A 56,039-nucleotide genomic window follows, 5' to 3' on the forward strand; every position below is an offset into this window, starting at 1 on the left:
GGGCGGCGCGACCGGCTCGGGCATGGGCTCGGGTTCCGGCTCCGGCTCGGGCGTCGGCGCCGGCGGCTCGGGATTGGGCGCGGGCTCAGGTTCGGCGGGCTCCGGGCGCGCCGCGGGCCGTGCATCAGGCTCGGGCGCGGGCGGCGCGTCGATCTCCTGCGCCGTCTCGGGGGACTGCGCGGCACGGGTCAGCGCGGCGAACTCGGCCTCCGAGATCACCGTGACCGCCGAGGTCTCGACCTGCGGCGGATCGGGGCGGAACACGTTGCCAAAGATCGCCCAGAGGATCACGGCAAGGTGCAAACCGCCCGAGGTATAGAGGTTCCTGCGCAAGGGCGCTCCCTCAGTTGCCGGCCGCGGGGGCCGTGCCGTCTAGCGCCGGGCCACCGGCATCGGTCACAAGACCGATCGACGAAAAGCCGCCGCGGTTCAGCGCGCCCATGACCTTGGCGACGGTGTCATAGGGCACCGCGCCATCGGCGCGCAGGAAGATGCGGTCGTCGCTGCGCTCGGTGGCGATCGCCTGCAGGCGCGGCGTCAGCTCGTCCATCGGCACTTCTGTGGTCTGGATCATCACCATGCCATCGGCGGCGATGGTCACCGTCAGCGGCTCCTCGGCCTCGTTCGGCAACGAGGAGGCTGCCGTCTTCGGCAGCTCCACCGGCACACCCACGGTCAGCAGCGGCGCCGCGACCATGAAGATGATCAGCAGCACCAGCATCACGTCCACCATCGGCGTGACGTTGATCTCGGCCATGGGTTGACCCCCGCCGCCACCGCTGCGGCGACGCCGACGGCGGCCTCCGCCGCCTCCCTTTTTCATCACGCCCCCGGCCATGGATCAGGAGTCCAACTGGCGCGAGAGGATGGTCGAGAACTCGTCGGCAAAGGCCTCGTAGCCCGCGATAACGCGATCCGAGTCGGCCGAGAGCTTGTTGTAGAAGATCACCGCCGGAATCGCCGCGACCAGACCCAGCGCGGTGGCGAAGAGCGCCTCGGCGATGCCGGGGGCCACGACGACCAGCGAGGTGTCCTGCTGCTGCGCGATCTCGATGAAGGCGTGCATGATCCCCCAAACGGTGCCGAAAAGCCCGACGAAGGGCGCCGCCGAGGCGACCGTGGCCAGCACCGGCAGACCGCGCTGCAGATCCTCGGCCTCTTTCTGGATGGCGACATCCATCGAGCGGTCGATGCGCGCCGAGGCATTGGCGATCATACCGCCGTCGCCGCGATGCGAGCGCCGCCATTCGGTCATGCCGGCGGCAAAGACCCGCTGCGCCCGGCCGCGCGGCTCGGGGCCGATCTGGTCGAACAGCTCGTCCAGCGGCTCGCCCGACCAGAAGGCACGGTCAAAGACCGCGGCCTCGCGGCGCGCCTTGCGATAGGCGACGATCTTTTCAAAGATGATGGCCCAAGCCCAGACCGACGACAGGATCAGCATCAGCATCACCAGTTTGACGGTCAGCGTGGCGCGGGCGAAGAGCCCCCACATGGAGAAATCGATCTCCTGCGCGAGCGCGAGGGTATTTGCGTCCATAAGCCTGCTCTTCCTCATGGGCTATGAAATGGCCTCTGGTGCCGAGGCTCTGATTACCGGTCTGTGTAGCTGATTTGCAGGCGCATCTCCAACACATTGCCGTCATCCGCGCCGCGAGACCGGGGAAATCTCGCGGGAAGTCGCCCATTTCCGCTGGGGAAGGTGCAGGTTTCGCGGCGTCAACCCGCCGCGGCCGGCGCAAAGCACCTGTGCGGGAGCGGCCCCGCCCCCGTCCGCGCCTGCGCGCGCACTCCCCCAGAAAAATCACGCCTCGAAGAAAGTGCCGCCGCAGCGCTCAGTGCACCTGCCGGCGGATCGCGGCGGGCAGGCGCGCCGGGTGGCCCTCAGAGGTGATCGCCACCAGCGTCACCTCGGCGCGGAACAGCGGCTTGCCGTCGCGCACCACTTCCTGCGACAGACCCAGACGCACGCCGGAAACCGATTTCACCTCGGTGCGCACCAGCAGCTCCTCTTCGAAGCGCGCGGGACCGAGATAGTCCGCCTCGATCCGGCGCACCACGAAGACCAGCCCCTCTGCGACGCGCAGGGCGTTCTGGTCGATCCCGAGGCCGCGCACCCAGTCCGAGCGGGCGCGCTCAATGTACTTGAGATAGTTGGCGTGGTAGACGATCCCCGCCATGTCGGTGTCCTCGTAATAGACATGCACCGGAAACTCGTGGGCCATGCGCCGCTCCTTGCTGGTTGCGGCGCGAGCCTAGTGCGCTGAGGTCGCGCCCGCAACCTGCCGCCGGCGCCTGGAACGCCCCCTACCGTGACGCATTTCCTTTGGCGTTGTACGGGATTAACGTGCGGGCATGTTGACCTCCCTGATCCTCGGCGCTGCGCTCTGCACCGCACTCCTGCTGCTCTGGCCCCGGCTGTCCCGTGCCCGGCTTTGGCGTGCCACCGTCACCCCGCTCGCCTCGATCATCGGCAGCGGCTTTCTCGTGCTCGGCCCCATCCTCGAGAGCGCTTACGGCATCTGGGCGCCCGCCGTCATGGCGGCGCTCTGCCTCGGCGCCTGGCTCTTCGGCGCGGCGGTGCGCGTCAACATCGCGCGCCGCGCGCGCGGTCCACGCAGCCCCGCCGAGGAACGGCTGGAAAGCGGCGCCTCATGGGCGCTGGCCTTCGCCTACGTGATTTCGGTGGCCTACTACCTCAACCTGTTCGGTGCCTTCGGCACGCGTCTCACCCCCTGGAACGACCCGCTCCACGCCAAGCTTCTGACCTCCGCCATGTTCCTGCTGGTGCTGGGCGTCGGCTGGACCCGCGGCTTCTCGGCGCTGGAGCGGATGGAGCAGATCGCCGTAGGGCTCAAGCTCGCGATCATTGCCGGGCTCCTGGCCGGGCTCGCCGCCTATTTCTGGGACAAGGCCGAGACCGGGGCGCTGCTCGCCAACCCGCCGACGCTGACCGGCTGGGCGGCGCTGACGCTGGGCTTCGGGCTGATCGTCACGGTGCAGGGCTTCGAGACCACGCGCTATCTCGGGGCCGAGTACACTGCCCCCACCCGCATCCGCGCGATGAAACTGGCGCAGGGGCTCTCGGCGCTGATCTACATGGCCTATATCGGGCTTATCGCCTATGTCTTCCCGCCCGGCACCGGCGACGCCAGCGAAACCGCGATCATCGGGTTGATGGGACTGGTGGCGCCGATCCTGCCGCTGATGCTGACCGGTGCGGCGCTGGCGGCGCAGTTCAGCGCGGCGGTGGCCGACACCGGCGGCGCCGGCGGGCTCGTCGAGGAGCTGACCCGCCGCCGCATTCGGGTGCGCTCGGCCTATGCGCTGCTGGTCGGGCTGGGGCTGGCGCTGACATGGACGCTGGACGTCTTCGAGATCATCGCCTTCGCCAGCCGGGCCTTCGCGCTCTATTACGCGCTGCAGGCAGGCATCGCGGCCCTGGGTGCCCGGGCCGAAGGACAAACCCTCCGGGCGCGGAGCTTCGAGGCGCTGGCGCTGCTGGGACTGGTGATCGCCGTCTTCGGCGCGCCAGTGGAATAGGGCCGGTGGAATAGGACCGGTGGAATAGGACCGGGGCAGACACTCAGCGCTTTTTACGCCGCCCGCCCGAGCTGCGCGCATGGAAGGTCGGCGGGCGCTTGGCGACCCAGTCGAGAAACCCCGCCATGCGCGGATGCGCGCGCAGCGCCTCGGGGGTGTTGAACGCGCGCGCCAATTCGCCCTCGGTAAAGGTCGCGTGGATCTCGTTGTGGCAGATCTGGTGCAGCCGCACCACCGGCCCGCCCTTGCCGCCCTTCAGCCGCGGGATCAGGTGATGCAGGCTCTGCTTGGCCTCCGGCGGGATCGGACGCAGGCAGAGCGGACAGATGGGATCGCTCTCCTCCATCCGTGCAACTTGCGCCCAGCGCCGCCGCGAGGCAAGACGGAGGAATGCGACATAGGACATCCCCGCCCCCACACCGCCCGCACGCGGGCAGCCGTCCCGAGGCCGGGGCATGAGCGGCGCGCTGGTGATCGGCGGCGGCCCGGCGGGGCTGATGGCCGCCGACGCGCTGCTCTCGGCGGGGCACGCCGTGGTGCTGGCCGAGGCCAAGCCCTCGCTCGGGCGCAAGTTCCTGATGGCCGGCAAGTCGGGGCTGAACCTCACCAAGGCCGAACCGCTCGGGGAGTTCCTTGCACAATACGGCGCGGCCGCCCCTGCCCTGCGCCCGATGCTCTCGGCCTTCCCGCCCGAGGAGGTGATGCATTGGGCCGAAGGGCTCGGCCAGTCGCTCTTCACCGGCTCCACCGGGCGGGTCTTCCCGCACGGGATGAAGGCCTCGCCGCTGCTGCGCGCCTGGCTGGCGCGGCTTGATGGCATGGGGCTCGAGCGGCACATGCGCTGGCGCTGGACCGGCTGGGACGACGCCGCCGCCGGCGCAGTGCTGATGGACACACCCGAGGGCGCCTTGCGGCTGACGCCCGACGTCACCGTGCTGGCGCTTGGCGGGGCAAGCTGGGCGCGGCTCGGCTCGGACGGGCAATGGGCCGATATCTTCGCAGGCGCGGGCCTGCCGGTCACACCGTTCGCCCCGGCCAACGCCGGGCTCTGCGTGGATTGGTCGGCGCATATGAAGGCGCAGTTCGGCGCGCCGCTCAAGGGCGTGGCCTTCCATGCGGGCGCTCTGGTCTCGCGCGGCGAGGCGGTGATCTCGGCGCGCGGGCTCGAGGGCGGCGGGCTCTACCCGCTGTCCCCGGCGCTGCGTTCGGGGGCCGCGCTGACCGTGGACCTCTGCCCCGATGTCGAGCTGGCCACGCTCACCAAGCGCCTGTCCCGCCCGCGCGGCAAGCAGAGCCTGTCCAATCACCTGCGCAAGGCGGTGAGCCTCTCTCCTGCGGGCCGCGCCCTGCTGATGGAATGCGCCCGCCCCCTGCCCGAGGAGCCCGCCGCGCGGGCGGCCCTGCTGAAGGCGCTGCCGGTGCCGCACGAGGGCCTGCGCCCGATCGACGAGGCAATCTCGGTGGCCGGCGGCGTACCCTTCGCGGCGCTCGACGCGGGGCTGATGCTGAAGGATCGCCCGGGGGTCTTCGTGGCAGGCGAGATGCTTGACTGGGAGGCGCCGACCGGGGGCTACCTGCTGACCGGCTGCCTTGCGACCGGGCTCTGGGCCGGGCGGGCAGCGGCCGAGAGGCTGAACAGGGGCTGACCAAGCCCTGAGGCCCGCAACGGGCACCCCGAAGATGCAAAAGGCGCCGCCCCATTCGGAGCGGCGCCCTTCTTCAGATCACGCGGCAAGGCCTCAGACGGCCACCTTCATGCTTTCTTCGAGGTAGATCTCGCGCAGCCGCGCGGCGACCGGGCCCGGGGTGCCTGCGCCGATCTTTGCACCGTCGAGCTCGACCACCGGCATCACGAAGCTCGAGGCCGAGGTGACGAAGGCCTCGTCCGCCTGCTGGGCTTCCTCGACGGTGAAGCTGCGCTCCTCGACGACCATCTGCGCTTCCTTGGCAAAGCGCAGCACCGCGGCGCGGGTGATGCCGTGCAGGATGTCATGCGACAGCTCGCGGGTGATGATCTTGCCGCCCTTGACGATATAGGCGTTGTTCGACGAGCCCTCGGTCACCTTGCCGTCCTCGACGAACCACGCATCGTCGCAGCCGGCCTTCTTGGCGGCCATCTTGGCCATCGACGGGTAAAGCAGCTGCACGGTCTTGATGTCGCGGCGACCCCAGCGGATGTCCTCGAGCGAGATCACCTTGATGCCGGTCTTGGCAGCCGGGCTGTCGGCGAGGCCGGGCTTGTTCTGCGTGAAGAGCACCAGCGTCGGCTCGGTGGTCTCGGGGTCGGGGAAGGCGAAGTCGCGGTCACCGGCGGAGCCGCGGGTCACCTGCAGGTACACCAGACCGTCGGTGATCTCGTTACGCGCCACCAGCTCGCGGTGGATCGCCAGGAGTTCTTCCTCGGTGCAGGGCGCCTTCATGTCCAGCTCGTTCAGCGAGCGGGCGAGACGCTTGGCGTGGCCATCGAAATCGACCAGCTTGCCACCAAGAACCGAGGTCACCTCGTAAACCCCGTCGGCCATCAGGAAGGCCCGGTCGAAGATCGACACCTTGGCCTCGCTCTCGGGCAGGTACTCGCCATTGACGTAAACGGTGCGCATTGCAGCTCTCTCCATAATTCGCTGTGGGTCAGTTCCGCCAAAGCGGACCCGGGGTCAAGCCCGCACGGGCGGGCCGCCCCTCAAGTCGGTCATACCGGGTCGGGGTCGGTCAGCCCCAGAGCGCCGCCTCGGGGGCATGCACGCCCGCCTCGTCGTAGAGCATCGCGTGCGCGCGGTCCTCTCCGAGCAGCAGCGGCGCATCAAGGTCGACATATTGCGCGCCCTGCGCGACGATCACCGCCGGGGCCATGGCCAGGGACGAGCCCACCATGCAGCCGACGAAGATGCCGTAGCCCTCGGCCTTGGCGGCCTCGAGCAGCTCCAGCGCCTCGGTCAGCCCGCCGGTCTTGTCGAGCTTGATGTTGACGATGTCGTACTTGCCCTTGAGCTTCGGCAGCGAGGCGCGGTCGTGGCAGCTCTCGTCGGCGCAGATCGGCACCGGGCGGTCCATGCCCAGCAGCGCGTCATCTTCGCCCGCCGGCAGCGGCTGCTCGACCATGGCAACGCCAAGGCGCTGCAGGTGCGGCGCCAGCTCGGCGTAGACCTCGGGGGTCCAGCCCTCGTTGGCGTCTACGATGATGGTGCTCTCGGGCGCCCCGGCACGCACCGCTTCAAGGCGCGGCAGGTCCTCGGGGGTGCCCAGCTTGACCTTCAGCAGCGGTCGGAAGGCGTTCTTGGCCGCCTGCGCCTGCATCTCCTCGGGCGCGGCGAGCGAGAGCGTGTAGGCGGTCACCTCGGGCTGCGGCGCGGGCAGGTCCAAGAGCTCCCAGACGCGCTTGCCCGCGGTCTTGGCCTCGAGATCCCAGAGCGCGCAGTCCACGGCATTGCGCGCGGCACCCGAGGGCAGCAGATCCTGCAGTGCAGCGCGGGTGACGTCCTGCGGCAGCGATTTGATCTGCGCCTCGACGCTGTCGAGCGTCTCGTCGTAGCGCGCGTAAGGCACGCATTCGCCATAGCCGGTGAAACCGCCGCGGGTGATCTTGACGGTGATCACATGTGCCTCGGTGCGGCTGCCGCGCGAGATGGTGAAAACCCGCGCCAGCTTGAAGGTGTCGCGGGTGACCTCGATGCTCAAACCCTGCCCCTTTCATTGTTCCATAAATACGAACTCCCCGGCGCCGGACGCGCCGCCGCCGGGGATGATGTGGTCACTGTGCCAGAGGTCTCAGACCGCGGCCAGCGCCTCGACCAGGCGATCCGCACCGTGGCGGTAGGGGTCGACGCAGGGCAGCCCCAGGCTTTCCTCGACCTCGGCGCAATAGGCCTTGGCTTCCGCGTCGCCCATGTGCTGGGTGTTGATCGACACGCCGATCACCTTGCAATCGGGGTTGCCGACCTTGGCAAGCTGCAGCGCGGTGTCGCGCACCGCTTCCAGCGTCGGCAGCTTGTAGCCCGGCAGGCCGCGCATGTGGCTGCGGGTCGGCTCGTGGCAGAGCACCAGCGCGTCCGGCTGGCCGCCATGCACCAGCGCGAGGGTCACGCCCGAATAGGAGACGTGGAACAGCGAGCCCTGGCCCTCGATGATGTCCCAGTGGTCGGGATCATTGTCGGGGGTGAGGTATTCGATCGAGCCGGCCATGAAGTCGGCGATGACCGCGTCGAGCGGCACGCCGTCGCCGGTGATCAGGATGCCGGTCTGGCCGGTGGCGCGGAAGGTCGACTTCATGCCCTTCTCGCGCATGCAGGCGTCCATCGCGAGCGCGGTGTACATCTTGCCGACCGAACAGTCGGTGCCGACGGCCAGCAGGCGCTTGCCGGTGCGCTTCTCGCCATTGGCGATCGGGTATTCGACGGAAGGGATGCGCACGTCGTGCAGCGTCCGGCCGGTGGCCTTGGCGACAGCCTTGAGGTCTTCCTCATTGCGCAGCAGGTTGTGCAGGCCCGACGCGAGGTCGAAGCCCTCTTCCAGCGCCTCGACCAGGACCTTCTTCCAGGTCTGCGAGATCTTGCCGCCACGGTTGGCGACGCCGATCACCAGCGTCTTGGCACCGGCGGCCTTGGCTTCGGCAAGCGTCATGTCCTGCAGCCCGAGGTCGGCCTTGCAGCCGTCGAGGCGGAACTGGCCGACGCAGTTCTCGGGGCGCCAGTCCTTGATGCCCTGGGCCACCTTGGCGGCCAGGCCGTCGGGAGCGTCACCGAGGAAGAGGAGGTACGGCGTCTCGATCATTCTTGTATTCCCTGTGTTCGTGTACGTTATCCGGCAGGGCGTTTCCTGGGAGGCCGCCCGCTCGGTGGTGTCGGCGCTCAGTCTGCCCTGCATGGCACGCAAATCCGTCTCGAATTGCACGTACCCTCGCGCAACAACGCCAAAATTCCACGCATTTCGACGCCAGCGCCGAAGAATCGTGCATGCGTTGCGGACATCACGGAGGAGGCCTGCGCCGCAGCGCGGCAAATTTCGCTTGCGCAGCGACGCGCAACTTAATAACTCTCTGGATATCGAATATGTAACTTCATTACCCCAACGAGGTGCCTCCATGAGCTTTCGCATCCAGCCCGCCGCGCCTGCCCGTCCGAACCGCTGCCAGCTTTTCGGGCCCGGCTCGCGCCCGGCGATCTTCGAGAAGATGGCCGCCTCGGCGGCGGATGTGATCAACCTCGATCTCGAGGATTCGGTGGCGCCCTCCGACAAGGATAGTGCGCGCGCCAACATCATCGAGGCGACCCATGACATCGACTGGGGCAAGAAGACCCTCTCTGTGCGCATCAACGGGCTCGACACCCCCTGGTGGTACCGCGACGTGGTCGACCTGCTGGAGCAGGCCAGCGAGCGGCTCGACCAGATCATGATCCCAAAAGTGGGCTGCGCCGCCGACCTCTACGCCGTCGACGCGCTGGTGACCGCGGTGGAGCGCGCCAAGGGCCGCAGCAAACCGATTAAGTTCGAGGTGATCATCGAGAGCGCCGCGGGCATCGCCCATGTAGAAGAGATCGCCGCCGGCTCGCCCCGGCTCGAGGCGATGAGCCTCGGCGCGGCGGATTTCGCTGCCTCGATGGGCATGGCGACCACCGGCATCGGCGGCACGCAGGAGACCTATTACATGCTGCACGAGGGCGCGAAGCACTGGTCAGATCCGTGGCATTGGGCGCAGGCCGCCATCGTCGCCGCCTGCCGCACCCATGGCGTGCTGCCGGTCGACGGCCCCTTCGGCGACTTCTCCGACGACGAAGGCTTCCGCGCGCAGGCGCTGCGCTCGGCGACGCTGGGCATGGTCGGCAAATGGGCGATCCACCCCAAGCAGGTGGCGCTGGCCAACGAGGTCTTCACCCCCTCCGAGGGCGCGGTGACCGAGGCCCGCGAGATCCTCGCCGCCATGGAAACCGCCAAGGCCAAGGGCGAAGGCGCCACGGTCTACAAAGGCCGGCTGGTCGACATCGCCTCGATCAAGCAGGCCGAGGTGATCGTGCGCCAGTCCGAGATGATCGCAAGCGCCTAAGGGGCAAGCGCGCTGTCCCCGCGGGGACAGCCTCTCGCGGGGTCACTGCACCCCCCGGGTCCATCGCCCGAGTTGCCCTGCGCCAAAGCACCCCTACGTCACGCCCTGTCGATATGAGCGTTCCCCTCTGGGAGCGCCGCGTGCCGTATTGCGCCTGTCACATTGCGCGGATAGAGGCCGTCAATCCGACCCCGGCCCGCGAAGGAGGTAGACATGACGCAGTTCACGCTTGGATGGGAAGAATGGCTTGCCCTGCCCGGCCTTGGCCTGCCCGCGATCCGCGCCAAGGTGGACACCGGCGCGCGGACCTCGGCGCTGCACGCCTTTGCCATCGAGCAATTCGGCTCCTCCGACAAGCCGATGGTCCGTTTCGCGATCCACCCCGATCCCGCCGAGCCGGGGCTCGAAGTGATCTGCTCGGCCCCGCTCAGGGATCGGCGCGAGGTGACCTCCTCGAACGGCGAGACCGAGCTGCGCTTCGTGATCGAGACCGAGGTCGTCATGGGCGATCGCCGCTGGCCGATCGAGATCACACTCACCGACCGCGGCAGCATGGCCTACCGCATGCTGCTGGGCCGCAGTGCGCTGCAAGATGACATGGTAGTCTCTCCCAGCCAGCGCCTGCAGCAGCCCGAGCTCGATTTCGACGCCTACCGCGGCATCGCACGCGGCAAGCAGCACCGCCGCGCGCTGCGCCTCGCGGTGCTGACCCGCGAGTCGCACAACTACTCGACCCGCAAGCTGATCGAGGCCGCCGAGCACCGCGGCCACACCATGGAGGTGATCGACACCTCGCGCTGCTACATGAACATCCGCGCCGTCGGCGGCGAGGTGCATTACGATGGGCGCCGCCTGCCCCATTACGACGCGGTGATCCCGCGCATCGGCGCCTCGATCACCAGCTACGGCACCGCCGTGGTGCGCCAGTTCGAGAGCATGGGCACCTATTGCCTTGCCGGCTCCGAGGGCATCACCGTCTCGCGCGACAAGCTGCACGCGCATCAGGTGCTGGCACGCCACCGCATCGGCATGCCGACCACCGCCTTCGCCCGCAGCCCCAAGGATTCGGGCAACCTGATCGACTTGGTGGGCGGCGCGCCGCTGGTGCTGAAGCTGCTGGAAAGCAGCCAGGGCAAGGGCGTGGTGCTGGCGGAAACCCCCAAGGCCGCCGAGAGCGTGATCTCGGCCTTCCAGGGGCTCAAGGCCGACTTCCTCGTGCAGAGCTTCGTCAAGGAAGCCGCGGGCGAGGACATCCGCTGCCTCGTGGTCGGCGGCAAGGTGGTCGCCACGATGCGCCGCCGCGGCAAACCAGACGACTTCCGCTCGAACCTGCATCAGGGCGGCACCGCCGAGCCGGTGCGGATCTCGAAAACCGAGCGCGAGGTGGCGATCAAGGCCGCACGGGCGATGAAGCTCGACGTGGCGGGGGTCGACCTGCTGCGCGGCGCCGACGGGCCGAAGGTGCTCGAGGTGAACAGCTCGCCGGGCCTCGAGGGCATCGAGAAGGTCTCGGGCAAGGACATCTCGGGGCTGATCATCGAGCACATCGAGACCAAGGTCGCGCCGAAGCCGCCGCGCCCGAAGAGCCGGGGCAAGCGCATCGCCGGGTAAGCCCCGGCAAGGCGCGCCGGGCGAGCACACTCAGACGCCAAACGCGACGCGAGAAATTACATTCCTCACCCGACCAGGGGGAACTTTAGCGAAGCGCGAACGTCAGATTACGCAACCTTCTTGCGTGATGCCGCGCCGCGGCATCCCCGGACCCTTGCCGCTGGCCCGCATGGGCGCTAAACACCCCCGGTAATCCAAACTCCGAGGGGATGCCCAATGCCTGCCTATCGCTCCCGCACCACCACACACGGCCGCAACATGGCCGGCGCCCGCGGCCTGTGGCGCGCCACGGGCATGACGGATGGCGACTGGAACAAGCCGATCATTGCCATCGTGAACAGCTTCACCCAGTTCGTGCCCGGCCACGTGCACCTGAAGGATCTGGGCCAGATGGTCGCCCGCGAGGTCGAAAAGGCCGGCGGCGTCGCCAAGGAGTTCAACACCATCGCGGTGGACGACGGCATCGCCATGGGCCACGACGGCATGCTCTACTCGCTGCCCTCGCGCGAGATCATCGCCGACTCGGTGGAATACATGGTCAACGCCCATTGCGCCGATGCCATGGTCTGCATCTCCAACTGCGACAAGATCACCCCCGGCATGCTGATGGCCGCCATGCGGCTCAACATCCCCGTTGTCTTCGTCTCGGGCGGCCCGATGGAAGCGGGCAAGGTCGAGTGGGAAGGCACCGAGAAGGCGCTCGATCTGGTCGACGCCATGGTCGCCGCCGCCGATGACAAGTACACCGACGCGCAGGTTCAGGCGATCGAGGAAGCCGCCTGCCCGACCTGCGGCTCGTGCTCGGGCATGTTCACCGCCAACTCGATGAACTGCCTGACCGAGGCGCTTGGTCTGTCGCTGCCGGGCAACGGCTCGACGCTGGCCACCCACTCGGACCGCCAGCGCCTGTTCGTTGAGGCCGGCCACCTGATCGTCGATCTCGCCAAGCGCTACTATGAACAGGACGATGCCACCGTGCTGCCGCGCTCGATCGCCACGGTGAAGGCCTTCGAGAACGCCATGACGCTCGACATCGCCATGGGCGGCTCGACCAACACCGTGCTGCACCTGCTCGCCGCCGCGAACGAGGGCGAGGTGCCCTTCGACATGTCCGACATCGACCGGCTGTCGCGCAACGTGCCGGTGCTGTGCAAGGTCGCGCCCGCCAAGGACGACGTGCACATGGAAGACGTGCACCGCGCGGGGGGCATCATGTCGATCCTCGGCCAGCTCGACCGCGCCGGGCTGCTCGACAGCTCGGTGCACACCGTCCACGCCGAGACCATGGCCCATGCGCTTGACCGCTGGGACGTGACCCGGACCAACTCGGAGTCGGTGCACGACTTCTTCCGCGCCGCCCCGGGCGGGGTGCGCTCGACCACCGCATTCTCGCAGTCGATGCGCTACGACACGCTCGATCTCGACCGTCAGGCGGGCGTGATCCGCGAGGCCGAGCACGCCTTCTCCAAGGATGGCGGGCTGGCGGTGCTCTACGGCAACCTCGCCGAGGACGGCTGCATCGTGAAGACCGCGGGCGTCGACGAGTCGATCCTGACCTTCACCGGCCCGGCGCGCATCTTTGAATCGCAGGACACCGCGGTCAGCGCGATCCTCACCGGCAAGGTGCACAAGGGCGACGTGGTGCTGATCCGCTACGAAGGCCCGCGCGGCGGTCCGGGCATGCAGGAAATGCTCTACCCGACCTCCTACCTCAAATCGAAGGGCCTCGGGAAGGACTGCGCGCTGGTCACCGACGGACGTTTCTCGGGCGGCTCCTCGGGCCTGTCGATCGGCCACGTCTCGCCGGAAGCCGCAGAGGGCGGCACCATCGGCCTCGTGGAAGAGGGCGATCTCATCGAGATCGACATCCCCAACCGCAAGATCAACCTCGCCGTCGACGACGCGGTGATCGCCGAGCGCCGCGCCGCGCGCGAGGAGAAGGGCTGGCAGCCCGAGGAGAAGCGCAAGCGCAAGATCTCCAAGGCGCTGAAGGCCTATGCCGCGCTGACCACCTCGGCCGCCAAGGGCGCCGTGCGGCAGATCTGACCCCGGCTGCGCCCGCGCAGTGTCGAACGGCCGTCCCTGCCGGGGCGGCCGTTTCTCTTTGTGGCAGGGGTCCTGGGCGCTCTGGCCGCGTCCGCGCCGCGCGCGGCCTCGCAGGGGTATCTCTGCCCGAAAGAAAGCGCCGCGGATCAGGCGGCGGGCAGCGACGGCCGCGGCTCGGGCTCGGCGGGGGGAGCGGTCCCGTCGTCCGGGGCCTGCACAGGGGCGGCGGGCGTCTCGGCGATGGGCGGCGCCTCCGCCTGCGCAGCCACATCCTCCGCGGCGACCTCGGCGATCTCATCGCCGGTCTCCGCGGCGGCCTCGAGCTCTGCCTCCGCCGCGATGTCGCCGTCGCGCTCGGCGGCGTCGGAGAGGATGAACTCCGCCGCGCGCAGCGCCGCCGCCATCACCGGGGCGAGCGTGCCGCCCGCCGGCACCTCGGGGAAGATCGAGGCGTCGCAGACCCGAAGCCGGTCGATGCCGCGCAGCCGCAGCCGTGTGTCGAGCGGGTCGAGGTCGTCTGGCCCCATGGCGCAGCTGCCCACCGCGTGGCCCGCCGAACGGCCGTAGCGGCGATAGAGATCGAGGATGTCATCGTCGCTTTTGGCCCATGCCGAGATCACCGTCTCCCCCTCGACGAACTCCGACAGCGCCGGGCGCCGGGCCAGTTCGCGCAGCCGGCGCAGAACGGCGATGGCGCGGGTGCGGTCGCGCTCGGTGGCGAGGTGGTTGGCCTCGATGCGCGGTGCCATGTCGGGATCGGGTCCGGCGGCAAAGACGTAGCCCGAGCTCTCGGGCCGCAGCGCGTGGCCGGTGAGCCGCATGCCCGGCTCGGTCTCGAGCCCGCCAATGCCCGGGACCACCTCGTGCGAATGGCTTGCAGCGGTGATCATGATGTCAGGCGGCTCGGCGGTCTTCTGCGAGCTCAGGAAGCCCACCAGTTCGGCCCCGCCCTGGCTCATCACCCCGCTGCCGGACAGCAGGTAGCGCAGCGCGTTGATCCAGAGCCGCCCGCCGCTGTAGGCGCGGTTGTCGCTGTCGCGCCAGTGGCGCAGCCGCCAGTTGGTCGCCAGCATCACCTGATCGCGCAGGCCGCGGCCGATGTTGGGGCTGTGGTGCCTCGTCTCGATCCCCGCGCGGCGCAGCGCCATGCCGTCGCCAATGCCCGAGAGCATGAGGATCTTCGGCGTGATCACCGCGCCGGCGCAGAGGATCACCTCGCCGCGGCTGCGGAACAGCAGCTGGGCGCTGCCGCGGCGCCCCTCGATGCCATAGGCGCGGCCCTCGTCGATGAGCACCCGGTCAACCCGCACCCCGGTCTCGATCCTGAGGTTTGGCCGGTCCTTGGCACCGCGCAGGAAGGCGGTCCAGGCTGTGACCCGGCGGCCCTTGTCGTCGAGGGTCCAGGCGGCGGGGCCAAGCCCATCGGGGTCGGCCTCGTTCGGGTCCTTGCGCTGGCGCCAACCCGACTCCGCCCCGGCCTGCATCACCGCCTGCATCAGGGGCCGCAGCGGCTCGGCCAGCCGCAGGGACACCGGACCGCCGCGGCCGCGCAGCTCGCTGCCGCCAAAGGCATGGTGCTCGAGCCGGCGCAGGGTGTCCGACATTTCGGGCCAGTCCCAATCCTCGCTGCCGGTGATCTGCGCCATCCGCGCCCAATCCGCCGCGCCGCCGCGCAGCCAGAGCATCGCCCCGACCGCGCTGGTGCCACCCGGCATCCGCCCGCGCAGCCAGCGTTCGGCAGGCCCCCGCGCCCCGGGCTCGACATGGTAGCGGTAGACCCGCGAGGGATCGCGCAGCAGCCAGCCCGAGGCCCCCGGCACGCTGCTCGCCCAATGCCCGCCGGCACCCTTGCCCTCCTCGAGCAGGAGCACACGTGTGTCGGGGTCCGCCGACAGCCGTTCGGCCAGAACGCTGCCCGCCGCCCCTGCCCCGACGATGATGTAGTCGAATTCGCCCGCCTGCGCCTCGGTCATGATCCGGTCAAACTTTTCCGTTTTCGTCCGGCGCCCCGAAGGGAACCGGTGCCGTCCGATTCGGGCGCGCTCAGGCTCTGTCGTCCTTTGGCGATCCCATCACCACATAGGAGGTTATGGCGCTTACCTGCGGCAAGGTGCCGAGCACCTCCGTGTGGAACTCCTTGTAGGCGGCCAGATCGGTCACCTCGATGCGCAGAAGATATTCCACGTTCCCGGTAATATTGTGGCATTCCTTCACTTCGGGGGCGCGGGTGATCACCCGCTCGAAGGCAAGCTGCGATTCCTTGGTGTGCACCCCGAGCCCGACGGTGACATAGGCGACAAAGCCGATGCCGGTCTTCTCGGGGCTGAGCACGGCGCGGTAGCCGCGGATCACCCCCGACTTCTCCAGGGCCGCCACCCGCCGCAGACAGGCCGAGGCCGAAAGCCCCACCCGCTCGGCCAGCGCGAGGTTGCTGATCCGCCCGTCGCGCGCAAGGACACGCAATATCCGGTCGTCTATGTAATCAAGGTCGCTCATAAATTGCGATAAAAGCCGCAATACGCCGTTGATTGCAATCTTTCTCCATCTCAAACGGGTAAGTCTTGCGCCATGACACAGGACCTTCTCTTCGCGCTGGCGGGCTTCGCCTTCGTCACGGTGATCTCGCCGGGGCCGAACAATCTCATGCTGCTCGCCTCGGGCGCCAACTTCGGCCTCGCGCGGACAGTGCCGCACATGCTCGGCGTGGCGCTCGGGTTCCCGGCGATGGTGCTGCTGGTGGGGCTCGGCGCTATGCAGGTCTTCGAGGCCTTTCCGCTCGTGCGCAGCGCCCTTACCGTGCTGTCGGTGCTCTACATGCTCTGGCTGGCGTGGAAGATCGCCCATGCCGCCGCTCCGGGCGAGGCGCAGGCGGGGGCGCGGCCGATGGGCTTTTTGCAGGCCGCGGCCTTTCAATGGGTGAACCCCAAGGCCTGGTCGATGGCGCTGGGGGCGATCACCCTCTACGCGGTCAGCCGCGACCTGCCCGCCGTGCTCTTGGTGGCGGGCACCTATGTCGCCATGGGCGCGATCTCGACCACCACCTGGACGGTGCTCGGCGGCAGCCTGCGCCGGGTGCTGAAGAGCCCCGCGCGCTTGCGGCTCTTCAACTGGAGCATGGCCGCGTTGCTGATTGCCTCGATGCTGCCGGTGCTTCTGGGCTGAGCCGCACCCGCCGCCAAGGGCCCGCAGATGTGGCAATCGAGCTTGCTTTGTTGCATCCGCGCGCCTTCGAGGCCATATAGGCCGCGACCAACAAGAGTGCCCGAGCATGACGCATTATCTCGACTTTGAAAAACCCCTCGCCGAGATCGAAGGCAAGGCGGAAGAACTGCGCGCCATGGCGCGGAAGAACGAAGAGATGCATGTGGAGGACGAGGCGGCCGCGCTCGATCGCAAGGCCGACGATCTGCTCAAGGATCTTTACAAGAAGCTGACCCCCTGGCGGAAGTGCCAGGTGGCGCGGCATCCTGACCGTCCCCATTGCAAAGACTACATCGACGCCCTGTTCACCGAGTACACGCCGCTCGCCGGCGACCGCGGCTTTGCCGACGACCACGCGGTGATGGGCGGGCTTGCCCGGTTCAACGACAAACCCGTGGTCGTGATCGGCCATGAAAAGGGCAATGACACCCAATCGCGCATCGAGCGCAACTTCGGCATGGCCCGCCCCGAGGGCTACCGCAAGGCGATCCGCCTGATGGAGATGGCCGACAAGTTCGGCCTGCCGGTGATCACCCTCGTTGACACCCCCGGCGCCTACCCGGGCAAGGGCGCGGAAGAGCGCGGCCAGTCCGAGGCGATCGCCCGCTCGACCGAGAAATGCCTGCAGATCGGCGTGCCGCTGGTGACCGTGATCATCGGCGAGGGCGGCTCCGGCGGCGCCGTGGCCTTTGCCACCGCCAACCGCGTGGCGATGCTCGAGCATTCGGTCTATTCGGTGATCTCGCCCGAGGGCTGCGCCTCGATCCTTTGGAAGGACGCCGAAAAGATGCGCGAAGCCGCCGAGGCGCTGCGCCTCACGGCGCAGGACCTGCTGAAGCTGGGCGTCGCCGACAAGGTGATCCCCGAGCCGCTCGGTGGCGCCCACCGGGCGCCTGCGGATGCCATCGCGGCGGTCGGCAACAATATTGCCGCCCTGCTCGAGGAGATGGACGGCATGAAACCGGCGGAGCTGATCAAGGCGCGCCGGCAGAAGTTCCTGTCGATGGGCTCCAAGGGCCTCGCGGCCTGATCCCAGGCCGCGCCCGGCAACGGGCGGGCCAAGCGACAACCGATTTGAAATGCCCCGGCCTGCTTCTCTTCCGCAGGGCGGGGCATTTTGCTTTGACGGCGATGGATGAAGCCCGCCGCGCATCGAATTGGCATCGCGGTGGAATTTCGCGTGCAGCGACGGCGCAAATCCGGCTTGCGAGAGGCTGTGCGAACCGCTGCCGCCTTGGGCGGACGGCACAAGCCGCCGATTCCGAACCGCGCTGTTTTCCTACGCAGGCACAGGACGTTTTCCTACGCAGGCACAGGAATCGCGGAAATCCCTGTAATTCTGCATAGATAGAGCCCCGAACTGAGTTTCAGAATGCGCCGCACCGCGACTCGAACCGAGGACAATACGGCAATAAAGAGGCTTCCAGCTTTGCATGATTGTCAGCTGACAATTATTTGCTACCGCAGCCTCTTTCGGAATAAACGCCGCTGAACCACGGTCAAACCTGCTGAATTTCCGCCTTAATTATTTCTCAACAATTTCGAAGTCCCTATTCCTGACACATACTTCAGGGATTCAACAAGACCCTTTTCCGAAAAACCACGGATGGTCATGAGGGGCCGCCCTCATGAGATGCGCTCTCCTGCCCTGTCAAATGCCCATCCGGGAATGTTTTTCCCGACTTCTTCACGCGATGGATGACGCCCCGTGGGGCCGCCTCGCAGCGGCCCCGACGTCGCAGGCGTGCCCGCCCTTATCCCGTCGCATTCTCCGCAGCCGCGCGCAGCCGCGCGCCCAGCGACTCGATCCCGCGGTCCGCCGCCTTGGGAATGATCCGGTAGCCCGCATTGACGAAGCAGAACAGCGAGAAGCCCAGCAGGCCGAGGCAGAGCAGCCCCACGAGCACCCGGCCATAAACCTGCCCCTGCAGCCAGTCGAAGGCCGATCCCAGCCCGCCGGCCTCGGAGGCGTTGGCCTGCAGCGCCGCGTAGCAAATCAGCATGCCGATGATGCCGATCACCACGCCCTGCGCGGCCAGCCCTGCCTTCAGGGCGCCGTTCATATGGGTGGTGACGCTGTTGGCGCGCAGGTGGTTGCGATATTCCTCGGTCATCGCCTTGTGCAGGTAGTACACCCCTGCCCCGATGGTCAGCAGCCCGGCCACGCCCACGGCGAGCTGACCGCCCGGGTTCTGCAGCACCGTATCCAGCATCTGCCGTCCGCTGCTGCCGCCGCTCCGGCCGATGAGCAGCGTCAGCGCCAGCCCCCCGATGCCGAGATGCGCCGCCCCGGTCACCAGCATGCCGGCGCGGGCGACGAGCCCCTTGGCATCGCGGCCGTAGGCCTCGAGATCCCAGATGCAGTCGACCAGCCGCCAGAGCGCATAGGCGAACATGCCGAGCGCGATGAGCACGATCACCGCCGTGCCCCAGCCTCCCTGCAGGCTCTGCATGGCCTCCGAGGTGCCCTCTGCCTGCCCACCCCGCAGCATCGACCAGAGCGAGACACCCGCCACCACGAGGTAAACCAGCCCGCGCCCGGCGTAGCCGGCGCGCATGATCGGAATCGACCAGGCAAAATCCTCGGGGTTCACATCCTCCAGCCGGCGGGCGCGGCGCGAGTCGGGCTTGAGCGAAAGAGAGTCGGCGAGGGTCATGGCGGGCTCCGGGGCTGGCTGAGGGATATCCCCTCAATGCCCCTCCCCCCGCCAGGGTTCCCCGGCAGCCTGTGTCAGGTGGCGAGCATCCGCAGCCCCTGGGTGACGTCAGAGCGCACCGCCAGCCGCAGCCCCGGCTCGTCGCCGGCCTTGAGCGCGGCGATCATCAGCCGGTGATACTGCGGCGCCTCGGTGCGGCGCAACCGGCCGTAGAGCTTGCGCATGGTCGGCCCGAGCTGCAGCCAGACGGTCTCGGTCATCGCCAGCATCGCCGGCGCCTGCGCCCGCAGGTAGAGCGTGCGGTGAAACTCGAGATTGGTGCGGATGTAGCCCACCGCGTCGCGCGCCTGGATCATCTCGGAGATGGTGCCGTTGATCGTCTGCAGCCGGTCGATCAGCGCCATGTGGGCCCGCGGCAGAGCGCGCGAGGCCAGCTCGACCTCGATCAGCGCGCGCAGCGCCGCCAGCTCCTCGATCCGCTCGTTGGACAGCTCCGGCGTCGAGACCCGGCCCGAAGAGGACATGGACAGCGCCCCCTCGGCGACCAGCCGGTTGATCGCCTCGCGCGCGGGGGTCATCGAGACATCGAACTCGCGACCGATGCCGCGCAATGTCAGCGACTCGCCCGGCGCGATCTGCCCCAGCATGATGCGCTGGCGCAGCCCGCGGTAGACGCGTTCATGGGCGGAAAGGACGATATCGGAGGTGCGGGGCTGGGGCTGGATCATGATCCGCGCAATCTCCGACGCGGCGCGGGCGGCGTCAATCGCCGAAACGATAGCGATGCAGCGAAGCGCCCTCGACCTGCAGCCAGCGGCGCGCCGGGCGCCAGTCGCCGTAGAGCCGCTCGACCACCGCCCAGAACGCCGGCGAGTGGTTCATCTGCGCCAGATGCGCCACCTCATGCGCCGCGACGTAGTCGAGCACCTCGGGCGGCGCCATGACCAGCCGCCAGGAATACATCAGCCCGCCCTCGGCGGTGCACGATCCCCAGCGCGAGCGCGTGTCGCGCAGCGTCAGCCGGCTGTAGGGCAGCCCGAGCGCGGCGGCGTGGCGGTCGGAGGCCGCGGCCAGCCGGTCGCGCGCCTCGGCCCGCAGCCAGCCCACGAGCCGCGCGGGCACCTGCTGTGCCGCGCCGGGCACCTCGAGCGCGCCGTCAACGCGTCTCACGCTGCGCCCCTGCCCCGGACGGATCTCATGCGCCCGCCCCTCGAAGGGCAGCCGCGCGCCAAGGCCCACTGCCACGTCGGCACCCCGGCTTTCGAGGTGGCCGCGCAGCCAGCCCTCCTTCTCGCGCAGGAAGCCGATGGCCTCGGCCTCGGGCAGGCGCCGCGGCAGCGTCAGCGTCACCCGACCGTCGAGCTGCGAGAGTCGCAGCGACAGCCGCCGCGCCTGCGCGGAGCGTCGCAGGGTGACCGAGATCGGCGGGTTGCCCGGAAGGGTGATCTGCCCCATTTTCTGCGCCTCTGGACTGCTTGGGCCAAAAGTTTTGACACTCCCCTTGTGTTATGGCAGAGGCTTCAGATTGTCGACCGTACAAGCCAGCTGAAGGGGACCACCCATGCCCAAAGAAGAATGGGGCACGAAGCGCATCTGCCCGACCACCGGGAAGCGTTTCTACGACCTGAACAAGGATCCGATCGTCTCGCCGTACACCGGCGAGGTGCTGACTCTCGATACCGGCAAGCGCACCATGCTGTCGGCGGACCAGCCGGATGGCGCCCCGCGCCGTGCCCAGAAAGAGGAGTCGGAAGACGTCGATCTGCTGGAAGATGATGTCGAGGTCGAACTCGATGACGATGATGTTCTCGACGATGACGAGGATGACAACGTCTCGCTCGACGAGATCACCGACGTTCCCGGCGATGACGACGAGTAAGCTTTGAAGTTTTTTCTGCGGGCGGTCATTTTTTCGCTTGAACCCGCCCGCAGCATCCCATAGATCACGCCGCACAGCGCCGGAGACGGCGCGGCGGACACCGCTCCGGACCGAAGCCGAAACGCTCTGAAGAGCACGACGGACAAGGCAAAGAGCACCGCGATTGGGGCCTTAGCTCAGCTGGGAGAGCGCTTGCATGGCATGCAAGAGGTCAGGGGTTCGATCCCCCTAGGCTCCACCAATCCTCCACTTAAAAGCACCAGATAGGTCTGCCTTTTTCGTCAGAGGATTTGCCTCTGCCGCGCAGACAGGTGATGTTTTCCCTGCGAAGATTCATGCTGCTTTGATCCGCGCCTTCGGGCGTGTTGATCCCGTCGCAGCCCTTCCCCCTTCACAACCGAGGATGGCCCATGAGCGACCGTTTCTTCGTCGTGACGGGCGGCCCAGGTGCGGGCAAGACCAGCCTGATCACCGAGCTTGCCCGTCGCGGCTTCCACACGATCCCAGAATCCGGCCGCGCGATCATCCGCGAGGAGATGCAGAGCGGCGGGGACGCCCTCCCTTGGGCGGACCGCATGGCCTATGCCGAACGGATGCTGGAGCAGGACCTCCGCGCCTACAGCGCCGCACAGGCGCTCTCAGGCCCGGTGATCTTCGACCGCGGCTTTTCCGACACCCTAGGCTACCTGACCCTCTGCGGCCTCCCCGTGCCGACCCACGTCACCGCAGCAGCCAAGGCAGCCCGCTACAACGCCCGCGTCTTCCTTGCGCCCTACTGGGACGAGATCTTCACGCAGGATACCGAACGCACGCAGACCCGCGCCGAGGCCGAAGCGACCTGCGCCGTCATGCGGGAGACGTACACCGCGCTCGGATACAAAACCACGGAGCTGCCGCGCGCCGACATTGCAACACGCGCCAGCTTTGTATGTGCGCACTTGGCGATCCGACCGTAATCTCGAGATGGACGGAGAAGCTGCCAAAGCGGACAAACCGCGCTTTTGCCTCAGCTGCTCAGTTTGTGCTGCGACTGCGACGCTGTCCGGGAGGAAGGGCGAAGCTCCCCCTTTCGCTGCGTCACGCACGAACGGTCGCAGTTGGCAGGCCTATCTGTTGTCCTGACTGTCGAGCACCAAGCTTGTGCTACAAAAACGGGACCTCAAGCCATTGCTGTGAGACACAAGGAGCAATGATATCCGTCGCTGGCGGGTCAGATCGAGCAGGGCCCTCAGAAGCAGATCCTGCTCGATCGCATCCAATTGGCTGGTGATTTCGTCACAGATCAGAACCCGTAGACGCGGGTGGAACAGGCGCGCGAGGGAAACCCTCGCCAGCTCTCCCCCCGAAAGTTGCGTCGGCCGTCGGTTTAGCCACGCGTCGCGTATGCCGAGCGCCGCAAGCACCTCGGGGTCCGGGACCATGCCGTTTTCCAAGACCTTGCGCACGTGCCAGCGGGGATCGACCGCCAGCTCGGGGGATTGGGGGGCGTACTGCACCGGGGCCGGGAGCCCCGGTCTTGCCGTTTCGAGCCTTGCTCCGTCGAGCAGAACCTCGCCGTAATCGGGCACCGACCGGCCCGCAAGGATCCGGCAAAGGGTCGTCTTGCCAGAGCCCGATGCTCCGCCAACGCCCATCACCTCGCCCGGGGAGAGCTTAAGGTCAACGCCGGTCAGGATCTGCCGATTGCCATAGGCATGGCGCAGGTCGCGGGCGGTCAGCATTGAGCATCCGGCGAAAGCTGCGCATCCCACAGCGCTTGTGAAAAGGCTTTGCGCAGGAGGCTACCGGTCCCGGCAAATGCGGCTTTCGGCGCCGTTTCGACTTGCCTGCCCTCTCGCAGGATGACGATACGTGACGCGATCCTCACCAGACCGATCAGGTCGTGCGAAATCACCATTACCCCTCGCCCGGCAGCAGCCAGATCGGCCAGCAGCGACAGGACGCGGGCCGCGGCGGCCTCGTCCAGCCCGACCGTCGGTTCGTCGGCGATGATCCAGTCCGCGCCTGTGGCCAGTGCCGTGGCCAGAAGCACGCGGCGCGCCATGCCGCCCGACAGCTCGTGCGGGTAGAACCGGGCCGTGTCCGGCGGCAGGCCGACACTGGCCAGCGCGCCAGTCACATCGGCGGATCGCTCTGCAAGGCGGGCGAACCGCTGGATCTGGCGGCCGACCCGCGCCAGCGGATCCAGCGCATCCAGCCGCTGCGGGGCCAGTGCGATCGTCCGGGGGCGGACTGGATTGCCTGCAATGGTGATGTGGCCTGTCCGGATGGCGTTCGGCGGCAATGCTCCGACCAGAGCCTCGGCGACGAGGCTCTTGCCCGCGCCGGAGGTGCCGGTCAGCCCGACGACCTCGCCGCGATCCAGCGACAGGGATACGCCCTCCAGAACCGGGCCGGTCGGAAAGGTCACAGCCAGGTCTTCGATCCTAAGGGTCATGCCATGCCTCCCGCCGGATCCGTCAGCCGGCGCAATGCCTCGCCGAACCGTTCGAAGGTTACGGCGACCAGCATCAGACCAAGGCCGGGCGCGGCGGCAACCCACCAGTGTCCCGCCATGATCTCGCGCAGGCTTTCGGACAGCATCACGCCGATCGACGGCAGGTGCGGTTCGATCCCGAGGCCGATGAAGCTGAGCCCTGCCTCGTGCAGGATCGCATGGGGGAAGATCACGATGAAACCGGCGACGATCTGCGGCACGAGGTGCGGCACGAGGTGATGCCGGGCGACCCAGCTCCGCGACCGTCCCAGCGCGCGCGAGATTGCCACGTACTCCGACGTGGCGATCGTCTGTGCCTCGTGTCGCAGGACGCGCGCGAGGCGCGGCCAGTGGGTCAGCGCCACGGCGACGATCACACCTGTCGTGCCACCGCCCGTGGCAAAGGCAACCATGATCAGCAGCACGAAGTGCGGCAGTCCGAGCGCCAGTTCCGTCAGCATCCCGACCGCGTGATCGGCGACGCGCCCGAAGGTCGTCGCCAGCCCCAGCACTATCGCCACGAGGGTCGATGCGCCCGCCGCCAGAAGCCCGACCTGCACGCTTTGCGCAAGGGCTGCCAGGGTGCGGGCGGCGATGTCGCGGCCCAGCAGGTCGGTGCCCATCAGATGCGTCCGCTGCGGTGGCAGCGCACGTGCGGCCGCGTCGACCGACAGGGCACCCTCGGGCAGCAGCGCGGCCCCCGTCAGCACCGCGCCCAGCAGCACCAGCGCGACGAGACCCTGTCGTTGCGCCCGGCGCTCCGGAAGCCGTCGGCCCGTGGGCACGACTAGGATCCGCTCGGCCGCTTTGCTCATGCGGGGCGCCTCAGTCGCGGGTCGGCCAGCCGGGCGGCGATGTCGGCCAGCAGGTTGCCCGCGAAGACAAACAGCAGCGTCGCGAGCCCAATCCCCATCAGAAGCGGCGCGTCTGCCCCCGTCGCCGCGCGCACGGTGGCCTGCCCCAGGCCTGGCCAGGCGAAGACGGCCTCGGCCAGGACCGAGCCTCCGAAGATCTCTCCCGCTCCGGCGAGGTGCAGGGTGAGCGCGACCCCGGCCGCGTGGCGCAGGCCGGGTCCAAGTGCCAGCCGCAGGGGCGTCGCTCCATGGGTCGCAAGGTGGTGTGCGGCGGGGCTGTCGAGGAAGGCGATCAAGCTTTGCCGGGTGTGCAGCACCAGCGGCGCAATGCCCACGACCGATAGGGTGACGACCGGCAGGACCATGTGACGCCAGCGATCCGCCAAAGTGATTTCGGTGGCCAGTTGTCCGGGAGGCATCGCGCAGCAGGCGGGCAGCCAACCCAGCCCGACGGCAAAAACGGCGACCAGCAGGATTGCCACCCAGAATCCCGGGCTTGCCGCCAAGGCAACGGCAAGCGTGCGGATCACACGATCGGGCCAGCGCCCGCGCATCGCAGCCGCCGTCAGGCCCAACAGAGTGCCCAGCACGAAGGACAGCACAAAGGCCAGCCCGACCAGCGCCAGCGAGGCAGGCAGGCGCGTGGCGATGACCTGCGTCACGGGCGCGTTGAAGGTGATGGATTGCCCCAGGTCACCCTGGGTCAGCTGACCGAGCCAACTGGCAAATCGTTCGGCTGCCGGTCGGTCCAGACCCCAGGCGGCGGCGATGGCGTCGCGCTGCTCCGGGCCGATCTGCGAGCTGCGGCCGCCCACATAGGCTTGCACCGGGTCAATGGGGGCAAGCGAGATCAGCGTGAACAGCCCGACTGCCGCCAGCGGCAGCAGCCAGGTCAGCCGGACCAGGCGTCCGGCCAGCAGGGTCGGCAGCCATGCCCTCACTCGCAGGTCCAGCGCCAGGACGGCAGGTCGTGGGTGATGGGAAAGCCGTGGCCATGGGGGTGGATCTGAAGCGGCCCCAGGTCCAGGCAATCAGAGACCCAGTAGGAATGTTCGAGGTTGACCATCCAGGCCCATGTTGCATCGCCCTTGGGTCCGAAACCCGTCTCGCCGTCCCAGGCCGCTGCCTTCCACTCGCCAAGAGATGCGTCAAAGCTGCTCGCGGCCTCGGCAGCCTCGAGGCGCGCATCGACAGCCGGGTTCGCATAGTGACCGGTGTTGTAATAGTCGACACCGGCATAGTCGCCATGGTGCAGGTAGAAAAGCTCGGAGGGGTCATGCGCGCCCCAGCCGAGCACAACGACCTGCGAATGCATCAGCGCCCCGATCTCATCCCAGCTGCTGCCCGTCGGCTGGGCGTCGATGCCGATGCCGCGCAACTGTTCCGACGCGCCCAGAGCCAGCGCCTGGCGCGTGCTGTCGCTGGCGGGGTAAAGCACCCGGAACGCAGCGCGCAGACCGGCCTTCTCGCGGATGTCGTCCCCGTCGGTATCGCGCCATCCCGCCGCCTCCAGCGTGGCCATCGCGGCGGTCGGGTCATTTCCGGGGATCGCGGCCTCGGGGTTGTCCCAAGGCAGGCCGTCAGCGGGACCCATGGCAGGGCGACCGTGACCGTTCAGGGCCAGCGCCACCAGCGCCTCGCGGTCGAGGGCCTGGTTTACCGCGACACGAATGGCCCTGTCCGCCGTCACATCGTTTCCGATCGGCGTGCCCGCATCGGTCGTGGCGCCAGTGTCTGGCAGCATCGGGAAAGCCAGCCCCCGGTTGTCGACCGTCTCGACATGAAGCACGGCCAGTCCCGAGGGGGCGGCATCCGCCATGGATGGCGGCACGGCCACGACGTCCGCTGCCCCCGTCCGTGCCAGCGCCTGCCCGGCCTCTTCCGAGCCAAAGACAAAGCTGACACGCTCGAAGGCGATCTCGCCACCATGCCAATAGGGGTTCGGTTCGACCAGCAACTGCTCGCCCTCGCGCCATTCGACCATCTGGAAAGGCCCGGAGCCCACAGGCTGCCGGGCATAGCCTTCACCATAAGTCGCAGCCGGCACGACGCCGAGCGTGGCAAGGCGCGAGACGAAGGTGATCCGCGGTTCGGTCAGTTCCAGCTCGACTGTCAATTCATCAAGGACGCGGGCTTCCTTCAGAACGGTCAGGTCGGCCAGCCCACCGGCCGCTCTGGCCGTGTTGTAGGTAAAAGCGACATCCTCGGCCGTCAGCGGCGTTCCGTCCGAGAACCTGGCGTCGCCGCGGAGGCGCAGCCGCCAGACACGCCCATCTCCCGACAGGGTCCAGTCGGTCGCGAGGTCTCCAACCAGAGTGAGCTCGGCATCGTAGCGCAGCAGGGTCGACTGAAAGAGCGGGTTGCCATAGTGGCCCCAACCCATGATCGGATCGAAGCCGCCGTCGGGCTCGCCGCCGATCGCCAGCACAAGAGGCCGCGCTTCGGTGGGCGCAGGCAGCAGAAGCGAAGCTGCGAGCGCGAGGGGTGTCAGTGGACGGATCATGGCGCCTTTGAGTATGAAAAACTTTGCGATATTTCATACTCCGGCTCCCGGCAGTGTAAAGTGCCAGCCCGCTTGCGCCTCGGTTTCTTAGCGCGGATGCTTGGCGCATCAGCACGGAGAGCGCCATGCAACGGATCACGATCGCAATAGAAGACGACCTACTGGCCGAGCTGGACAGGCACATGGAACGGTCCGGCGCCACCAACAGGTCGGAGGCGATCCGGGACCTGATGCGCCGTGCCCTGACACGCAACGCACCCCAGGAGGCGGATTGCATCGGGATCGTCAGCTATGCCCTGGACCTCGCGACCCGGGATCTGGGGCGCCGCGTCCCCCAAACCCGCCACTCCCGTCACGACCAGGCCATCGCGGCCTTGTCGGTGCCGCTCGACCACACGAATGCCATGGAGGTGACCGTGATGCGCGGCCGGGTGGAAGATGTGGAGGATTATGCGCATGGTCTCTTCGCCGAACGGGGAATTCGTCACGGCCATCTGTCCCTGGTGCCGCTGGAAGATGTCCAGCAAATCCACCAGCACGGCAGAAGCGAACCGCACATGCACAGCCACCTAAAGATCAAGGATGGGTTCTGAATTGAGAAACTTGGTCCAGGGCTGAGATTCGCGCCCGACCTTCTGGCGGTGGCCATCTACGTGGCTCAGGCACGCGGTGCAGGATCAGTGTCGGCACAGACGCAGCCTTCTGATGGCTGATCGACCGCGCGGGTTAAATCCCGGAGAATGCGGGCAGCCCGATTGATGCGGGCACGGAGCAATCTCTTCTGATGGGGCGATCACGTGCTTGCGGTATGTTATGATATAACGTAATGGCCTCGCGACGCCTTCGGGCCGAGGTTCCATTGCACAAAGGTCTCCCTCCGATGACACGAATTCCTGCGCTCGCCGCAGCCCTGATGCTCTCGGTTCCGGCGCTTGCCGCCGCAGAGCCGGGCCGGCCGCTGACCGTGGCGGCACAGTTCGAGATCAAGGGCGCAGAGCCCTCGACCAGCGGCTACATCTTCACCCGCATGGGGATCACCGAAACCCTCGTCGATGCGGACGCAGAGGGCAATCTGGTGCCGGGGCTCGCCACTGGCTGGCAGGTGTCCGAGGGCGGGCTGAACTGGCGCTTCACGTTGCGCCCCGGCGTGAGCTTCCACGATGGCAGCCCGATGGACGCCGAGGCCGTGCTCAAAGCGCTGACCATTGCCCGCGCCAAGCCCGGCCCGCTGGCCTCGCTGCCGATTTCGGGCATGACGGCCGAAGACGGCGCGCTGGTGATCACGCTGACCGAGCCGCGCGCGGCGCTTCCCGCCTATCTCGCCGAGTTCCACTCGCAGATCATGGCGCCCGCCGCCTATGACGCCGACGGACAGGGGATCGCCGTCATCGGCACCGGCCCCTACCGCGTGACAAATCTTACGCCGCCGCTGTCGCTCGATGCCAGTGCCTTCGAAGGCTACTGGGGGGCGCAGCCGCATATCGCCGAGGTTGCCTATGATGCGGTCAGCCGGGTCGAGACGCGCGCTCTGATGGCGCAGTCGGGCGATGCGGATTTCGTGTTCGGGCTCGATCCCGCCTCGGTGGCGCGGCTGGGGATGTCGGACGCGGTCGAGGTGCGTTCGGTGGCGATCCCGCGCACGCTGCTGCTGAAGGTCAATGCGGGTCACCCCTTCCTGGACACGCCCGAGGCGCGCAGGGCGCTGAGCCTCGCCATCGACCGCGACGGCATCGCCAAGGCCGTGCTGCGCTATCCCGAGGGCGCCGACCAACTCTTCCCGCCGTCGGTCTCAGCCTGGCACAGCGACAGCGTCGCGCCCTTGGCCTACGATCCCGAGGCCGCCAAGGCGCTGCTCGAGGGCCTGGGGTGGCGCGCCGGATCCGATGGTATTCTGGCCAAGAACGGCGCGCGCTTTGCCCTGACGCTGACCACCTATCCCGACCGTCCCGAACTGCCGCTGGTGTCGGCGGTGCTCGAACAGCAGTTCCGGCAGATCGGCGTCGCGCTGACGATCAATTCCACCAACTCCTCGGAGATCCCCGCGGGGCATCAGGATGGCTCGCTCGACCTGGGGCTGATCGCGCGGAACTTCTCGCTGATCCCCGATCCCATCGGCACGGTCATGTCCGACTTCGTGCCGACCGGCGATTGGGGCGCGATGAATTGGGACAACCCGGAGTTCGTGGAGCTGGTCTCGGGCATTGCGCGCGGCGACGGCGATGACGCGGACCGCACCCATGCCGCCGAGATCCTGCAAGCCGAGCTGCCGGTGATCCCGATCGCGTGGTACCAGCAGACGCTCGCGGCAGCGACCGATCTTAGCGGCGTCACCATCGATCCCTACGAGCGCAGCTTTGGCCTGCAGGATCTGGAGCGGACTGAATGAAGTCACTGATCTCGCGGATCATCCAGGCGGGGCTGGTGGCGGGGCTGATCGGCACCGCCACATTCGCCATGATGCGCGCGTTGCCCGGCGACATGGCCTGGCGCATCGCGTCGCACCGCTACGGATATGACAATGTCGACGCCGCCGCCGCCGATGCGGTGCGCGAGGAGCTGGCGCTCGACGGGCCGGCGCTTCCGGCGCTGCTGCGCTGGCTTGGCGATCTGGCCCGGCTGGACTTCGGCAACTCGCTGGTCTCGGGCGCGCCGGTGATGGACGAGGTGGTCCACCAGCTTGGCGCCTCGCTGCAGCTTGCCGTTGCGGCGCTGGCGCTGTCGCTGCTGATCGGCCCGCCGCTCGGCATCCTCGCCGGGCTGCGGCCCGGCGGCCTGCTCGACCGGGGGCTGCTGGTGCTCTCGACGGGGCTGCGGGCGGTGCCGCAGTTCCTGCTGGCGCTGGTGCTGATCCTGCTGCTGTCGGTCGGGCTCGGCCTTCTGCCCGCCGCCGGACACGGCGCGGCGCGGCATTTCATCCTGCCGACCGTCACCCTCGCGCTTGGCCTTGCCGCGGTGAACGCGCGGATCGCCCGCGATGCCATGGCGCGCATCGCGGCCATGCCGTTCTGGCGCTTTGCCGAGTGGAAGGGGCTGTCGCGCCGCCAGGTGCTGCTGCGCCACGGGCTGCGCAACGTCGCGGTGCCGCTGGTGACCTACCTTGGGCTGCAATTCGTCACGCTGGTCGAGGGCGTGGTCATTGTCGAGTCGGTCTTCGGCTGGCCCGGCATCGGCCACGCGCTGGTGCATGCGATCTTTGCCCGCGACGTGCCGATGGTGCAGGCCACCGCGCTGGTGCTGGGGCTGGGCTTCGTGCTGGTGAACGCCGGTGTCGATGCGATGACCCGCAAACTCGACCCGAGGGGGCTGGCATGACGAGCATCGCGCATCCTCCCGCAGCTCGCGCGGGCTTTCCTTGGGCGCGCAGCCTTGGCGCCGCGCTGGTGGCGCTGGCGCTGGCCTTCGCCATCCTCGGCCCGGTGCTGGTGCCGGGCGATCCCTTCGCTCAATCCCTGCTCAAGGCATTGGCCGGCCCCGAGGCGGGCGCGCCATTGGGCTATGACCATCTGGGCCGATCGATCTATCACCGTCTGGCCGATGCGTTGCGGCTCTCGCCGCTGATCGCTCTGGCGGCGGTTGCCACCGCCGGAGCCTTGGGCCTGACGCTGGGCACGCTCGCCGCGGCGCGGAGCGGCTGGACCGACCGCGTGCTGACCACGCTCGCCGATGCGCTGCTGGCGCTGCCCGGCCTGTTGCTGGTGCTCATCGTGCTGGCGATCATGCCCTCGACCGCTACCGGCTTCTGGCTAGGCCTGTCGCTGGTGCTCTGGGTCGAGTTCTTCCGCCTCACCCGCGCCGCGGTGCGCGACACGCTGGCTTCCCCGGCGGTGCAGGCGACGCGGCTTCTGGGCTTTGGTCCGGTCTACGTCTTCCGCCGGCACCTCTGGCCGGAGATCGCCCCGATGATGCTGACGGCGGGGGCCTTCGGCATGGCGACGGCCATCATGGGCATCGCCGCGCTCGGCTTTGTCAGCGTCGGCATGCGCGCGCCCACGCCCGAGCTTGGCCTGATGATGGTCGAGCTCATGCCCTACTGGCAGGAGGCGCCGCATGCGCTGCTTGCGCCGGTGATTGCCACCTTCGGCCTGCTGCTGGGCCTCACCCTTCTGGCCGGGAGCCGCGAGACATGACCCTTCTGAGCGCAAAGGACATCTGCATCCACGACGGCGGCACGCAGCTTGTCGAGCCGCTGTCGATCACGCTGGAGCCGGGGGTGCCGCTGGTGATCCTCGGCGAGACCGGCTCGGGCAAGAGCCTGTTTGCGCAGGCAATCATGGGCACGCTGCCCGAGAGCCTCTCGGCGCGGGGCGAGGTCGAGATCGGTGGGCGACGGATCAGCGCCGCGCGGCCGCGCGAGTTCCGCGGCCTCTGGGGGCGGCAGATCGCGGTGCTGCCGCAGGAGCCGTGGCTGTCGCTGGACCCGCTGATGCCCGCCGCGCGGCAGGTCGCCGAGGCGCATCAACTGGTGCGCGGCCTGAGCGCCGCCGAAGCCCGCACCCGCGCCGGTGACGATCTGGCAGCGCTGGGGCTTCAGGGCGCCGGAGCAAAACTGCCGCATGAACTCTCCGGCGGCATGGCGCAGCGTGTGGCCATCGCCGCGGCGCGGGCCGGGGGTGCGCGGATCGTCATCGCCGATGAGCCGACCAAGGGGCTTGATGCCGCGCGCCGCGACGATGTGGCCGAGTTGCTGATGGCAGAGGTCGGCAGCGGCGGCGGGCTGATCGTCATCACCCACGATCTTGCGCTGGCGCGGCGGGTCGGTGGGCAGATCATCGTGCTGCGCAAGGGCCGCGTGGTCGAGACCGGCCCCACCGCCGATGTCCTTGCCGCGCCAAGATCCGACTACACCGCCCGGCTGATCGCGGCGGACCCCGAGACATGGCAAAAGCGCGCGCCCGCGCCCGCGGGCAGCAGCGTGGTTCGGGCCGAGGGGCTCGCCGCGACCCGCGGCGACCGGGAGCTTTTCCGTGATGTGTCGCTGGATATCGCCGCGGGGCAGATCTTCGGGATCACTGGGCCCTCGGGCTGTGGGAAATCGACGCTGGGGGATGTGCTGCTCGGGCTGCACCGCCCCTCCGCCGGGCGCGTCACCCGCACTGCATCTCGGGCGCGCGCCTACCAGAAGCTGTATCAGGATCCCGTCGCGGCCTTTCCGCGGCACCAGAGCCTTCAGCGCACGCTGAGCGATGTGGCGCGGCTGCATGGGCAGGACCCGCGGCAGATCGAGCACCACATGGAGCGCCTCGGCCTTGCCCCAGTGCTGCTGGGTCGCAAGCCGGGCGAGGTCTCGGGCGGGGAGTTGCAGCGACTGGCGATCCTGCGCCTGCTGCTGGTGCGCCCGGCCTTCATCTTTGCCGATGAGCCGACCTCGCGGCTTGATCCGATCACCCAGGCAGAGGTCATCAGCCTGCTTGTGGACACCGCCGAGCGCGACGGCTGCGCCATCATGCTGGTCAGCCACGATCCGGCGCTGGTGGCAAAGACCGCCGACCGAGGGCTTTCGCTTCACTGCCCGGCCGGGATGCAGGGCGACCCCGATACGCCGGGCCGATGCGAGCATGGCAACTTGACAAAGCACGGCGCCGCCCCGAGGTTCGCCGCGAACGGTTCCCATCCGGGATGAAAAGGGAACCCGGTGACGCGGCCTTGGGCCGCGGACTCCGGGACTGCCCCCGCAACTGTAAGCGTCCGTTCCGAGCCACCCGCCCCTCCGGGCGAAGCCACTGCGCCAAACGGCGCGGGAAGGCGGTTTCGGGACCATGGCCGCAAGTCAGGAGACCTGCCGTTCCGGCCCCGCGATCCCGCGGGGGCGTCACCTGCGCAACCGACCGGACGGGGTGTCCGGGAAAGGATATTGATGTTTCTTGCAACCTCGGGCCGCCTCCGCGGCCTTGCGCTGCTGTGCTGCGCCTTGCTGCCCATTCCTGAAACCACATTTGCTGAATCGACCGACTACCCGTTGCAGATCCCCAACTGCGACCGTGTGACGACCTATGCCAAGCCGCCCGAGCGCGTGGTCTCGATCGGCCAAGGCACGACGGAGATCCTGCTCTCGCTCGGCCTCGCCGAGCATATCGTCGGGACCGCCATCTGGCTCGCGCCGCTACCAGCGCCGCTGGTCGACGCGGGGCAAGCCGTGCCGCGCATCGCCGACAACTCGCCCGGTTTCGAGGCCGTGCTGAAAGCCCGCCCCGATTTCGTCGCGGCGCAGTGGATCAACGACATCGCCCCGGATCAGGCCCGGGTTGGCACCTTCGCCCAGTTCGACGATTTCGGCATCAGCACCTATGTCTCGCCTGCGGAATGCGCCAAGAGCGACTTCGTTGCGGGCAGCGGCGACGGCGCCCGCGCGCAGGCCTGGAGCGACGATCTGCTGAACCGGGAGATCACCGAACTGGCCCAGATCTTCGGCGTGCCGGCGCGGGGGGCTGACCTGGTTGCTGCCAATGCCGCCCGGATCGAGGCGGCAACGGCGGGTGCGGCAGCGCTGCAGGCAAGGGACGTCTCGGTGCTCTACTGGTTCTCGTCGCCCGAGATCGCCGGCGAAGCCTATGTGGCCGGGCGGTTCGGAGCCCCGGCATGGATTTCCGAAGTTGTGGGGGTGCGCAACGTGATCACCTCGGACGAGGAATGGCCGCTGGTTGGCTGGGAGACGATTTCAGAGCTCGATCCGGATGTAATCGTGCTGGGCACCATGGAGCGGCGCAACCTCCCCGGCGACGACGTGGGCGCGAAACGCGCGTTCCTGGAAAGCGATCCGGTTGCCAGCCAGCTGCGCGCGGTGCGTGCGGGACATCTGATCGAGATGCCCGCGCATTCGATGAACCCAACGCTTCGGGCCGTCGACGGGGTCGAGGTCCTTTCGACGGGCCTGAAAGACATCGGTCTTACGCGGTGAGCGTTTCGCGCCGGACCCGCTCCGGCCCTCTGACGGGGCTGGGGTCCTTCGTGCTTGCCGGTGGCGTCGCCCTCACCCTCGCGACCTGCTGCGCGGTTCTCTTCGGCGAGATCAGCGTGACCCCGCGCGAGGCCCTGTCCACGCTGGCCAACCGACTCTTCGGGCTCGACCTTCCGGTCGATCCGATCCGCGAGGGGATCGTCTGGCACTACCGGCTGAGCCGGGCGGTGGTCGCCATGTGCGCCGGAGCCTCTCTGGCGATCTGCGGCGTGGTGCTGCAGGCGCTGCTGCGCAACCCGCTCGCCGAGCCCTACCTGCTTGGGATTTCGGCCGGCGCCTCGACCGGCGCGGTGCTGGTCATCGTACTCGCGCTCGGTGCCGGGGCCGTCACGGTTTCGGCCGGGGCCATGGCGGGGGCGCTCCTCGCCTTTGGCTTTGTGGCGGTGCTGTCTTTCGGCGCGGGCCGCGGTGCCGAGAGGGTCATCCTTGCCGGCATCGCCGGCTCGCAGCTGTTCAATGCCGCCACATCCTTCATCGTCACCTCCTCGGCCAGCGCCGAGCAGACCCGTGGCATCATGTTCTGGCTGCTTGGCAGCCTTGGCGGTGTGCGCTGGCCGGATGCCGGCCTGGCCCTGCCCGTGTTGCTCGTGGGGCTGTCTGTCTGCCTCTACCGGGCGCGGGCGCTCGATGCCTTCGCCTTCGGCGAGGATGCGGCCGCCTCGCTCGGGGTCGATGTCGCGCGTGTGCGCGTCGAGCTTCTGGGACTTACCGCACTTCTCACCGCCTGCGTTGTCAGCATCGTCGGGGCCGTGGGCTTCGTCGGGCTGGTGATCCCGCATGCGACCCGCTTCTTCGTCGGTCCGGCGCACGGGCGGCTCATCCTAGGCTCGGCAATTGCGGGCGCGGCCTTCATGGTCTTGGCTGACGTGCTGTCGCGCCTCGTGTTGCCGGGACAGGTGCTGCCGATCGGGGTGATCACCGCACTCTTCGGCGCCCCGGCCTTTGCCGTCCTGCTGTGGCGTTCGCGGGGACGGGAATGAGCCTTCGGAGCGAAAATGTCTCTTGGTCCTCAGGTGGCGCGGCAATCGTCAAGAGCGTGACCCTGCGCGTGCCCGACCAAGGTGTCCTCGGCCTGGTGGGGCCTAACGGCTCGGGCAAATCGAGCCTGCTGCGCCTGCTGGCCGGGGTCCGCCGCGGCAGCGGCGGCGCGGTCCTCGTCGACCAGCGGCCAATCGAGACGATACGTCGTTCCGAGATCGCGCGGCGGCTTGCGCTGGTAGAGCAGCACGCGACGACCGATGTCGGGCTGACCGCGCGGGATGTGGTGGCGCTTGGCAGGTTGCCGCATCGCGGCGCGTTGGGCCCCTGGAGCGCGCGCGACGAAGAGATCGTGCTGGATGCGCTGGCACGCACCGGCATGACGCGCAGCGCGGAGCAGTCCTGGGCCACGCTGTCCGGCGGAGAGCGCCAGCGCATCCAGATCGCCAGGGCGCTGGCACAGCAGCCGCGCGAGCTGCTCATGGACGAGCCGACCAACCATCTCGACATCCGGCATCAGCTTGACCTGATGCGCCTGCTGCCCGAACTGGGCACGCGGGTCGTCGTCGCGCTGCACGATCTGAACCAGGCGATGGCATTCTGCGAGGAGGTCGCCGTGATGAGCGCGGGGCGCTTGGTCGCGCAGGGACGACCTGCAGAGGTGCTGACAGCAGGCCTGATCCGCGAGGTTTTCGGGGTCGAGGCGGTGATCGACTGCGGTCCGACTGGCCCGAGGGTTTCCTTCTTCTGAGCGGGGCCGCGCGGTGTTTTCGGACGCTTCGCGGTTGCAGTTTTCACTACAGGGCCCGGTTGCCGGCAGAACGACCCACCCTCACGGACCGAACGTGAGCGCCGCTCAAGCACTGCAGAGTTCGACTCGACCATAGGCAGGCCGACCAGCGGGAAGAACACCCCCGCCGCCACGGCCATCAGCATCAGCGTGCGGAGAATGCGCCAGTCGGTTGGCACCTGCGGCACGCCGAGCGCGCCGGAAGGTCCACTTCGGGCGTTGGCGCGCCCACCGCAATGCCGCCGCCATAGGAGCCGGGATCGCCCCGGCCCATGTCATCTACGAGCAGCAGCAGGATGTTCGGCGTCCCACCGGTCTTCTCCGCGAGCGCCGCGAGCTTCTCGGCTGCTTCCGCTTCCTGCTCGGGCCGCGGAATATGAGGTTCGAGATAGGGTTCGGTCTGAACCGTCAGACTAAAAACTGAGCCACACAAGAGTGTCCTGTTTGTCCGCTTTGTGGTCGCTATTCCGAAGGAGTTCGCTGCGCGGCGCATGAACGACAGGATCCGTTGCTTCGATGCGGCATGGGGATTTGCCGCGTCACAGCAAAAATTCCGCTGCGAGCGCACGCAGCGAGAATTTGACACTTCCGCAATGGGCTTGCGGCGGGGCGGGACCTCCCGGTTCTGGCAAGGAGGCGCGCGTGAGCCGGAGCTGCAACGACACCCACGGGTCTTCACCAAGGTACCGGGTTGCCGGCCCAGTCGAAGAACTGCCCCGTTTGCCGCGGCTCGAGGCCGGCCAGCACACCGAGAAGATTGCCCGCGGCCTCGGCGGGCGTGACCTTGCGATGGGCCGGGTAGTCGCGGGTGAATTCCGTGGCCACGGTGCCGGGATGAAGGGCAACGACGACGGCACCGGGATGGGTGCGGGCGATCTCGATCGCGGCGGTGTGGACGATCTGGTTGGCGGCAGCCTTCGAGGCGCGGTAGCTGTACCAGCCGCCCAGGCGGTTGTCGCCGATGGAGCCGACACGAGCGGTCAGGACCCCGACAACCGACCGCCCTTTCCGGGGCAGAAGCCGGGGAACATGCCTGAGGACGAGTGCCGGTCCGATGGCGTTCGCCGCCATGACCTCGGCCATCCTGGAGGCGTCGATCTCGGCCAGGGACTTCTCCGGCCTGGCCCCTTCCGGCGCCAGCACTCCGCTCGCGACGAGGATCATCTCGAATGGACCAGACAGTGCCTCCATCCGAGCGGCCACGGAGGCAGGGTCGGCGAAATCGACGCCGTCAACGGATCGGGAAAGACCGGTGACCTCGGCTCCACGCTCGGCAAGCGCTGCGCAAAGCGCAGCTCCGATGCCCCCTGAAGCGCCAATGACAAGGGCGCGCCTGTGCAACGGGGTGTCATCTTTCGAGCCGGACAAGTTCAAACCGTTCTCCTACCCAGGGATTTCCGTACATGCTGGAGACACGAGGTAGGCTGGACCCGCCGCATGCACAGGGGCTGGCCGCCGCGATGGCTTTGCAAGAGCTTTCATGCGTTCCGAGGGATGTCCTGGGCTGGACCAATGCGCCAACCCACCGTCTGTTCGCGCCATGAACTGCGGTAACGCGCATCCTGTGGGTCTGCAGTCAGCCCTAACTTTCCCTTCGCCCCGTGAGCATGGGGCGGCAGTCGTGCGGACCTTCCTGCTGTTGATTACTCGTTCGACGCAATCGCATCATAGCGAAAGACCCGCTGCCGCGCCAAACGAAGCTCAGCTGCGGACCGCAGAAGCGGTCCTTCGAGGCTTGTCCGCCGGAAAAATCCGAGCTCGCGCAGTCCATCCTCGAAGGCTGGGCGCGCGGGAGGGATCGAGACGGGAACCACGCTTGCCCGAGGCCAAGGGCGCCACGTGCGTGGCTGCCGTCGAAACAGAATGACGAACCCCGGGACTTTCCTGTACTATCGGTTTCGGAAATTGGTCCTCTTTTGAGTGAACGCGCCGGGTCGATGGTTGCCATCATCATCTGGGTTCGGTGCCTCATGGGGAGACTCCATTTTGATGAAGACCGTTTTGCTCTTTCCAGTCTTTGCCACGATTGGCGCGGGAATTTCCGACGGAGCCATGGCGCAGGAGAGCCATGCACGCCCCGCGAAGGTCACCGTGGCACAGGAAACAGCGGCGGAAGTGTCGCTGTCCTATCCCGCGCTCGTCCTGCCTTCACGGGAGGTCGAATTGTCCTTCAGAGTTTCCGGGCAGGTGATCGCGCTTCCGGTGCGCGCGATGTCGCAGGTTTTCGAGGGGGATACGATTGCCCAGATCCAGACTCGGGATTTCGATAACCAGCTGAGCCAGTTGCAGAGCCAGAAGGCGCAGGCGCAAGCCGAGCTCAACGCGTTGAAGTCCGGCGCACGGGTCGAAGAGATCGCCGCGCTGGAGGCCGCGGTGGACTCCGCCCGGGCCCAGGTCGATGCCGCAAACAACGTGCTGAACCGGACCCGCGAGCTTCAAGAGCGCGGGGTCGCAACGCGTGCCCAACTGGAAGCGGCGGAGGCCGAGGCGCGCGTGGCCGAAGCCAGCTTGAAGTCGCAGCAGGAGTCGCTTCGGATCGGAGAGGTTGGCGGGCGGCCCGAGGAAATCGCTGCGGCAGAGGCCACGCTGCGGGGCATCGATGTGCAGATCGAGACCGCGCAAGACAAGATCAACGATGCAACGCTCAGGGCGCCTTTCGACGGGATCGTCGCCCGGCGGGACATCGACAATTTTGCCAATGTGCAGGCGGGGCAGCCGATCGTGCTGCTCCAGAGTCTCGGCGTCGTTCACCTCGCGTTCGATATCCCCGGCCCCGATGTGAAGATTTTGACGGCGCGCCGCGATGGAGCGGGCGGAAGTATCGCCACGTTCGACGCCCTCCCGGGACAGGAATTTCCCGCGGAGCTGGTCGAATTTTCGGTTCAGGCGGACAGCGCGACGCAGACCTACCGCGGACGCGCCGCCGTCTCGGTGCCCGAAGACGCGCTCATCCTGCCCGGCATGGTGGCCAATATCCGCGCCACAATCGGGGGAGCGCGCGAAGAGGTGACGATCCCGCTGACTGCCGTCGCCGCGGCGCCGAACGGCGATCCGCTCGTCTGGCTGGTGGATGACGCGGGCAAGGTCTCGCGACGGGCCGTGACCCTAGGGGCGGCCAGCGGCGGGGATGTGGTGGTGACCGAGGGGCTCTTGGGCGGCGAGCGCGTGGTGTCGGCGGGCGTGGGCGACATCGTTGAGGGAATGACGGTCCGCCCGATCACCCAAGTTGGGAACTAGGGCCATGGATTTGGCATCCTTTGCTCTTCGGAAGCGGCTGATCTCGGCCGTGGCCACGCTGCTGATCCTCTTCGCCGGTTACTTCGCCTATACCGCGCTGCCTCGGTTCGAGGATCCGGAGTTCGTGATCCGGCAGGCGCAGATCATCACGCCTTATCCCGGGGCTTCGGCCGAAGAAGTGGTCGAAGAGGTGACCGAGGTCATCGAGGGTGCGCTTCAACAATTGCCCGGCGTGGACGAGGTCCGGTCGGTCTCCTCGCCGGGGCTCAGCACGGTGACGGTGGAATTCACCATCGCCTCGACACCGAATTATCGGGAGCTCGATCAGAAATTCGCGCAGATGCGGGCAAAGATCTCGGACGCCCAGTCGCAGCTGCCGCCCGATGCCTACCCCAGCCAGGTCTACGATGACTATGGCGATGTCTACGCCCAATACTACGCAATCGTCGGGGAAGGTTTTTCTCTTTCCGATCTCTACGAATACGTCAAGGAGCTGCAGCGCAAGCTGGTCACGGTCGACGGGGTCTCGAAGGTCTCGCTGAATGGCGTCCGCAAGGAGGTCATCTACGTTGAGTATGCGCCGGCGCGGCTGACCGCGCTCGGCCTCGCACCCGCGCAGATCCAGCGCCTGCTGGAGGGGCAGAACCTGGTGACACCCGGTGGCTCCATCCTGGCCGGTCCGACGCGCCTGGCCTTGCGGCCCGAAGGCGCGGTGGACTCCATCGAAGCCATCGAGAGCCTGATGCTCACCAACCCCGAGACCGGCGCGTCCTTCAGGCTCAGGGATATCGCCTCGGTGACGCGTGGACTGGAGGAGCCGGCGAAGACGCTTCTGTTCCGCGACGGGCAACCCGGCATTGGCATGGGCATTTCCAACGTCCGGGGCGGCAACGTGGTGAACATGGCCAATGCGGTGCGGGCGCGCATCGCCGAGCTGGAAAGTGAACGCCCCATCGGCATCCACGTCCTGCCGATCTCGGACCAGGGCGCGAGCGTGAAGGAGTCCGTCGATGACTTCGTGGTCAACGTCGGGCTGGCGCTGGCGATCGTGGTCGGCACGCTGCTGGTCTTCATGGGCGTGCGATCCGGCATCCTGATGGGGGGCATTCTGCTTGTCACCGTCGCGGGCACGCTCTTTGGCATGTATGTCTTCGGGCTCGACATGCAGCGCATTTCCCTGGGGGCCCTGATCATTGCGCTGGGGATGCTCGTCGACAATGCCATCGTGGTTGTCGAAGGCACACTGGTGCGCGTGCAGCACGGCGAAGAGGTCGCCGCCGCCTCGCGCTCGGTGGTGCGGCAGACGATCTGGCCGCTGCTGGGCGGAACGGTGGTCGGTATCCTGGCCTCTCGCCCATCGGTTTTTCACCCGACAACACCGGCGAATATGCCGGCTCGCTGTTCTGGACCATCGGCATCGCGCTGCTGTTTTCCTGGCTGGTGGCGATCTGGTTGACGCCCTATTTCTGCACGCTGCTGCTCAAGCCTGGCAAAGCCGGCGACGCGCCGAAGGAAAATGCTGTGTTAAAGAGCTATCGCGCGCTCCTTGACAAGGCCATCAGGGTGCGCTGGCTGACCGTCGCGGGCATCGTTGCGCTCTTCGTTTCGGCGGTCGCTATGTTCAACCTCGTGCCGCCCGGGTTCTTCCCGGCGTCCACCCGCCCGCAATTCGTCATCGACTACTACCTGCCGCAGGGGACCGACATCACCCGCACCGAGGCGGACATGCGCGAGATCGCGGGTTTCGTGCGCGGCCTCGACGGCGTGACGGGAACCAACAGCATGGTGGGCAGCGGACACCAGAGATTCATGCTGATCTACGATTCCGCGGACGCCGACCCGTCCTACGGCCAGATCCTGGTGGACGTGAAAGATTATGGGGTCATCGATAAGCTGCGCGGCGAAATTCAGGCGCATATCGATGAATCCTATCCGAACGCCAAGTCCAAGGTGTGGAAATTCGTGCTTGGCCCGGGCGGTGGCTCGCGCATCGAAGCGCGTTTCTTCGGCTCCGAACCGGCCATCCTGCGTGAGCTTTCAGACCAGGCCAAGGCGATCATGTCGGAGGCCGGCGCGATCGCGGTCAAGGACGACTGGCGCGAGCAGGTAAAGGTTCTGCGGCCGATCATCGACATCGAGAGCGCCCGCCGTGTCGGGCTGACGCAGGCCGAGATTTCGAATGCGACCTACAGCCACTTGATCGGGACGCGCCTGGGACAGTACCGCGAGCGCGACGAGCTGCGCGATATCGTGATGCGCCCAGTGGCATCCGCACGAGACGACGTCGGTGAGTTGCGGGACATCCAGGTCTACGCGCAGGCAACGGGCGGCTACATCCCGATCAGCCAGGTGGTGGACCGCTTCGATGTCGTCTTCGAGGCGGGACGCCTGCGCCGGATCGACCGCCAACTGGCGATCACCGCGCAGTCCGACAATGCGCCCGGCATCCGGTCGGGCGACCTTTTCGACGCCGTGCGCCCGAAGATCGAGGCGATTGCCCTTCCGCCGGGGTACAGCCTCGAGTGGAAGGGCGAATACGGCAACAGCCAGAAAGCCAACGCGGGTCTCGCCAAGACAATGCCCGTCGGGTTCGGTGCCATGTTCATCGTGGTGCTGTTCCTGTTCAACGCGTGGCGCCAGACGCTCATCATCTGGCTCGCGGTGCCGCTGGCGCTGATCGGGGTGATCTACGGCCTCGCCCTCAGCCGGACGCCTCTCGAATTCATGGCCATCCTCGGCATTCTGTCGCTGACCGGGATGCTCATCAAGAACGCCATCGTGCTGATCGACGAAACGGATTCACAGATCGCGCAGGGCAAGGCGCGCATGTCCGCGGTCGTCGATGCCGCGGTCAGCCGCGTGCGGCCCGTGTCGCTTGGCGTGCTGACCACCGTTCTGGGGGTGGTGCCGCTTCTCTGGGATCCCTTCTTCAGGTCCCTGGCCGTCGTCATCATATGCGGCTTGAGCTTCGCCACGATCCTGACCCTGGTGGTCGTCCCCACGCTCTACGCCATCTTCTTTGCCGTAAAACCCGCAGAGGTCGGAACGGCCTGAGCGCCGCGTGGTCCCAATCGGAACGGGCGTGCCAGGCAGCGAGAGACCGGTGCGCGGCCAGTCACCCGGAACTGAGCCGGAGGACGGTGAATGACGCGTGCCAATGATGTGCTGCAGTCCGCGGTGACAGCGCGGGTTCGATCTTAGCTGTGGTGTCGATCCGTGCGCGCCTCGGACTTGCGAGCGGCCTTCGCGATCTCGCTCTGTTCAATCTCGCCATCGCCACCAAGGTGCGGGGCTGCGACCGCGTCGGTCTGAAGGTCGCCCAGCCCGTTGTCGGCGATCGTCTCCGCGAACGCGTATCGGTCATCCAGAGCAAGACGCGCCGCCCCTATCAGGTCTAAGTCACGGAAAACACCCGTGCTTCGATCTCGGCTTGGGTGAAACGACCGGAGATGATCGACTGCGCCTTCCTGTTCGCGCGCCGGTTTCATGCCAGGCCGCACATTTCGACGCGACAATACACGCGGCTCGTCCGAGAGTGGGTGACGGCGATCGGTCTCGAGCCGAGCGGCTACGGCACGCACTCGTTGAGGCGCACCAAGGCGGCACAGGCTTACCGCAAGACAGGCAATCTTCGCGCGGTCCAGCTCCTGCTCGGTCCCACCAAGGTGGACAGTACGGTCCGCTACCTGGACGGCGAACTCGAGGAGGCTCTGAGCCTCGCGGAGGCGGTCGACATTTGATACCCTTGGCGAAAGGTCATAGCTCATGAAAATCATGTGTTTGAACGGTTGGGGCGGCAAGCTCCATGAAGTGATGCTGCCCTATCTGGCCGCAATTATGCCCGATATTCTTTGCCTCCAAGAGGTCATCCATAGCCCCTCGTCCGGAAAGGATTGGCTGACCTATCGCGACGGCGATCATATCCTGCCTCAACGCGCAAACCTCTTTCGCGACGTCACCACGGCGCTGCCAAACCACGTTGCTTTCTTCTGTCCAGCGGCGCAAGGAGTCCTGTGGGACGGAGAAATGCCGATCCCTTCGCAATGGGGCTTGGCGACCTTTGTGCATCGCTCTTTCCCGATCATCGGACAGGTCCAAGGCTTCGTTCACAAGGATTACTCTCCTGTCGGCTTTGGCGAGCACCCACGCTCCCGAAACGCCCATGGCGTGCGTGTGTGGGACTACGAAGCGGACAGAGCCTTGAGCGTCACGCACATGCATGGGCTGCGCGACTTGGCCGGAAAAATGGACACGCCCGAACGTGCCGAACAGGCACATAGACTGCGTGATCTCTCAAGCCAATTGGCAGAGCCTGGCGACCTGAAGGTGATCTGTGGCGATTTCAACGTTGAGCCGAACAGCGAAACGCTTTCGATCCTCGCCGATGCCGGAATGGTTGAACTCGTGACGACCTACGGATTCAGCGGGACTCGCAACTCGCACTACAAGAAGCCAGGCCGCTTCGCCGACTACATGCTGATCGACAACCAAGATGCCGTAAGGAGTTTTGACGTCATCTACGAAACTGAAGTCTCGGACCACTGTCCGATCATCCTCGAAGTTTAGCGTCGTTCAGGAACGGCCTTTCCCTCAAAGTTGCGGAATGTCGGGGAAGGGCATCTCGATTTTTCACTGAATTTGGCCGGGCGGAGGGGATCGGCAGCGTGAAGCGGCCCCGTGATCGCCATCCTCTGTCCCGCTATTCCGGAAGGCTGGGTCGTTCCGCTTCGGCGCTTGCCGCGAGGTGGCGTGTGACCCCTTTCGCCGCCCTGGATCAAGCGGGCTTCGGGGTCAGGCAGCGGAGTTGCGTATCGACCCAGTGAAAACCTGCTCATGCTACAAGCGAGAACGTAGCGATGAGTATGACCATGGACGACAACATCAAGCGGTGGACGGCGAAGCGGAAGACGGCCCGGGTGATCGAGATCATCCAGTGCAAGGCGACCGTGTCGGAGGCGAGCCGGTGAAAGCCGCGCCGAAGGTCGATCCCCGCTTCACCGAACCAATCAAGAAGATGATCGAGGAGGAGCCGTCCTTCGGCTATCGGACCGTGGCCTGGCTCCTGGGCTTCAACAAGAACACGGTACAGCGGATCTTCCAGATCAAGGGCTGGCAGGTTCGCAAGCGCGCCGTGGGCATGCGGCCCCGCATCGAGGCTGTTCCGTCTGTCGCAGCTGGGCCGAACGAGAGGTGGTCGACCGATCTCGCACGCATCTGAACCGGCAAGGACGGCTGGGCTTCACTGGCCTTGGTGATCGACTGCCACACCCGCGAGTTGCAGGGCTGGCACCTGTCGACGTCGGGCAAGGCCACGACGGCCAGCGCCGCCCGCGAGCATGCGCTGATCGCGAGGTTCGGCACACTGGGCCGGGTCGAGGAGGAGTTCCTGCTGCGCTCAGACAACGGTTTGGTCTTCACCAGCCACCACTCCACGGCCATCGTCCGCAGCTACGGGCTCAAGCAGGAGTTCATCACCCCACACTGCCCGCAGCAGAATGGCATGGTCGAGCGCTTCATCCGGACGCTGAAGGAGCAGTGCGTGCATCGCCACCGCTTCGAAAGCATCCAACACGCGATGCGCGTCATCGGTGACTGGATCGCCTTCTACAATCCTGCTTCATTGCGCCCATCTCTCTATGCCTCTGAAGTAAATAGGTTTTGCTGATCTGGGTGCGATGCGGTGGGGTATTTGGGGTTCTGCCGGGCGCGTTGGGTGAGTTGCTGGGCTGGCGGTTTGCCGAGTTCCGCGGAAGCGAAGATCCACGGACCGTCCGGTAACGGATGAACGTCCTCGATGCTGCCGGCTTCGGCGGCGAGTCTGAGTGTCTTCGTCGTGAAGCCGAGCAGGGCATCGCCGTGCTTGGGCGCCCCGTCACGCCGGAGGCGTGCTTCCAGCACAACGGTGCCGGCTCGTGGGGGTGTTGTCGCTGACCCTCGCGTGGATCGCCTCTGCCCGTCCCAACTGATATAACCTTCGTGTGCGCCGGGCTTCAGCGCCAGCCATTCAGCGCGCGGTTTGCGGCGGCTGCCGGTTCGCGGAACGGCCGCGCCGTGTCTTGGCACAACTCGGATCTTACCATAGGCGTAGGCGCCGCCGTAGACCGGGTTCTCGATGATGCGGTGGATGGTGGCATAGGTTGGCCTGCGCCAGATCACGTCGCCATTGGCGTGTCTTGCGGGCAGGTCCAGCCCGTGCTCCAGGAACCAGAGCAGGACCTGCCGGACGCTGCCGAGCTCGGCCACCTTGTCGAAGACAAGGGTGATGGCCTCCTGGACGCGGCGGTCGGGGTCCTTGTCGAGCCTGTCGCCGGCCTTCACGAAGCCGACGGGAGCTGCGACGATCAACTCGCCGCGCCGGGCCTTCTCGTAACGGACAGACAGCGACCGTTGCCGCAGCAGATCGAACTCGTACTCGTTGAGACTTCCTTTCAAACCGAGACGTAGACGGTCGTTGCCTTGGCGTGGCGCATATACCGCCTCCTGGTCGACGAGAACGGTGTCGACGACCCGGCACATCTCGATCAGCTGCTGCCAGTCGCGGCTGTCGCGCGCAAAGCACGACACTTCCCGCGCCGCGACCGCACCGACCTTGCCCAGGCAGACCTCGGCGACCATCCGGCCGAAGCCCGCCCGCGCAACGCCGCCCGCCGGGGACCGGCCAAGGTCGTCGTCGATCGTCTCGATTCAGGACCAGCCGAGCGTCGCCAGCCGGTCGCGCATCGCATATTGCAGAGCGCCGCTCTCCCGGTTGTGCAGCACCTGGTGGGCGGAGGACTGTCGCACGTGGAGGATCGCCTTGCGCTCCAGGTGGTGCGAACTGATCTTCTCATGCTTCATATCGTGCTTCCGTCCGGCGAGGCGCCTGAGCGCCGGCGGCGTGGTCGAGGATCAGGCGGGTCATCAGTTCGGTCAGCGTCACCCGCGCCTCCTCCGGCAGCGTCTGCCAGTGCGGCGCCGGGACCAGATCGGCGTCGCTGGGGCGAGTGAACAACTCGAGCTGTTGTGGTGCTGGGCGGCGTGGCATCGGCATCTCCCGGAATCGCCTGTTGGGCGCTCGATGTTGCGCTCGGGTCTGGCAGTGGGGATGCGCCATCACGAACGCCGGCCGCATCGTGCAGCAATGCCGCCAGAGCTCGCAAAGCCGCCACTGAGGCAACCGGCGTCACCGCGACTTGCCAGCACCGGCAGGCCGCGCGATCGAACATCCAGACGGGAACCTCCAGCCGTCGGTCCGACGAGATACCGCTCAGGCTACAGCGAAACGCAACCCAGCCCGCCTTCGCGATCACGTCGTGTACGTGAATAGCTCGCCCCGTCCAGGGCTGCCAAGGGTAGAGCACCTCGCGCTCCTCGGTCCCGTGGGTGGTCTGTGATTGAGCTCTACAATATCCGCCGCCCTGATCAGGCGCTTGCCATGCGCACGCCTGCCGAGGCATTCACATTGGCGGCCTATCCTGAGCAGATTCCGCTGGGTCGATACAGGAACGCCTCGCCGATGTATCACCCACACCATCTTGATGGGTTCATCGGGAAGCTGCGGGCGGGCGTCGAGCGCTCCAAGGCGGAGGACCTACTGGACATTGCGCCGGCATCGCATCGTGTCCGCATACCCACCGAGCGCGTGGGCGAAACTATTCCGAGAAACCGCTTTCCGCTGCATGCAGTCGATCCGGCCACCGCACGTTTCCCGGATTTCCGCGTGTCGCCAGCCGTGCTGCGTGAGGTCATCGCGACCGATCACCATGGAACCGTTCGACCGACCCGGGCTGCGAAGATCCTCGGCATCAATCTCCGGACGATCCACAGTCTGATGGACACGGACGTTCTGAAGTCCTGCGACATAGAGGAAGTGAAAAGCGGGCGGCTACCAGGCGTCGAGGCCGTGATCCAACTCGACCGCGGGGCGCAGTCCCTTCCACTTGGGCCGCGCGCCAACATGATTTTTAGGCGAAGCGACGTTCTTTGAAACATCAGTCACGAGAAGCCGGCCACTGCGCTGGGTTTTTATGAGCGGTCGGTGTCGAAACTATCTGACGAAAAAGGCAGGATTAGTTCGAAATTTAGATTTTGACGCTCTGATATCAAAGGGAAATTTCCGCATCCAGAGGCAGAACTTTGTGAGAATTCCCATCCGCACCAGATCACCAGATATCGCCATCCCGCGGGTGAACGACATCGCCCCCGCTACGCTTACAGGCGTGGCCCTCCTTTTGATGATCCAGGCCAGCCCACCTCGCGCGCGCCGACTTGCGCGCCCGAGATTGGGCGATGACGCGAAGGTGGGAAGGAGCGCTCAGAGCGACTCCTTCACCCGGTCCCAGGTATTTGTCAGGTGGCGCGACATGACCTCGCCCAGCCGGTCGCCATCGCGGGCCTCGAGCGCGGCGATCATCTCTTCGTGCTCGGCGACGGCTTCGGCCCAGTAATCCTCGGTGCCATTGCCGACGAAGCGGATGCGCTTGAGCCGTCCTTGGATGTTCTGCTGGATTTCCTGCAGCGTCTCGTTGGCGGAGAGCGCCGCCAGCCGCGAGTGGAACTCCTGGTTGAGCTTGTAATAGGGCAGCCGATCGCGCGTGCGGTAGTGGCCCAGCATCTCTTCGTGCAGCGCGCGCATCCCGGCGATCTCGGCGTCGCTGGCCCGTTCGCAGGCGGTCTGCCCGGCGAGCTTTTCCAGATGCCCCAGCAACTCGAGCATGGAGAAGACATCCTGCGACGATAGCTTGCGCACCGTTGCCCCGCGCGAAGGCTGAATGACGATCAGCCCCTCGGCCGCCAGCGTGCGTAGCGCCTCGCGGAACGGGGTGCGCGAAACGCCCAGCTGTTCCAGAAGCTGCACCTCGTCGATGCGGCTGCCGGGCTCGAGGTAGCCCTCGATGATGAGATCCCGGATCCGGTTCGCGACCTGATCATGCAGGGATTCTTTCTTTATTTGCAATGGCATGTCCGAGGCAGAAGACAGGTCCATGACACCTCCGGTTCTGATCTTTTTCCTAGGTTAGCAAGTTTTTCCTTGCCATGCGATACCGTATCGGAAAACAAAATATACAAAATACATGCTGAGGAGAATCGAATATGCGAGTCGCATTGGCGATCGGGGATGCTGCCGGGATCGGGCCAGAACTGGCCGCGAAGATCGTGGCGGATGCGCAGGCAAACCTTGGCGACCTGATCGTCATCGGAGACGCGCGACTGCTGGAAAAGGGCGCGCAGACCGCCGGGGTGAAGATCGACCTGCCGGTGATCTCCACCGCCGATCTGGCAAAGCCCCTGCCCGCCGGGTCGGTTCTGCTCGACCTGCGCAATTGCGATCCTGCCTCGGTGCCGCCGGGCAAATCCTCGGAGGCCGGGGGCCGCGCTTCGCTGCAGAACTTCGCCACGGCGCTGCTGCTGGGCAAGGCGGGCATCGCGGGCGTCTGCGCCTTCACGCCGTTCAACAAGCACTCCATGCGGCTTGCCCGGTCGAGCTACGTGGACGAGATCGGTTTCGTCGACGCGGTGATCGAGGCCGAGCAGTCGGGGCGTGAATTCAACGTGCTCGACGAGGTGTGGAATGCCCGGGTGACCTCGCACATCCCGCTGAGCAAGGTGGCCAGCACGATCACCACCGAACGCGTTGCGAACAGCCTCAAGCTGACCTCGGAGGTGATGACCGCCGCGGGCATCCCGAGCCCCCGTATCGGCGTGGCCGCGCTCAACCCGCATGCCGGGGATGGCGGCAACTTCGGCCACGAGGATGACGAGGTGATCGCGCCCGCCATCGAAATCGCCAAATCCCAAGGGATCAACGTGACCGGCCCGGTACCCTCGGATACCGTCTTCGTGCGGGCCATCAAGGGGGGCGAGTTCGACGCGGTGATGACCATGTACCACGACCAGGGGCAAATCGCGATGAAGCTGATCGGCTTCGACCGGGGGGTGACGCTGATCGCCGGCTACCCCTTCCCGATCGTGACCCCGGCGCATGGCACCGCCTTCGACATCGCGGGCCAAGGCCGCGCCGACACTGGCGCCACCTTCAACGCCATCGCTCTCGGCCGCAAGCTGGCCGGGCTGCAACCCCGTCCGCCCGCCACGGAGGAGGACCGCCAGCACGCGGCCGGGGCCATCGCGGCGCTCACCGAGCCAGAGGTTCTGGCCGGCTGAGCGACACCCCACAAACCGGACCAAGCACTCAGGGAGGAGACACACTTGGAACTCAAGCATATCGCACTGATCGGCGCCGTCGCCGCAACGCTGCAGGCCGCGCCTGCGCTGGCGCAGACCGAGATCATCTTTGGCCTCAGCGCCGCCGACGGCTCGCTGCAGGACCAGACCGCCGAGGAATTTGCCCGCCGCGCCAACGAAAAGCTTGGCGACAAGGCGGTGGTGAAGGTCTTTGACAGCTCGCAGCTGGGCAAGGACAAGGACATGCTGCAAAAGATCAAGCTGGGCACGATGCACATCACCCTGCCCAGCTCGACCATGCCCGAGATCGCGCCGGAATACGCGCTCTTCGACCTGCCGTTCCTCGTTGCCGATCGACAGCATCTGGCCAAGATCGACGAGGCGCTCTTCGACAGCGTGCTGAAGCCCGCCGCCGAGGCCAAGGGCTACAGGCCGCTGGCGATCTGGGAGAACGGCTTCCGCCAGATCACCAATTCCAAGCACCCGGTGACCACCCCCGCCGACCTCAAGGGCCTGAAGATCCGCACGCCGAACTCGAGCTGGCGCGTGGCGATGTTCCAGGAGTACGGCGCCAACCCGACGCCGATGCCCTTCTCGGAACTCTTCGTGGCACTGCAGACCGGCGTGGTCGACGGGCAGGAGAACCCGATGACCAACATCTACGGCGGCAAGCTCAACGAGGTGCAGGAGTATCTGTCGCTGTCCAACCACGTCTACTCCCCGGCCTATCCGACGGTCGGCGTGAAGGCCTTCGAGAAGCTCGACCCCGAGGTGCAGCAGATCATCGAGGAGACCGCCAAGGAGGTCGCCTTCTGGGCGCGCGACACCGGCGAGGCGCAGGACGGCGAGCTGGTGGGCAAGCTCGAAGAAGGCGGGCTCGCGGTCAACAAGACCGACCGGGATGCCTTTGTCGACGCCTCCAAGCCGATCTACGAGAAGTTCGCGGCAGAGGTCGAGGGCGGTCAGGAGATGATCGACCAGGCGCTGTCGCTGGCCAATGGCTCGGGCTCCTGAGCCCAACAGGTGAACCGGCGGCGCGGGCGTCCCGCGCCGCCTCTCCCCTCGCTGAATTCTCGGAGGCAACCTTGCTGTCCCGTCCCACCCGTTGGCTCGACCTGTTCCTGCAGATCGCCACCATCGCGATGATCGTCGCGCTGGCCTGCGTCGTCCTTCTGGGCGTCGCCTACCGCTACAGCGGCCAGTCGCTGATCTGGTATGACGAGGTCGCCGCGGCGCTCCTCGCCTGGATCACCTTCACCGGGGCCGCGCTGGCCGTGGTGCGCAATTCCCACATGGGCTTTAACGGGCTGATGTTCGGCCTGCCGGGGGCCGGGCGCTTCGTGCTCTTCGGCCTTGTCGAGCTGCTGTTCCTGACCATCTGCGCCATCACCGCCTGGGCCGGCTGGGCGATCCTCGAGATCTTCGGCGACGAGGTGATGACCACCGTGCGCTTCGTGCCGCGCGCCGTGCTGCAGGGCATCCTGCCGGTGAGCTTCGGGCTGATGATCCTCGGCCGGCTGCTGACCCTGCCCGAGCGCCTTCAGGCCGTCCGTGACGGTGTCGACCCCGACACCGCCGAGATCGAACATGAGATCGCCCGCGCCGAGGCCGAGCTGGCCGAGGCCCGCGGCAAGAGCCATCGCACCCCGGGCGCGCACAAGGAGGTCACCCAATGATCGAAGCCGGCATCCTGCTTTTCATGTTCGTGCTGATCGCGGTCGGCATGCCCATCGCCTTCTCGATCCTCGGCTCCGCGCTCTTGGGGGTGTTCCTGCTCAACGGCGAGCTGGGCTTTCTCAACGCCGCGCTGTCGCTCTACGACGGCGCCACCAGCTTCCCGCTGATCGCCATCCCGCTCTTCATCCTTGCCGGCGCGCTGATGAACACCGGCGGCATCTCGACCCGGCTCATCGCCTTTGTCTCGGCGCTGATCGGCTTCGTGCGCGGCGGGCTCGCCATGGTCAACGTCGGGGTGTCGATGTTCTTTGCCGAGATCTCCGGCTCGGCCGTGGCCGACGTGGCGGCGACCGGCTCGGTGCTGATCCCGGCAATGAAGAACAAGGGCTACACGCCGCGCATGGCGGCAGCGATCACCTCGTCTTCGGCCTCGCTGGCGATCATCATCCCGCCATCGATCCCGATGATCCTTTACGGCGCCATGTCCGACACTTCGGTGGTCAAGCTCTTCGTCGCGGGCATCGTGCCCGGCGTGCTGGGCGGCGGGCTCTTGATGGGCCTGTGCTACTACATGGCCCGGCGCTACGACCTGCCGCGCGACGAGGCGTTTTCGCTGCGCCGCCTCGGCGAGACCGCTAAGGACGCCTCCTGGGCGCTGATCCTGCCGGTGGTGATCCTCGGCGGCATCTTCGGCGGCGTGGTGACCGCGACCGAGGGGGCAGCGCTGGCGGTTGTGGCGGCGCTCTTCATCGGGGTCTTCATCTACCGCGAGATCAATCTGCGCCATCTCTATAAGGCGCTGGTGGACGGGGTGCTGCAGACTTCGGTTGTCATGCTGATGGTTGCGGCCTCGGCGGTGCTCGGCCTCTATCTGACCGAGACCGAGATGCCGCAGCGTCTGGCAGCGGGCATCACCCAGATCACCACCAATCCTTTCGCCGTGCTGATGATCATCAACATCTTCCTGCTGTTCGTGGGCATGGTGCTGCATGGCGCGGCGGCGATCATCCTGACCGTGCCGATCTTCATGCCGCTGGTGCATGAGCTTGGCATCAACCCCATCCAGTTCGGTATTCTGCTCACGCTGAATATCGCGCTTGGCCAGCAGACCCCGCCGGTCGCGAGCGTATTGATCACCTCCTGTTCAATCGCCCGAACCGACGTGTGGCGGACCTCGGTCACCAACCTGCCCTTCGTGGGCGTGCTGGTGCTGGTGCTGCTGCTCGTCACCTACGTGCCGGCGGTATCGCTCTCGCTGGTGGATCTGGTCTACGGCATGTAGCAGATCCGTCGCGGGCCGGCTCTCCCCGGGGCCGGCCCGTGATCAGCGGGCCACTGTGCCGCTTTCGAGGATCGACTTCCGCAAGCGCCCGTGTACGCCCTTTTCCTGGTTGACCGACTGGGTGATGGCGAAATCCGCCGCCAGCGAGCAAAGCTGGTAGGCCTCGGTCTCGGTGATCTCCACACGCTCGCGGACCATCGCGATCATCTGGCGCAGGGCGATTTGCAGCGCGGTGTCGAGGCTGGCATGAAAGCCCATCGAAATCAGCTCGGCCTCGGTTTCTGCGCGCGGATGGTCGATCGCCGTGGTCCCGGCCTTCAGCAGATCGAAGCGGAACGTGCCGGTGAGCGCCGTCTCGAGCGCGGTGATGCAGACCTCGCCATCGCCCTGGCAGCCATGGCCGTCGCCGCAGGAGAAGAGCGCGCCCTCGGCCTGCACCGGCAGGTAGAGCGTCGCCCCGTCGGTCAGCAGCTTGAGGTCCATGTTGCCGCCGTGAAGGCGCGGCTGGATCGATGTGAGTTCGCCCCACTCCGGCGCCGGGGCCACCCCCATGACGCCGAAGAAGGGCGCAAGCGGCAGCGTCGCGCCCCAGGGCAAACGGCAGGTCTGCGCCTCGCGGTCGATGGGGATCAGCGAGAGGGCTTTCTGCGAAACCGGGAACTCGCCGGACAAGGTGCCCGAGGCCGGGCGCACCAGGTTGAAACCCCAGTCGGCGCCCAGCTCGATACGCTCGATCTCGACCTTGAGCACATCGCCGGGCATGGCCCCCTCGATCGCCACGGGGCCGGTCAGCAGGTGGGCGACGCGCGGCAGGTCCGCGGCAAGGATGTCGCGCAGCTCGGGCGCGACGGTCATGCCGGAGCCCTCGGCGGGCAAGAGCTCCTCGCGCCCCGAGAAGGTCTGGATGGTCACCCGGTCGCCGGGCGTCACGGTCATGACCGGTGGCAGCTCCGACCAGAATCGCCCCCAATGGACGGTCTGCGGCGTGGCGGCGAGGTGATGATGCGTCATGGCAAGGGGCTCCGGGTTGAGTCGGGCGCAGCTTCGCGACGCGCGGATCGAGAGTAAAGAGCGCAAATTAGGGGTCCGCAGCCGCGGCGCAACGCAAGCCGCAGGCGCGTCGGCCGGTCGGATGGCCTGCACGCTCAGAGGTCAGCACCACATGCCAGCCGGGTTAGGAAAGGCCGATCATCGCGTGCGGCGCCAGGGGGGCAGGCACTCCGCCAAAACGACAAGAGCGGGCCCGGGGGCCCGCTCTTTTTCCATGTCCCGCGGCGGGGTCTCTTCAGCGCGCCATCTCGGCGCGCTTGACCGCCAGCTCGCGCTCTTTCTTGCGGCCGAAGACCTTCATCACCACGACGAAGAACAGCGGCACGAAGAGCACGCCCAGCACGGTGCCGGTGATCGTCCCCCCGAGCACCGCCGAGCCCACCGCCTGGCGCCCGCCGGCGCCCGCGCCGGAAGAGAGCACCAGCGGCACCACGCCCAGCGAGAAGGCCAGCGAGGTCATGATGATCGGACGGAAGCGCTGGCGCGCCGCCTCCTTCACCGCAACCAGAAGCTCTTCGCCGGCCTCGTAGCGTTCCCGGGCAAACTCCACGATCAGGATCGCGTTCTTGCCCGTCAGGCCGATGACGGTCAGCAGCCCGACCTGGAAGAAGACACCGTTCTCGAAGCCGAACCAATAGGCCGCGCCCATGGTGCCCAGAACGCCGATCGGCATCGCCAGCATCACCGAGAAGGGGATGGTCCAGCTCTCATAGAGCGCCGCGAGGCAGAGGAAGATTGCCGCCAGCGAGAGGCCATAGAGCAGCGGGGCCGAACCGCCGGAATCGCGCTCTTCCAGCGAAAGACCGGTCCAGGCGATCTGGTAGCCCGGCGGCAACTGCGACGCGAGTTGCTCGATCTCCGCCATCGCCTCGCCGGTGGTCACGCCCGGGGCGGGCGAGCCCTGAAGTTGCATCGACGGCACACCGTTGTAGCGGTTGAGACCCTGAGGCCCGTAGGTCCACTCTTCCTTGGTGAAGTTGGCGAAGGGCACCAGATCGCCGTTGGCATTGCGCACCCGCCACTTCTCGAGGTCCGAGGGGGTCGCGCGGCTGTCTGCCTCGCCCTGGACGTAGACCCGCTTGATCCGGCCATTGTCGTTGAAGTCGTTCACGTACTGACCAGCCCAGGCGATCGACAGCGTGTTGCCGACATTGGTCGGGGTCACGCCCATCGCGCCGGCGGCACGCCAGTCGATGTCGAGGTTGAACTGCGCCGCGTCCTCCAGCCCCGAGGGGCGGATCGAGGCGATCAGCGGGCTCTGCGAGGCCATGCCCAGAAGCTGGTTGCGCGCGGTCAGCAGCTGTTCATGCGTCTGCCCGCCCTGCGCCTGCAGGTAGAAGTCGAAGCCCGAGACGTTGCCCAGCTCGATCACCGCAGGCGGCACGATCGGGAAGACTTGTGCGTCGCGGATCCCCATGAAGGCCGGGAAGGCACGGCCCGCCACCGCCTGCACGCTCTGCGCGGGCGACGGACGCTCGGACCAGTCCTTCAGCCGGACAAAGGCGAGACCCATGTTCTGGCCCTGCCCTGCGAAGGAGAAGCCGACCACCCCGAACATCGAGTCCACCGCCTCGGTTTCCGAGGCGAAATGGTCCTGTACCTGCTCGACCACGTCGAGCGTGCGCTCGGCGGTGGCCCCGGTCGGCCCCTGGATCAGGGTCATCAGGATGCCCTGGTCCTCGTCCGGCAGGAAGCCGGTGGGCGTGTTGTTGAACAAGAAGACCATGGCGTAGCCGAGCGCCACGTAGACCACCAGCATGCGCAGCGGGCGCTTGATGATGTGGCCGACGGTGCCGGCATAGCCGCCGGTCAGCTTGTCGAACCCCTTGTTGAACCACCCGAGCGGGCCGCGATTGCTGTGATGCGCGTCCTTGGACTTGAGGATGGTGGCGCAAAGCGCCGGAGTCAGGGTCAGCGCGACCAGCACCGACAGGCCCATGGCCGAGACGATGGTGATCGAGAACTGCCGGTAGATGATCCCGGTCGAGCCGCCGAAGAAGGCCATCGGCACGAACACCGCCGACAGCACCAGCGCGATACCGACGAGTGCGCCGGTGATCTGCCCCATCGACTTGCGGGTCGCCTCGCGCGGGCTCAGCCCCTCTTCCTCCATGATCCGCTCGACGTTCTCCACAACCACGATGGCGTCGTCGACGAGCAGGCCGATGGCCAGCACCATGGCGAGCATGGTCAGCGTGTTGATGGTGAAGCCCGCCATGGCGAGGATCGCGAAGGTGCCGAGGATGACGACCGGCACAGCGAGCGTCGGGATGATCGTGGCGCGGATGTTCTGCAGGAAGAGCAGCATCACGAAGAACACCAGCACGATGGCTTCGATCAGCGTCTTCTGCACCTCATGGATCGAGATCTCGATGAACGGGGTGGTGTCATAGGGGATGACGTAGCTCACGCCCTCGGGGAAGAACTCCGAATACTCCTCGATGCGCTGTTTCACCCGCTCGGCGGTGTCGAGCGCGTTGGCCCCCGAGGCGAGCTGCAGCGCCATGCCCGAGGAGGGCTTGCCGTTGTAGCGCGCGATGGTCGAGTAGTTCTCGGCCCCGACCTCGACCCGCGCCACGTCCTTGAGCAGCACGAGGCCGCCGTCGGTCTCCGAGCGCAGCACGATGTTGCGGAAGTCTTCGGGGGTCCTCAGAAGCGACTGCGCGGTGATCGTGGCGTTGAGCTGCTGACCCTCGGGGGCGGGCAGCGTGCCGAAGGCGCCGGCCGAGATCTGCGCGTTCTGCGCCGAGACGGCGCCGACCACGTCCGAGGGCGTCATCTCGAAGGCCGAGAGCTTGGACGGGTCGAGCCAGATCCGCATCGCGTATTGCGCGCCGAAGACCTGCGCCCCGCCGACGCCCTCGATCCGGCTGAACTCATCCACGAGGTTCGAGTTCAGGTAGTCCGAAAGGTCGGCCTGATCCAAGCGGCCGTCCTCCGAGATGAGGGCGATCACCATCATGAAGGAGGAAGAGGCCTTTTCGACGGTGACGCCCTGGCGCTGCACCGTCTCGGGCAGCAGGGCCGTCGCCTGCGAGAGCTTGTTCTGCACCTGCACCTGCGCCACGTCCGGATCGGTGCCGGATTCGAAGGTCAGGGTAA

General features: G+C 67.1%; 52 protein-coding genes, 1 tRNA gene, 3 pseudogenes and 1 riboswitch (1 of these 57 running past the window's edge). Of the genes and pseudogenes, 30 read left to right on the forward strand and 26 right to left on the reverse strand.

Annotation, left to right across the window (positions count from 1 at the left end; all coding sequences use genetic code 11):
• From G0D83_RS05960 to ybgC, 4 genes and pseudogenes are all read right to left on the reverse strand, one after another.
• A pseudogene (locus G0D83_RS05960) lies at positions 1-333 on the reverse strand (cell envelope biogenesis protein TolA); the annotation flags it as partial.
• A gap of 10 nt (positions 334-343) precedes the next feature.
• Positions 344-838 carry a protein TolR gene (tolR, locus tag G0D83_RS05965; RefSeq protein ID WP_108967924.1) on the reverse strand — a complete coding sequence of 165 codons (495 nt, stop codon included), beginning with the start codon at positions 836-838 and terminating at the stop codon, positions 344-346.
• A 3-nt stretch (positions 839-841) separates the two neighbouring features.
• On the reverse strand, positions 842-1,537 hold the full coding sequence (gene tolQ / locus G0D83_RS05970) for a protein TolQ (protein ID WP_108967926.1): 696 nt from the start codon (positions 1,535-1,537) through the stop codon (positions 842-844).
• 295 nt (positions 1,538-1,832) lie between these two features.
• Positions 1,833-2,222 (reverse strand): tol-pal system-associated acyl-CoA thioesterase, encoded by a 390-nt coding sequence (gene ybgC / locus G0D83_RS05975; protein ID WP_164190550.1) that lies wholly within the window; start codon positions 2,220-2,222, stop codon positions 1,833-1,835.
• Between the two features lie 130 nt (positions 2,223-2,352).
• Here ybgC and G0D83_RS05980 point away from each other — a divergent pair, with 130 nt between their 5' ends.
• Positions 2,353-3,540: an APC family permease gene (locus G0D83_RS05980; RefSeq protein ID WP_164190552.1), complete on the forward strand. Its 1,188-nt coding sequence runs from the start codon at positions 2,353-2,355 to the stop codon at positions 3,538-3,540.
• 43 nt (positions 3,541-3,583) lie between these two features.
• On the opposite strand, the gene G0D83_RS05985 is transcribed toward G0D83_RS05980, so the two are convergent.
• Positions 3,584-3,886, reverse strand: coding sequence for an HNH endonuclease (locus G0D83_RS05985; RefSeq protein WP_108967931.1), 303 nt, complete (start codon positions 3,884-3,886; stop codon positions 3,584-3,586).
• Positions 3,887-3,995: 109 nt separating this feature from the next.
• Between G0D83_RS05985 and G0D83_RS05990 the strand changes: the two genes are divergently transcribed.
• On the forward strand, positions 3,996-5,186 hold the full coding sequence (locus tag G0D83_RS05990; protein ID WP_164190554.1) for a TIGR03862 family flavoprotein: 1,191 nt from the start codon (positions 3,996-3,998) through the stop codon (positions 5,184-5,186).
• A 93-nt stretch (positions 5,187-5,279) separates the two neighbouring features.
• Here G0D83_RS05990 and G0D83_RS05995 read toward each other — a convergent pair whose 3' ends face one another.
• The 3 genes from G0D83_RS05995 to dgcN all read right to left on the reverse strand — a co-directional run bounded on the left by G0D83_RS05995 (position 5,280) and on the right by dgcN (position 8,307).
• Entirely contained in the window at positions 5,280-6,140 is an 861-nt protein-coding gene (locus G0D83_RS05995) for a D-amino-acid transaminase (protein ID WP_164190556.1), read from the reverse strand.
• A gap of 109 nt (positions 6,141-6,249) precedes the next feature.
• The gene (gene dgcA, locus G0D83_RS06000; protein ID WP_164190558.1) at positions 6,250-7,215 is read right to left on the reverse strand and encodes an N-acetyl-D-Glu racemase DgcA; all 966 of its coding nucleotides are present in this window, start codon (positions 7,213-7,215) and stop codon (positions 6,250-6,252) included.
• A gap of 90 nt (positions 7,216-7,305) precedes the next feature.
• Positions 7,306-8,307 (reverse strand): N-acetyltransferase DgcN, encoded by a 1,002-nt coding sequence (dgcN, locus tag G0D83_RS06005; RefSeq protein WP_164190560.1) that lies wholly within the window; start codon positions 8,305-8,307, stop codon positions 7,306-7,308.
• A gap of 310 nt (positions 8,308-8,617) precedes the next feature.
• Between dgcN and G0D83_RS06010 the strand changes: the two genes are divergently transcribed.
• From G0D83_RS06010 to ilvD, 3 genes are all read left to right on the forward strand, one after another.
• Positions 8,618-9,577, forward strand: a complete 960-nt coding sequence (locus tag G0D83_RS06010; RefSeq protein ID WP_164190563.1) for an L-malyl-CoA/beta-methylmalyl-CoA lyase — start codon at positions 8,618-8,620, stop codon at positions 9,575-9,577.
• Between the two features lie 213 nt (positions 9,578-9,790).
• The gene (gene rimK, locus G0D83_RS06015) at positions 9,791-11,188 is read left to right on the forward strand and encodes a 30S ribosomal protein S6--L-glutamate ligase (RefSeq protein WP_164190565.1); all 1,398 of its coding nucleotides are present in this window, start codon (positions 9,791-9,793) and stop codon (positions 11,186-11,188) included.
• Positions 11,189-11,404: 216 nt separating this feature from the next.
• Positions 11,405-13,234, forward strand: coding sequence for a dihydroxy-acid dehydratase (gene ilvD / locus G0D83_RS06020; protein WP_164190568.1), 1,830 nt, complete (start codon positions 11,405-11,407; stop codon positions 13,232-13,234).
• A gap of 146 nt (positions 13,235-13,380) precedes the next feature.
• Here the strand turns inward: ilvD and G0D83_RS06025 are convergent, their stop codons facing one another.
• Entirely contained in the window at positions 13,381-15,207 is a 1,827-nt protein-coding gene (locus G0D83_RS06025) for a GMC family oxidoreductase (RefSeq protein ID WP_164190570.1), read from the reverse strand.
• 70 nt (positions 15,208-15,277) lie between these two features.
• A complete protein-coding gene (locus G0D83_RS06030) occupies positions 15,278-15,730 on the reverse strand; it encodes an Lrp/AsnC family transcriptional regulator (RefSeq protein WP_164190572.1) in 453 nt (150 codons plus the stop codon).
• A 72-nt stretch (positions 15,731-15,802) separates the two neighbouring features.
• On the opposite strand from G0D83_RS06030, the gene G0D83_RS06035 reads away from it, so the two are divergent.
• Both G0D83_RS06035 and G0D83_RS06040 read left to right on the forward strand, forming a co-directional pair.
• A complete protein-coding gene (locus G0D83_RS06035) occupies positions 15,803-16,396 on the forward strand; it encodes a LysE family translocator (protein ID WP_108967950.1) in 594 nt (197 codons plus the stop codon).
• A gap of 106 nt (positions 16,397-16,502) precedes the next feature.
• Positions 16,503-17,465 carry an acetyl-CoA carboxylase carboxyltransferase subunit alpha gene (locus G0D83_RS06040; protein ID WP_164190575.1) on the forward strand — a complete coding sequence of 321 codons (963 nt, stop codon included), beginning with the start codon at positions 16,503-16,505 and terminating at the stop codon, positions 17,463-17,465.
• Positions 17,466-18,189: 724 nt separating this feature from the next.
• On the opposite strand, the gene G0D83_RS06045 is transcribed toward G0D83_RS06040, so the two are convergent.
• From G0D83_RS06045 to G0D83_RS06055, 3 genes are all read right to left on the reverse strand, one after another.
• Complete coding sequence (locus tag G0D83_RS06045; RefSeq protein ID WP_108967954.1) at positions 18,190-19,092, reverse strand: DUF1206 domain-containing protein; 903 nt, start codon at positions 19,090-19,092, stop codon at positions 18,190-18,192.
• Between the two features lie 74 nt (positions 19,093-19,166).
• Positions 19,167-19,820: a GntR family transcriptional regulator gene (locus G0D83_RS06050; protein WP_092423177.1), complete on the reverse strand. Its 654-nt coding sequence runs from the start codon at positions 19,818-19,820 to the stop codon at positions 19,167-19,169.
• A 34-nt stretch (positions 19,821-19,854) separates the two neighbouring features.
• Entirely contained in the window at positions 19,855-20,547 is a 693-nt protein-coding gene (locus G0D83_RS06055; RefSeq protein WP_164190578.1) for a M48 family metallopeptidase, read from the reverse strand.
• A 106-nt stretch (positions 20,548-20,653) separates the two neighbouring features.
• Between G0D83_RS06055 and G0D83_RS06060 the strand changes: the two genes are divergently transcribed.
• The 3 genes from G0D83_RS06060 to G0D83_RS06070 all read left to right on the forward strand — a co-directional run bounded on the left by G0D83_RS06060 (position 20,654) and on the right by G0D83_RS06070 (position 21,927).
• Positions 20,654-20,971 (forward strand): TIGR02300 family protein, encoded by a 318-nt coding sequence (locus G0D83_RS06060; RefSeq protein ID WP_108967958.1) that lies wholly within the window; start codon positions 20,654-20,656, stop codon positions 20,969-20,971.
• Between the two features lie 165 nt (positions 20,972-21,136).
• A tRNA-Ala gene (locus tag G0D83_RS06065) sits at positions 21,137-21,212 on the forward strand.
• A gap of 169 nt (positions 21,213-21,381) precedes the next feature.
• Positions 21,382-21,927 carry an AAA family ATPase gene (locus G0D83_RS06070; RefSeq protein WP_164190580.1) on the forward strand — a complete coding sequence of 182 codons (546 nt, stop codon included), beginning with the start codon at positions 21,382-21,384 and terminating at the stop codon, positions 21,925-21,927.
• A 150-nt stretch (positions 21,928-22,077) separates the two neighbouring features.
• Here the strand turns inward: G0D83_RS06070 and G0D83_RS06075 are convergent, their stop codons facing one another.
• The 5 genes from G0D83_RS06075 to G0D83_RS06095 are packed head-to-tail and all read right to left on the reverse strand — an operon-like array spanning position 22,078 to position 26,804.
• Positions 22,078-22,692, reverse strand: a complete 615-nt coding sequence (locus G0D83_RS06075; protein WP_164190582.1) for an ATP-binding cassette domain-containing protein — start codon at positions 22,690-22,692, stop codon at positions 22,078-22,080.
• Positions 22,686-23,408, reverse strand: a complete 723-nt coding sequence (locus G0D83_RS06080; RefSeq protein ID WP_164190584.1) for an ATP-binding cassette domain-containing protein — start codon at positions 23,406-23,408, stop codon at positions 22,686-22,688. The genes G0D83_RS06075 and G0D83_RS06080 overlap by 7 nt, the downstream gene beginning before the upstream one ends.
• A complete protein-coding gene (locus tag G0D83_RS06085; protein ID WP_164190586.1) occupies positions 23,405-24,262 on the reverse strand; it encodes an ABC transporter permease in 858 nt (285 codons plus the stop codon). The genes G0D83_RS06080 and G0D83_RS06085 overlap by 4 nt, the downstream gene beginning before the upstream one ends.
• Positions 24,259-25,242 carry an ABC transporter permease gene (locus tag G0D83_RS06090; protein WP_370457172.1) on the reverse strand — a complete coding sequence of 328 codons (984 nt, stop codon included), beginning with the start codon at positions 25,240-25,242 and terminating at the stop codon, positions 24,259-24,261. The genes G0D83_RS06085 and G0D83_RS06090 overlap by 4 nt, the downstream gene beginning before the upstream one ends.
• Positions 25,239-26,804: an ABC transporter substrate-binding protein gene (locus G0D83_RS06095; RefSeq protein WP_164190588.1), complete on the reverse strand. Its 1,566-nt coding sequence runs from the start codon at positions 26,802-26,804 to the stop codon at positions 25,239-25,241. The genes G0D83_RS06090 and G0D83_RS06095 overlap by 4 nt, the downstream gene beginning before the upstream one ends.
• 125 nt (positions 26,805-26,929) lie before the next feature.
• Between G0D83_RS06095 and nikR the strand changes: the two genes are divergently transcribed.
• From nikR to G0D83_RS06135, 8 genes are all read left to right on the forward strand, one after another.
• Entirely contained in the window at positions 26,930-27,397 is a 468-nt protein-coding gene (gene nikR, locus G0D83_RS06100) for a nickel-responsive transcriptional regulator NikR (protein ID WP_164190591.1), read from the forward strand.
• A 287-nt stretch (positions 27,398-27,684) separates the two neighbouring features.
• A complete protein-coding gene (locus G0D83_RS06105) occupies positions 27,685-29,190 on the forward strand; it encodes an ABC transporter substrate-binding protein (protein ID WP_164190593.1) in 1,506 nt (501 codons plus the stop codon).
• Positions 29,187-30,116 (forward strand): ABC transporter permease, encoded by a 930-nt coding sequence (locus tag G0D83_RS06110; RefSeq protein ID WP_164190596.1) that lies wholly within the window; start codon positions 29,187-29,189, stop codon positions 30,114-30,116. Before G0D83_RS06105 ends, G0D83_RS06110 begins: the two co-directional genes overlap by 4 nt.
• Positions 30,113-30,931 carry an ABC transporter permease gene (locus tag G0D83_RS06115; protein WP_164190597.1) on the forward strand — a complete coding sequence of 273 codons (819 nt, stop codon included), beginning with the start codon at positions 30,113-30,115 and terminating at the stop codon, positions 30,929-30,931. The genes G0D83_RS06110 and G0D83_RS06115 overlap by 4 nt, the downstream gene beginning before the upstream one ends.
• Entirely contained in the window at positions 30,928-32,424 is a 1,497-nt protein-coding gene (locus G0D83_RS06120; RefSeq protein WP_164190599.1) for an ABC transporter ATP-binding protein, read from the forward strand. The genes G0D83_RS06115 and G0D83_RS06120 overlap by 4 nt, the downstream gene beginning before the upstream one ends.
• A riboswitch (cobalamin riboswitch) is annotated at positions 32,404-32,588 on the forward strand. Its footprint overlaps the gene before it by 21 nt.
• Before the next feature lie 70 nt (positions 32,589-32,658).
• Complete coding sequence (locus G0D83_RS06125; RefSeq protein ID WP_164190601.1) at positions 32,659-33,699, forward strand: ABC transporter substrate-binding protein; 1,041 nt, start codon at positions 32,659-32,661, stop codon at positions 33,697-33,699.
• A 29-nt stretch (positions 33,700-33,728) separates the two neighbouring features.
• Positions 33,729-34,739 (forward strand): iron ABC transporter permease, encoded by a 1,011-nt coding sequence (locus G0D83_RS06130; protein WP_203594900.1) that lies wholly within the window; start codon positions 33,729-33,731, stop codon positions 34,737-34,739.
• Positions 34,736-35,488, forward strand: coding sequence for an ABC transporter ATP-binding protein (locus tag G0D83_RS06135; protein WP_164190605.1), 753 nt, complete (start codon positions 34,736-34,738; stop codon positions 35,486-35,488). The genes G0D83_RS06130 and G0D83_RS06135 overlap by 4 nt, the downstream gene beginning before the upstream one ends.
• Positions 35,489-35,672: 184 nt before the next feature.
• Here the strand turns inward: G0D83_RS06135 and G0D83_RS06140 are convergent, their stop codons facing one another.
• Together G0D83_RS06140 and G0D83_RS06145 are read right to left on the reverse strand one after the other, a co-directional pair.
• Positions 35,673-36,020: a hypothetical protein gene (locus tag G0D83_RS06140; RefSeq protein WP_164190548.1), complete on the reverse strand. Its 348-nt coding sequence runs from the start codon at positions 36,018-36,020 to the stop codon at positions 35,673-35,675.
• 182 nt (positions 36,021-36,202) lie between these two features.
• On the reverse strand, positions 36,203-36,895 hold the full coding sequence (locus tag G0D83_RS06145) for an SDR family NAD(P)-dependent oxidoreductase (protein WP_235958003.1): 693 nt from the start codon (positions 36,893-36,895) through the stop codon (positions 36,203-36,205).
• 621 nt (positions 36,896-37,516) lie between these two features.
• Between G0D83_RS06145 and G0D83_RS06150 the strand changes: the two genes are divergently transcribed.
• The 7 genes and pseudogenes from G0D83_RS06150 to G0D83_RS06175 form a co-directional block, all read left to right on the forward strand.
• A complete protein-coding gene (locus G0D83_RS06150; RefSeq protein ID WP_164190607.1) occupies positions 37,517-38,764 on the forward strand; it encodes an efflux RND transporter periplasmic adaptor subunit in 1,248 nt (415 codons plus the stop codon).
• Between the two features lie 4 nt (positions 38,765-38,768).
• Positions 38,769-40,220, forward strand: coding sequence for an efflux RND transporter permease subunit (locus G0D83_RS32460; RefSeq protein WP_203595563.1), 1,452 nt, complete (start codon positions 38,769-38,771; stop codon positions 40,218-40,220).
• A complete protein-coding gene (locus G0D83_RS32465) occupies positions 40,175-41,818 on the forward strand; it encodes an efflux RND transporter permease subunit (protein WP_370457180.1) in 1,644 nt (547 codons plus the stop codon). Before G0D83_RS32460 ends, G0D83_RS32465 begins: the two co-directional genes overlap by 46 nt.
• 140 nt (positions 41,819-41,958) lie before the next feature.
• Positions 41,959-42,504: pseudogene (locus G0D83_RS06160) on the forward strand (tyrosine-type recombinase/integrase).
• Positions 42,505-42,529: 25 nt separating this feature from the next.
• Positions 42,530-43,330, forward strand: a complete 801-nt coding sequence (locus tag G0D83_RS06165) for an endonuclease/exonuclease/phosphatase family protein (RefSeq protein ID WP_164190610.1) — start codon at positions 42,530-42,532, stop codon at positions 43,328-43,330.
• A 397-nt stretch (positions 43,331-43,727) separates the two neighbouring features.
• Positions 43,728-43,982 carry a hypothetical protein gene (locus tag G0D83_RS31840; protein ID WP_203594892.1) on the forward strand — a complete coding sequence of 85 codons (255 nt, stop codon included), beginning with the start codon at positions 43,728-43,730 and terminating at the stop codon, positions 43,980-43,982.
• A 15-nt stretch (positions 43,983-43,997) separates the two neighbouring features.
• Positions 43,998-44,429 (forward strand): annotated as a pseudogene (locus G0D83_RS06175) (transposase); the annotation flags it as partial.
• Here G0D83_RS06175 and G0D83_RS06180 read toward each other — a convergent pair.
• Genes G0D83_RS06180 through G0D83_RS06185 form a run of 3 tightly spaced genes read right to left on the reverse strand, consistent with a single transcriptional unit; the run spans position 44,399 to position 45,788 of the window.
• The gene (locus G0D83_RS06180; protein ID WP_370457181.1) at positions 44,399-45,448 is read right to left on the reverse strand and encodes a recombinase family protein; all 1,050 of its coding nucleotides are present in this window, start codon (positions 45,446-45,448) and stop codon (positions 44,399-44,401) included. The pseudogene G0D83_RS06175 and the gene G0D83_RS06180 sit on opposite strands and share 31 nt — an antisense overlap.
• The gene (locus G0D83_RS32075; protein ID WP_235939602.1) at positions 45,449-45,601 is read right to left on the reverse strand and encodes a hypothetical protein; all 153 of its coding nucleotides are present in this window, start codon (positions 45,599-45,601) and stop codon (positions 45,449-45,451) included.
• Entirely contained in the window at positions 45,591-45,788 is a 198-nt protein-coding gene (locus tag G0D83_RS06185; protein WP_235939605.1) for a hypothetical protein, read from the reverse strand. The genes G0D83_RS32075 and G0D83_RS06185 overlap by 11 nt, the downstream gene beginning before the upstream one ends.
• A 345-nt stretch (positions 45,789-46,133) precedes the next feature.
• On the opposite strand from G0D83_RS06185, the gene G0D83_RS06190 reads away from it, so the two are divergent.
• Positions 46,134-46,730, forward strand: a complete 597-nt coding sequence (locus G0D83_RS06190) for a hypothetical protein (RefSeq protein ID WP_164190614.1) — start codon at positions 46,134-46,136, stop codon at positions 46,728-46,730.
• Positions 46,731-47,057: 327 nt separating this feature from the next.
• Here the strand turns inward: G0D83_RS06190 and G0D83_RS06195 are convergent, their stop codons facing one another.
• Positions 47,058-47,729 (reverse strand): GntR family transcriptional regulator, encoded by a 672-nt coding sequence (locus tag G0D83_RS06195; RefSeq protein WP_164190616.1) that lies wholly within the window; start codon positions 47,727-47,729, stop codon positions 47,058-47,060.
• Between the two features lie 107 nt (positions 47,730-47,836).
• Between G0D83_RS06195 and G0D83_RS06200 the strand changes: the two genes are divergently transcribed.
• The 4 genes from G0D83_RS06200 to G0D83_RS06215 all read left to right on the forward strand — a co-directional run bounded on the left by G0D83_RS06200 (position 47,837) and on the right by G0D83_RS06215 (position 51,887).
• Positions 47,837-48,907, forward strand: a complete 1,071-nt coding sequence (locus G0D83_RS06200) for a 4-hydroxythreonine-4-phosphate dehydrogenase PdxA (RefSeq protein WP_164190619.1) — start codon at positions 47,837-47,839, stop codon at positions 48,905-48,907.
• A gap of 45 nt (positions 48,908-48,952) precedes the next feature.
• On the forward strand, positions 48,953-49,942 hold the full coding sequence (locus G0D83_RS06205) for a TRAP transporter substrate-binding protein (protein WP_108968000.1): 990 nt from the start codon (positions 48,953-48,955) through the stop codon (positions 49,940-49,942).
• Between the two features lie 71 nt (positions 49,943-50,013).
• On the forward strand, positions 50,014-50,604 hold the full coding sequence (locus G0D83_RS06210; protein ID WP_203594894.1) for a TRAP transporter small permease: 591 nt from the start codon (positions 50,014-50,016) through the stop codon (positions 50,602-50,604).
• A complete protein-coding gene (locus G0D83_RS06215) occupies positions 50,601-51,887 on the forward strand; it encodes a TRAP transporter large permease (protein ID WP_108968002.1) in 1,287 nt (428 codons plus the stop codon). The genes G0D83_RS06210 and G0D83_RS06215 overlap by 4 nt, the downstream gene beginning before the upstream one ends.
• A 42-nt stretch (positions 51,888-51,929) precedes the next feature.
• Here G0D83_RS06215 and G0D83_RS06220 read toward each other — a convergent pair whose 3' ends face one another.
• Both G0D83_RS06220 and G0D83_RS06225 read right to left on the reverse strand, forming a co-directional pair.
• On the reverse strand, positions 51,930-52,898 hold the full coding sequence (locus G0D83_RS06220) for an acetamidase/formamidase family protein (RefSeq protein ID WP_164190621.1): 969 nt from the start codon (positions 52,896-52,898) through the stop codon (positions 51,930-51,932).
• 274 nt (positions 52,899-53,172) lie between these two features.
• Positions 53,173-56,039, reverse strand: the 3' portion of a protein-coding gene (locus G0D83_RS06225; protein ID WP_164190624.1) for an efflux RND transporter permease subunit. Its footprint extends 268 nt past the window's final position; 2,867 of the gene's 3,135 nt are visible here — the last part of the coding sequence; its start codon lies off the right edge, out of view — the gene reads right to left on this strand; its stop codon occupies positions 53,173-53,175.

This window comes from Salipiger sp. PrR003, from assembly GCF_010500785.1.
GTDB lineage: Bacteria > Pseudomonadota > Alphaproteobacteria > Rhodobacterales > Rhodobacteraceae > Salipiger > Salipiger pacificus_A.

Coding starts and splice junctions, on each gene's coding strand:
- G0D83_RS06010 (WP_164190563.1), top strand. CDS start 8,618: ATGAGCTTTCGCATCCAGCCCGCCGCGCCTGCCCGTCCGAACCGCTGC.
- G0D83_RS06120 (WP_164190599.1), top strand. CDS start 30,928: ATGACCCTTCTGAGCGCAAAGGACATCTGCATCCACGACGGCGGCACG.
- G0D83_RS06095 (WP_164190588.1), bottom strand. CDS start 26,804: ATGATCCGTCCACTGACACCCCTCGCGCTCGCAGCTTCGCTTCTGCTG.
- G0D83_RS06075 (WP_164190582.1), bottom strand. CDS start 22,692: ATGCTGACCGCCCGCGACCTGCGCCATGCCTATGGCAATCGGCAGATC.
- G0D83_RS06125 (WP_164190601.1), top strand. CDS start 32,659: ATGTTTCTTGCAACCTCGGGCCGCCTCCGCGGCCTTGCGCTGCTGTGC.
- rimK (WP_164190565.1), top strand. CDS start 9,791: ATGACGCAGTTCACGCTTGGATGGGAAGAATGGCTTGCCCTGCCCGGC.
- G0D83_RS06070 (WP_164190580.1), top strand. CDS start 21,382: ATGAGCGACCGTTTCTTCGTCGTGACGGGCGGCCCAGGTGCGGGCAAG.
- G0D83_RS06030 (WP_164190572.1), bottom strand. CDS start 15,730: ATGAGCGACCTTGATTACATAGACGACCGGATATTGCGTGTCCTTGCG.
- G0D83_RS06060 (WP_108967958.1), top strand. CDS start 20,654: ATGCCCAAAGAAGAATGGGGCACGAAGCGCATCTGCCCGACCACCGGG.
- G0D83_RS06140 (WP_164190548.1), bottom strand. CDS start 36,020: ATGCGCCGCGCAGCGAACTCCTTCGGAATAGCGACCACAAAGCGGACA.
- nikR (WP_164190591.1), top strand. CDS start 26,930: ATGCAACGGATCACGATCGCAATAGAAGACGACCTACTGGCCGAGCTG.
- tolR (WP_108967924.1), bottom strand. CDS start 838: ATGGCCGGGGGCGTGATGAAAAAGGGAGGCGGCGGAGGCCGCCGTCGG.
- G0D83_RS06150 (WP_164190607.1), top strand. CDS start 37,517: ATGAAGACCGTTTTGCTCTTTCCAGTCTTTGCCACGATTGGCGCGGGA.
- G0D83_RS06040 (WP_164190575.1), top strand. CDS start 16,503: ATGACGCATTATCTCGACTTTGAAAAACCCCTCGCCGAGATCGAAGGC.
- dgcN (WP_164190560.1), bottom strand. CDS start 8,307: ATGATCGAGACGCCGTACCTCCTCTTCCTCGGTGACGCTCCCGACGGC.
- G0D83_RS06050 (WP_092423177.1), bottom strand. CDS start 19,820: ATGATCCAGCCCCAGCCCCGCACCTCCGATATCGTCCTTTCCGCCCAT.
- G0D83_RS06220 (WP_164190621.1), bottom strand. CDS start 52,898: ATGACGCATCATCACCTCGCCGCCACGCCGCAGACCGTCCATTGGGGG.
- G0D83_RS05995 (WP_164190556.1), bottom strand. CDS start 6,140: ATGCGCACCGTTTACGTCAATGGCGAGTACCTGCCCGAGAGCGAGGCC.
- G0D83_RS06215 (WP_108968002.1), top strand. CDS start 50,601: ATGATCGAAGCCGGCATCCTGCTTTTCATGTTCGTGCTGATCGCGGTC.
- G0D83_RS06105 (WP_164190593.1), top strand. CDS start 27,685: ATGACACGAATTCCTGCGCTCGCCGCAGCCCTGATGCTCTCGGTTCCG.
- G0D83_RS06085 (WP_164190586.1), bottom strand. CDS start 24,262: ATGAGCAAAGCGGCCGAGCGGATCCTAGTCGTGCCCACGGGCCGACGG.
- G0D83_RS06055 (WP_164190578.1), bottom strand. CDS start 20,547: ATGGGGCAGATCACCCTTCCGGGCAACCCGCCGATCTCGGTCACCCTG.
- ilvD (WP_164190568.1), top strand. CDS start 11,405: ATGCCTGCCTATCGCTCCCGCACCACCACACACGGCCGCAACATGGCC.
- G0D83_RS06115 (WP_164190597.1), top strand. CDS start 30,113: ATGACGAGCATCGCGCATCCTCCCGCAGCTCGCGCGGGCTTTCCTTGG.
- G0D83_RS32460 (WP_203595563.1), top strand. CDS start 38,769: ATGGATTTGGCATCCTTTGCTCTTCGGAAGCGGCTGATCTCGGCCGTG.
- tolQ (WP_108967926.1), bottom strand. CDS start 1,537: ATGGACGCAAATACCCTCGCGCTCGCGCAGGAGATCGATTTCTCCATG.
- G0D83_RS05990 (WP_164190554.1), top strand. CDS start 3,996: ATGAGCGGCGCGCTGGTGATCGGCGGCGGCCCGGCGGGGCTGATGGCC.
- G0D83_RS05980 (WP_164190552.1), top strand. CDS start 2,353: ATGTTGACCTCCCTGATCCTCGGCGCTGCGCTCTGCACCGCACTCCTG.
- G0D83_RS06080 (WP_164190584.1), bottom strand. CDS start 23,408: ATGACCCTTAGGATCGAAGACCTGGCTGTGACCTTTCCGACCGGCCCG.
- G0D83_RS06195 (WP_164190616.1), bottom strand. CDS start 47,729: ATGGACCTGTCTTCTGCCTCGGACATGCCATTGCAAATAAAGAAAGAA.
- G0D83_RS06025 (WP_164190570.1), bottom strand. CDS start 15,207: ATGACCGAGGCGCAGGCGGGCGAATTCGACTACATCATCGTCGGGGCA.
- ybgC (WP_164190550.1), bottom strand. CDS start 2,222: ATGGCCCACGAGTTTCCGGTGCATGTCTATTACGAGGACACCGACATG.
- G0D83_RS05985 (WP_108967931.1), bottom strand. CDS start 3,886: ATGGAGGAGAGCGATCCCATCTGTCCGCTCTGCCTGCGTCCGATCCCG.
- G0D83_RS06110 (WP_164190596.1), top strand. CDS start 29,187: ATGAAGTCACTGATCTCGCGGATCATCCAGGCGGGGCTGGTGGCGGGG.
- G0D83_RS06165 (WP_164190610.1), top strand. CDS start 42,530: ATGAAAATCATGTGTTTGAACGGTTGGGGCGGCAAGCTCCATGAAGTG.
- G0D83_RS06135 (WP_164190605.1), top strand. CDS start 34,736: ATGAGCCTTCGGAGCGAAAATGTCTCTTGGTCCTCAGGTGGCGCGGCA.
- G0D83_RS06185 (WP_235939605.1), bottom strand. CDS start 45,788: ATGCCACGCCGCCCAGCACCACAACAGCTCGAGTTGTTCACTCGCCCC.
- G0D83_RS06035 (WP_108967950.1), top strand. CDS start 15,803: ATGACACAGGACCTTCTCTTCGCGCTGGCGGGCTTCGCCTTCGTCACG.
- G0D83_RS06045 (WP_108967954.1), bottom strand. CDS start 19,092: ATGACCCTCGCCGACTCTCTTTCGCTCAAGCCCGACTCGCGCCGCGCC.
- G0D83_RS32075 (WP_235939602.1), bottom strand. CDS start 45,601: ATGAAGCATGAGAAGATCAGTTCGCACCACCTGGAGCGCAAGGCGATC.
- G0D83_RS06200 (WP_164190619.1), top strand. CDS start 47,837: ATGCGAGTCGCATTGGCGATCGGGGATGCTGCCGGGATCGGGCCAGAA.